This is a genomic window from Pseudomonas sp. SDI (genome assembly GCF_003105155.1).
Classification (GTDB): domain Bacteria; phylum Pseudomonadota; class Gammaproteobacteria; order Pseudomonadales; family Pseudomonadaceae; genus Aquipseudomonas.
On the sequence record NZ_QETK01000035.1, the window covers coordinates 1 to 46,324 of the forward strand.

A 46,324-nucleotide genomic window follows, 5' to 3' on the forward strand; every position below is an offset into this window, starting at 1 on the left:
CCAACGCAGTTGGAACAGAACCTGCGCTTGCAGGGGCAGTACTACGACGGGGAAACGTGTCTGCATTACAACACCTTCCGCTATTACGACCCGGGGGTGGGGCGGTTTACTACGCAGGATCCGATTGGGTTGGCGGGAGGGGTGAATCTTTATCGGTATGCGGTGAATCCTACGGGGTGGGTTGATCCGTGGGGTTGGGAATGCTGGAGTACTGCGCGGAAAAACGTCTGGAAGAGCGAAGCGAAAGATCCTAGCCGCGTCTATTCTCCAGCGAATATCGCAAGGATGACGCTGGGAAAAGCGCCAAAATTCACTGCTAAAGTTGCTAGCCGAAAGACTGGAGCCGAAAAAATCAGAGATTTCCCTCTGGAACTGCATCACTCAAGTGTTCCACAACGGTTTGGTGGCGCTGGCGTGCACAAAATAAGTAACTTAGAGATTGTTACTCCGTGGGAGCATGAAGCAGTAGACGCATTCCGCCACACCGGACATGAGCTTATTAAAATAATCAGAGGGATCGACACATGGTAGCCGCAAAAGAAATAATCGAATTCATTAATAGCAATGAATACAAAAAAATTCTGTCAGACTTCAGCCTACCCAACAATATCCAAGTTAACCCGAACTACACCGACACATCCGCAAACTTTGCTGAAAAAAAACTTAGAGCAGCTGGCGCCACTATCGAGGAAGTTAAAGCCACGTTAACTCAACTCAAAGAACTTGCCGACTACAGCGTAAGAAAATACCACGAAACACATGGAATTGACGATGATACAGGACTACCAGATGCCCCCGAAGCAACAATATTTTGTGGCTACTCAAGAGATTACCTACTAAATAACATACTAGAAATAATCATGGCAAAGAAAGGAAAGCAGCACTTAGAGCGATACCTTGGAGATATACGGATACCGGGATCAAAAAAATATGCATCTCAAATATTGAAATGGCTTTGTGCCTGCCCCCGATGAAGCAAACCCATGAAACTTGGTCGAGCCTACTCTCCGGCGTAGCATTGTAAGAGTTATGCTGAGCCCGAAACACTCTCGACCGCCCCAAGAATTATCCTCTCAAGAATCTAGTTAAAATAACGATATCAAAAAATAAAAAGCACCTTGAAGATCACTTCTATCACAACTTAGCCGCTCTCTCCCATCTACACTAGGAGGTCCTGCGTACCCAAGGTGCACTGACCAGTCGCTTCCACTAAGACAGCCTCGGCCAACGCATCGCCAAGGACGTCAGCCTGCATGACCAGGATGAGCCGGACAGCTACGCGCCACTGGCACGCACCGACACCGACACCGACACCGACCCGCTACAACCGGAACGCCGCGCCCAGCGCTACTACTTCCACACCGACCAGCTCGGCACGCCGCTGGACATGACCGATGAGAGCGGGCAGTTCGTCTGGCGCGGGTTTTATAAGGCGTGGGGCCGGGTCGAGGCAAAAACGCCAACGCAGTTGGAACAGAACCTGCGCCTGCAGGGGCAGTACTACGACGCGGAAACGTATCTGCATTACAACACCTTCCGCTATTACGACCCGGGCGTGGGGCGGTTTACTACGCAGGATCCGATTGGGTTGGCGGGAGGGGTGAATTTATACCGGTACGGGCGGAACCCAACCGGGACCATTGATCCTTGGGGTTGGTGCTCGACCAAGCTGGGCAACAATATGGGAGCACGGCGATTTGATGGGATGGCAAATCATCACCTCATACCTGAGGAAATAATGAAAAGCCCTGCGTATAAAAATATGTTCAAGCGCTTAAGGAATATTGGTTGGGATGGTGACGGAGCGTCTAACGGAAAATTCTTACCGGGAAGCCGAAATCTTTCTAAAGCAATGGGAGCTCCAGGACACTGGTCAAACCACCCACAATATACGGAGGCGGTAAAAAACAAGCTATCTTGGATCAACTCCAATCAAGGGAGGCTTTCAGATACGCAGTTGATACTTGGCATAAGAGCCTTGCAAGGCTGGGCAAATGCAGGCTTGGAAAATGGAAAATTTATCACTGATAAAATCACAGGAAAATTAATGTGACCACTATAGAGTTCTACATATTAAGGTACAAACCTGACGGTAAAAAATGCCCATACTTTTTCGGGACAACCTGGACCCCAGATTTGCCATCGGTCCACCTGCCTAGTATCACTATCGATGAAAAACATTTTTCCACAAATTATCATGTTTCGGCAAGAACTGAAAGCTATGACGCCGACTATAATCCAGATCAGTTTCTAGCTTCAGAAAAAATGATTGCCATATGCAAAAACCTGTCAGTTAATTATCTTTCTAGACCCGTGGCGATATCGCTTCATCGGCACAAAGTCCCGCAAAAAAAACAGTTTCTATTTATCCCCACCACTCGAATTAGAATAATGGACGAAAGCCTATCTATTTTCATAATGGATACGTCACCACTAAGTGACAGACAAGATCCGGAAGGGGATACTTACTACGAGCGCATCGACAAATTCGTGACTCGCCCGACCCCAACCGAGCACCTATTTTACTGCCTTGAAATAAAGGAGCTGGTTTGTTCCAAACAACTCAAAGAAGAATACGAAAAAGAAGATCTTATTGGAATTGAATTCACGCCTATTGATGAAAATTTTCGCTATGACCCATGGGGGGACTTCTACTCTTGACCTGTGACTAATAGTTTGATTCTTCGCTCTTTAAAAACAGTCAACCACAAGTTATAGAAATAAAAATAACTCCAGTCGCCTACGCCGAAATTACCGCTACAACCGGCGCGGGCTGCTGGTTGAGTCGACCGAGTACTCCCGTGAGGACCATCTGGAGCTCAGCCGGAGCCAGCAGTTCGAACACGACGCCGCCGGCAACCTGCGCAGCCGTGAGATCCGGCGTTCGCCGGTGGCATTGCAGAACGAGGATTTCAGCTACGACGCACCGGGCAATATCTCGCTGTCGGCGTTCAATTTTCGCGAAGCGCCGGGCAATCGCCTCAGTGGTTTCGGCCATCTTGAGTTCCGCTACGACAGCTGGGGCAACCTGAGCCATAAGGGTTACGGCAACCAGGGCAACGACGCCTTCCAGCGTTTCCAGTACGACTGCGAGAACCGCCTGATCCATGCCAAGACCTGGAAGGGCCCGTGGTTGCTGCGCGAGGGGCGCTATCACTACGACTGCCTCGGTCGGCGCATCGCCAAGGACGTCACCCTGCATGACCGGGATGAGCCGGAAACCGAGCGCACGGCGTTTGTCTGGCAAGGCCTGCGCATGCTGATGGAGCACAAGCGCGAGCTGCACAGCCTGTATGTGTACGAGCCGGACAGCTATGCACCGCTGGCACGCATCGACACCGACCCGCTCCAGCCGGAACGCCGCGCCCAGCGCTATTACTTCCACACCGACCAGCTCGGTACGCCGCTGGACATGACCGATGAGAGCGGGCAGTTCGTCTGGCGCGGGTTTTATAAGGCGTGGGGCCGGGTCGAGGCAAAAACGCCAACGCAGTTGGAACAGAACCTGCGCTTGCAGGGGCAGTACTACGACGCGGAAACGTATCTGCATTACAACACCTTCCGCTATTACGACCCGGGGGTGAGGCGGTTTACTACGCAGGATCCGATTGGGTTGGCGGGAGGGGTGAATTTATACCGGTACGGGCGGAACCCAACCGGGACCATTGATCCTTGGGGTTGGTGCTCGACCAAGCTGGGCAACAATATGGGAGCACGGCGATTTGGTGGGATGGCAAATCATCACTTAATCCCAGAAAAACTAGTAAATGACGCTATTTTCAAAAATATGTTCACACGCTTGAAAGGCATTGGGTGGAGTGGCGATGGCGCTTCCAATGGTCATTTCTTACCTAGCTCGTCAAAACTAGCTAAAAAATGGGATCACCTGGGCATTGGTCCAGGTATGAACAGTACACTAATGCCGTCGAAAACAAGCTGAAGCTTATTAACAGAGGTGCAGTCAGCATTTCAGATACTCAGTTGGCTCTAGGCATAAGAGAAATTCAGCGGTGGGCAAGAACAGGGTTAGAAAACGGTAAATTCACCGTTGACAACGTCACAGGAAGGCTACTATGAAAACGCCTAGCTTCTTCGCAGTCGAATATAATCCTGACGGAGATAGTGCCCCATTCTTTACCGATGCTAAATGGACACCTAAACTACCATCAATTCATCTATCCAGTGAAAACCCAGCCATCAAAAATTCTCAAAAGCATATTTATTAAAAGCGAAACTAAAGAAATATGAAGTTGACTTCGATACAAATCGCCTGCTTGCCTCCGAGGAGATTATTGAAATCTGCAAAAACTTGTCAGTCTCCTATTTTTCTAGGCCTGTTAAAATCACACTACTTCACGGAGTGACACCCAAGAAAAAACACTTCTTATTCATCCCTCTTTCTCGAATAGAATTGATGAACAAAGACCTCTCCATCTACACCAAGGATGACTTCGCCTCAACCTCAACCCAAGAAAGTGATACTTATTATGAAAAATAGAAAAATTTGTTATCTCCCCCTCCCCTCTGCCTCTATTTTTCTGCCTAGAATTAAAAGATTTTGTCTGCTCAGGTAAATTTAGAGATGAGTATGAACTCAGAAAACTTCAAGGAATAAAATTTATCCCTATTGACGGTGAGTTCCGCTATGCCCCTTGGGAAAAATTCAGCGCTTAACCCGCATTTCACCGCCAGCATCAAAGCTCTTTAAAAGCAATAAAGGCGTTTCAAAACAGTTGCACATACAGCGCCTAGTGAGACAGGCGCTGAAAAGCGCTAAAGCCTACCCATTGTCCCCCGCCAACCGCGCCACCGCCCGCTCCAGCAAACGCTTCAACCCACCCCGCTCTTCCTCACTACCGCGCAACACCCACTCCACCTGCCGCTCCAACGCCGCCAGCGGCGACAGCGTCTCCGGCAGATTCAGATGCTGTTCCAGGATCTCCTCCCCGCTGCTTACCAACAGCGCAAAGTGAATGATGTTCTCCAGCTCCCGTGTGTTTCCCGGCCAGCTGTGCCGCTCCAAGGCGTGCTGGGCGCCGTCGCTGAGCAAGGGTGGGACACTGAGGTTGAGCCGCGGACTGTAGATGCCGATGAAGTACTCGGCCAGCGGCAGAATGTCGCCGACCCGTTCGCGCAGCGCCGGCAGCTCCAGTTGGCCTTCGCGCAGATAGTGATACAAGCGTTCATGAAACTTGCCCGCCGCCACCGCCTGCGCCAGGTCGATGCTCGACGCGGCCACCAGGCGCACATCCACCGGGTTCGGCTGTTGCGCCCCCACGCGGGTCACTTCGCGGTTCTCCAGTGCCGCCAGCAGCTTGGTCTGGATCGGCAGCGGCAAGTCGGCAATCTCGTCCAGGTACAAGGTGCCGCCATTCGCCGAACCAAACCAGCCCGCCCGGCTACTCGCCGTGCCGCTATGGCTGCCGGCGCTGTAACCGAACAGTTCGGCATCGGCATAGGTAGGGCTGATGGCGCCGCAGTTGACCGACACAAACAGGCCGCCACGGTCACTGGCGCGGTGGATCTGCCGGGCCAGCAATTCCTTGCCGGTGCCGGTTTCGCCGCGAATCAGCACCGGTAAGGCCAATGGCGCAAGTTGCTCAAGGTCGGCGCGCAGCTGACGCGAACGCGGGTCGACGAACACCAGCGCCTTGGCGCGGATGCTCAGCGGGCTCTTGTCGAGCTCCGGAAAAGTCAGCAGCGGCTGACCGTAGGTGTCGTGAAGGCTCATGGCAAACTCCCGCCCCGGCACCACAGGGCCCGGGCGTTTCAATCGACGAATACGGCGCCTGGATCAGGCGCGGCGAAGGGCGTTTTGCTCCAGGCGGCTCTGCAGGCGATACAGGTAGGCAAAACCCTGCTCCCAGCGATGATGACCAGACTTGACGTTGATATGCCCGGCCCCTCCCAGAATCCCGGCTTCCGCACCCCAGGCCCGGGCCAGGTGCATCGCCCGCGGCGCGCTCACGGCCGGGTCGTTGTCGGCGGCCACCACCTGGCTGGGGAACGGCAGCAGGGACTGCGGGATCGGCGCGAAGTTGCGCAGCGCCGCATGGCAGGTCGGCCGCTCGACATCCGCCGGCGCCACCAGCAAGGCCCCACGCACCTGACGCAGACGCGCCACGCTGGCATGCGCGGCCCAGTGGGCAACAGTGATGCAACCGAGGCTGTGGGCAATCAGGATGACCGGCGTGTCGGCAGCGGCAATGGCTCGATCGAGGCTGGCCACCCAGTCTTCACGACGCGGCGTCAGCCAGTCGCGCTGTTCGACCCGAGCGCTGTTGGGCAGGCTGTTCTGCCAGTGGGTTTGCCAATGATCGTCTGGCGATCCTTGCCAGCCCGGCACAATCAGGTAACGGATCGACGTGTTGCGCATGGGGACGCCTCCTGCTCGTTTTGCGTACTTGAGAGGCAGTATAGGGCGAGGGATATATTCGTAAAGGAATAAGAAGCTATTTATTAATAACTGAAACGACTTAACGAAACACGGTCAGCATGGCTCCCACGGAAGACTACATTCAGGCCCAGCACAATAAAAAAAGGGACCACCCCCTGCCTGAGGACTGGTCCCTGAAGTCTTGCCTGAGAGCCGCTAGTTCAACGCGCCGTGATCACCGACAACTTGGTAATCCCCGCCCGCTCGATCGAGGCCATGGCACGCGCCACTTCCCCATAATTCACCCCGTCATCGGCCTGCAGTTGCACGCGCAATTCCGGGTCCTTGGCCTTGGCCGCCTGCAGGTTGGTTTCGAGCAGATCCGGCTGGATCTCGTCCTTGTTGATGAACAGCTTGCCGCCGCCATCGATACTCACCACCAACGGGTCCTTCTGCTCCACCGGCGCCACCGCCTCGGTCTTCGGCAGGTTGATCGGGATGGCGTTGGTCAACAACGGCGCCGTCACGATAAACACCACCAGCAGCACCAGCATCACGTCCACCAGCGGCGTCACGTTGATCTCGCTGAGTACCTCATCGCTGTCCTGGGTAGAAAACGCCATATCAGGACGCCTCCTTCACAGGCTGGCCAGCCACCGCAGCCGCCTTGTTCAGCGCCGGGTGCACCAGCACACGGAACGCACTCTTCTGCGCCAGGCTGTAGAAGTCATGGGCAAAGTCGTCGAGGTCGGCCGCGGTCAGTTTCAGGCGCCGCAGGAAATAGTTGTAAACCAGCACCGCCGGCACCGCGACGGCAATCCCGACACCGGTGGCGACCAATGCCGCACCAATCGGCCCGGCCACGGTTTCCAGGCTCGCCGAGCCTGCCGCGCTGATGCCCTTGAGCGCTTCCATGATCCCCCACACGGTGCCGAACAGGCCGATGAACGGCGAGGTGCTGCCGATACTGGCGACGACTGCCAGGCCGGTTTCCAGCGAACGGCGTTCGCGCACGATCTGCTGACGCAAGGCCCGCTCAAGACGGTCCTGATGATTGATCGCCTGGCTCAGGTCCGCGGCCTGACCCGGCTCGCCCACGGCGATGGCGGCATACCCGGCCTGGGCCACACGGGCCGCAGCGCCCGGCTGCGACTGGCTGAGCTCGGCGGCCGAGTCGAGGCTCGATGCCGCCCAGAATTTTTTATGGAAGCGTTTGTCCTGGTTTTTCAGGCGAACGAACTGCACGCCCTTGACCAGGGCCAGGCCCCAGGTGACGACAGAAAAGCCCACCAGCAGCCAGATCACCGCGCTTTCGATGGATTCGAGGGGGGATGCCAATACAGTCATGTCGAGTGCTCTCTCTTAGCGCGAATAGTTAACGAATCTTGAAATCGATCGGCACGCTGACCCAGCCATCCTGGGCCACATCGCCTTGCTTGGCCGGGACAAAGCTCCAACGCTTCACCGCCGCCAGGGCCGCGTCATCCAACTGCTGACGACCGCTGCTTTGCTGAATCTGGATCGCGCCGGGCTTGCCGCTGGCCAGTACCTGCACCCGCAACAGCACCGTGCCTTCCCAGCCGCGGCGCTGGGCCAACGACGGGTACTCCGGCGCCGGGTTCTTCAGGTACGCCGCGTTGGCCGAAGCCGGCGTTACCGGCGCCGGGGCCGCTGGTGCTGGCGGTGCCGGCGCGGCCACCGGGGCGGGTGGCGGTGCGTCGAGGGGCTTGGGCGTCGGCTTCAATTCAGGCTTGGGCACTGGCTTCTGCACGGGCTTGGGCTTGGGGATCGGCTTGGGCGCAGGCTTGGCCGCCCGTTCGTCGACCACTGGCGGTGGCGGCTCGACTACCGCTGGCGCCGGCGCAGGTGGCGGCGGCTCCACCAGCGGCGGTGCCGGCTGGGAAAACTCGATGGTCATCGGCGGAATCTCCGGCGGTACCACCGGCAACAGCGGGGTCGGCTTCTGGCTGACCCAGTAGGCCACCGCACCATGCAAGACCAAGGCGAAAACCCCCAGCAGGACCTTCTCGCGGCGCGACAGCGGACTGCGTGGCGCACGCTGCAAACGCTGCTGCGCCAGCGGCAGCCGATGCGGCCGACCGAGGTCGACCAGCTCGCCACCTGGCGCCTGGCGCCACAGCACATCGATTGCACTGGCGGCGGTCTGGACATTACCCATTGCTCAACTCCTGGGGGTTGGTGCATTCCATCGAAGGCAACGGCCTTCTGTGGGACGGATGATCGCCGCGAACCGCTTATCTCTTAAAGTAATCTTTAAAGTTATATATAGAACTTAATGGAATATACGGAATCACCGAATCGCTCTGGCCCACGTCGTTCAAGGGCTGCCGTCGTTCGGGTGTTTTTCCATGCTTTGCCGGCATGAAAAGTATTCGGCAAAGGCATGGAAAAACCGCCTTCAGGAGTCTTTACGGCCGGTCACACCGGGGGTTCGCGAGGTGCTGCGGCGCCCGATTGCAAGGCCACTTCCGGCGTGCATGGGGCATCCTTGCATGAGAGAGGGTCGGCGGCGGCGAGACGTTGTGCACCCACTACGGGATTATCAGCCGGGCACGGTTACGCCTGTCATCGCTGGCGGAGGCGATGACCGAGCAGATTTTGCGTACGGATCAGGCGCTGGAGGGGGTAGCCGGGAGCACCTGGCAGTGTAGGAAAAGCATCGCGGGACGAGCCCGCTCCCACAGGATTAGGTGCACACCGGACAACGGTGGGAGCGGGCTCGTCCCGCGATGAGGCCCGAAAGGCCTCAGATATTCCCGACTTGCTGCCACACCTTCGGCTTGAAGAACAACGTCTCGCCGCGCGCCAGGCCGGTCAGGCTGTCGTGATCCTTGACCACTTCGGCCTCGATCAGCTCGCTCTGCCCCTCAACCTTCAAGGTCACCCGCGTGGTCGCGCCCAGCGGCCGGATATCGCGCACCTGCGCCGCATGGTGCCCCTCCACCTCATGCCGCGACAGCGACACTTCGTGCGGGCGGAACAGCACATGATGATCCTCGCTCAGGTGCAGCCGGTTCGAGTCGCCCAGGAAGTGATAGACAAAATCGCTGGCCGGGTTCTCATACACCTCGCCCGGCGAACCGATCTGCTCGATCACACCCTTGTTCATCACCACGATACGGTCCGCCACTTCCATGGCTTCTTCCTGATCGTGGGTGACGAACACCGAGGTCAGGTTGATGTCTTCGTGCAGCCGCGCCAGCCAGCGGCGCAGTTCCTTGCGCACCTTGGCATCCAGCGCACCGAACGGCTCATCCAGCAGCAGCACCTTCGGCTCCACCGCCAGCGCCCGGGCCAGCGCGATACGCTGGCGCTGGCCACCGGACAACTGCTCCGGGTAACGGTCCGACAGCCAGTCCAGTTGCACCATGTTCAGCAGCTCATGCACCTTCTCGGCAATCTTGCTCTCGCTCGGACGCTCGCCCTTGGGTTTCATGCGCAGGCCGAAGGCGACGTTGTCGAACACACTCATATGGCGGAACAGCGCGTAATGCTGGAACACGAAACCGACGTTGCGATCCCGCACGTCATGCCCGGAGACATCCTCGCCATGAAACACGATGCTGCCTGCATCCGGGGTTTCCAGCCCGGCGATGATTCGCAGCAAGGTAGTCTTGCCGCAGCCGGAAGGGCCGAGCAAGGCCACCAGCTCGCCGCTGTGGATATCCAGGTTGATGCTGTCCAGAGCCTGGAAAGCGTTGAAGCGCTTGCTGACGTTACGAACTTCGATCGACATGAATTATTCCTCCGCTGCGCTATGGCGCAGGCGGTTAATGCGGGACTCGCTCCACTGCTTGAGCAGCAGGATGAAGAGCGCCAGGATCAGCAACAGGCTGGCCACGGCAAACGCCGCGACATGGTTGTATTCGTTGTAGAGAATCTCGACGTGCAGCGGCAAGGTGTTGGTCACCCCGCGAATATGCCCGGACACCACCGACACCGCACCGAACTCGCCCATCGCCCGCGCGGTACACAGCACCACGCCATAGATCAGACCCCATTTGATGTTCGGCAAGGTCACGTGCCAGAACATCTGCCAGCCATTGGCCCCGAGCAGGCGCGCAGCCTCTTCTTCCTGGGTACCCTGCTCCTGCATCAGCGGGATCAGTTCACGGGCCACGAACGGTACGGTAACGAAGATGGTCGCCAGGACAATGCCCGGCAGGGCGAAGACGATCTGGATGTCGTGATCCTGCAGCCACGGCCCGAACAACCCTTGCGCGCCGAACATCAGCACATAGACCAGGCCGGCAATCACTGGCGATACCGAGAACGGCAGGTCAATCAGGGTCACCAGGATGCTCTTGCCGCGGAAGCTGTACTTGCTCACGCACCAGGCCGCGCTGACCCCGAACACCAGGTTCAGCGGCACCGAGATGGCCACGGCAATCAGCGTGAGCTTGAGCGCCGACAGCGCGTCGGGCTCGAAGATCGCTTCGAAGAAGGTCCCCAGCCCGCCTTTCAGGCCCTGCGAGACCACGATGAACAACGGCAGCAGCAGGAACAGCGCGAACACCAGCCAGCACAGGCTGATCAGAACGCGCCGCGACACCGCGCTGCCACGACGGGCGGCATTCGCCGAAGCGGCTGCGCCCAGGGTAGACGTCGACATTGGCAAGGCCTCCTTCAAGGGGTTTCGATGCGCCGCTGCAGCAGGTTGATCAGCAGCAGCAGGATGAAGGAAACCACCAGCATCAGCACGCCGATGGCCGTGGCGCCGGTGTAGTCGTACTGGTCGAGCTTGACCATGATCAGCAGCGGCAGGATCTCGGTTTTCATCGGCATGTTGCCGGCGATGAAAATCACCGAACCGTACTCGCCAACGCCACGCGCAAAGGCCAGCGCAAAACCGGTCAGCCAGGCCGGCAACAGCGCTGGCGCGAGCACGTAGCGGAACACCTGCAACGGCTTGGCGCCCAGGCAAGCCGCCGCCTCTTCGACCTCACGCGGGATGTCGGCAAGCACCGGTTGCACGGTCCGCACCACGAACGGCAGGGTGACAAAGGTCAGCGCCAGGGTAATGCCCAGCGGCGTGTAGGCGATCTTGAAGCCGAGGTCGGTAGCAAACTGGCCGACCAGCCCGCTCGGCGCGTACAGCGCGGTCAGCGCGATACCGGCCACGGCGGTGGGCAGGGCGAACGGCAGGTCGATCATCGCATCGATGATCTTGCGCCCGGGGAAGGTGTAGCGCACCAGCACCCAGGCCAGCAGGGTACCGATGATACCGTTGATGATGGCGGCGTAGAGGGCAGTGCCGAAGCTCAGCTTGAGCGCCGCAAGCACGCGCGGCGCACTGACGATGGCCCAGAACTGCTCCCAGGTCAGCTGCGAGGCGTGTACGAACATGGCCCCCAGCGGTATGAGCACAATCAGGCTGAGGTACACCAAGGTGTAGCCCAGCGTCAGCCCGAAGCCGGGTATGACGGGGGAGATACGACGTGACATAAAGGTCCCTGGTTGAACGCACGAAACCCGGGACGAGTCCCGGGCCCATGCTGGCTACTGAACGGCGTTGCTAGCGGCCGGCAAACTTACTGCGCCGTGTAGATCTGGTCGAACACACCACCATCGTTGAAGAACTTGGGTTGCGCAGTCTTCCAGCCACCGAAGTCTTTGTCGATAGTCACCAGGTCCAGTTTCGGGAACTGCTTGGCGTATTCGGCGGCGACTTTCGGATCACGCGGACGGTAGAAGTTCTCGGCGGCAATCTTCTGCCCGGCCGGGCTGTACAGGTGTTCAAGGTAGGCTTTGGCGATGGCTTCGTTGCCTTTCTTCTCGGCGTTCTTGTCGACCACGGCCACCGGTGGCTCGGCGAGGATCGACAGGGACGGCACGACGATGTCGAATTTGTCGGCGCCACCGTCTTCCTTGAGCGCCAGGAAGGCTTCGTTTTCCCAGGCCAGCAGCACGTCGCCCTGACCGTTGTTGACGAAGGTGATGGTCGAACCGCGCGCGCCGGTGTCCAGCACAGGGACGTGCTTGAACAGCTCTTTCACGTACTCCTGAGCCTTGGCTTCGCTACCGCCGGTTTTCAGGCCGTAGGCCCAGGCAGCAAGGAAGTTCCAGCGGGCGCCGCCGGAGGTTTTCGGGTTCGGGGTGATAACCGATACGTCTTGCTTGATCAGGTCGCCCCAGTCCTTGATGCCTTTCGGGTTGCCCTTGCGCACCAGGAACACGATGGTCGAGGTGTACGGGGTGCTGGCGTCCGGCAGACGGCTCTGCCAGTTGTCCGGGAGGGTTTTGCCCAGCTTGGCGATTTCGTCGATGTCGCCGGCCAGGGCCAGGGTCACCACGTCGGCGCGCAGGCCGTCGATCACCGCGCGGCCTTGCTTGCCCGAACCACCGTGGGATTGCTGGATTTTCACCTTGTCATCCGGGTGGGCTTGTTGCCAGTGTTTGACGAACTCGGCGTTGTACTGCTGATACAGCTCGCGGGTTGGGTCATAGGACACGTTCAGCAGTTCGTAATCCTTGGCGATGGCGGAACCGGCAAACACGGCACTGGCCAGCGCGGCCAGGGCAAAACGGCGAATGGACATGGTGAAGCTCCCGATTGGCTATTTTTCTAATGGGGTGGCGCGTGAGGCAATGCTTCAGCTGGGCTTGGTGCCCGAGTTCTGCAGGCGGAACTTTTCTTTGCGCTCGATCTGCACGACCTGGGCGTTGTGCACGGTGATCTCCACCGCACCGAAGCGCAGGTCGCGCAAGGCGGCCTGAATTTCACGCAGAATGGTGGCTTCGTCCTGACCGTCAACGCTACGCAGAGATGCGCTCATGCTCGTGCTCCTGTGAGAAGGGGTGCCGTGCAGTGCATGTGCGGGAGCGACTGCGCCTGGCGATGGGGCAATCTTAGAGAGGGTTGAATATTCTTAAAAATACTATTTAAGAATTTTTATATAACCAAAAACTTTACAGATGAGAGCCATCACCTATAGGCGCTGGCTTGCCTGCGATCGGCTGTGAAGCGGCCGTAAACCTCAGCCCCGTTACCCCTGACACACCGAGCAAACCGGATTTGCTGCTGCGATGCAGCAGATCGCAGGCAAGCCAGCGCCTACAAAGGCAGCGTAAGACTCAGGCCCAGCGCAATTGCTGCGCCGGCACGGGGCGACCGTACCAGTAGCCCTGGCCCATGTCGCACTGCTGCTCCAGCAGGAAGCGCGCCTGCTCCGCCTGCTCGATACCTTCGGCATGAATCTGCATGCCCATGCTCCGCGCCAGGGCGATGATCACCCGCACGATCGCCACATCGTCCTCGTCACCGGGCAAGCCGGCGACAAAGCCCTGGTCGATCTTCAGCTTCTGCACCGGCAAACGCTTGAGCCGCAGCAACGACGAATACCCCGTACCGAAATCGTCGATGGCCAGGCGAATTCCCAGTTCGCGCAGCCGATGCAACTGCTCCAGGGCAATCTCCGGGTCCTCCATCACCGCACTCTCGGTGACTTCCACCTCCAGGCACGCCGGATCCAGCCCGGTGTCATGCAGCACCTGCGCCACCTGCGGGTACAGGTCGCGATGGGCAAACAGTCGGCTGGAAACGTTCACCGCGACAAAATCGAGCCGCTTGCCCTGCGTCTGCCATTCGACCATCTGCTGGCAGGCCTGGCGCATCACCCAGGTGTCGATATCGGCAATCAGCCCAGTGCGTTCGGCCACCGGGATGAACTCGCCCGGTGGTACCAGGCCGCGCTGCGGATGCTGCCAGCGCACCAGCGTCTCGACGCCAATCATCTTGCCGGACAGCAGGTCGTGCACCGGCTGGTAGTAAACCCGCAGCTCTTCCTGCTGCAGCGCCCGGCGCAGTTCGCCGGCCGTCTCGACTCGCTGCTGCGCGTGGGCGGTGAGCTCTTCGGTGTACAGCGCATAGCCGGCGCGGCCGTTCTGCTTGGCCTTGAACAGCGCCGAGTCAGCGTTGCGCAGCAACTGTTCGGCGCTCAGCGCATCGCTGGGGAACAGGCTGATGCCGATACTCACGCTGGTGAACAAGCGATGGCAGTCGAGCTGGAACGGCTCCTTCAGGCCATCGATGATGTTCTGCGCCAACGCTGCCGCCTGGCCCACCTGCGAGCAGTTCTCAGCCAGCACGGCAAATTCGTCGCCACCCAGCCGGGCCAGGGTCACGCCGCTGCCCACCAGGCCCTCCAGGCGCTCGCCAACCGCCTTGAGCAACTGATCGCCAGTGTTGTGGCCGAGGCTGTCGTTGATACTCTGGAAATGGTCAAGGTCCATCAGCAACAGCGCGCAGCCGCGCTTGTTCGCCTGCGCGGCAGTCAGTGCCTGTTCGGCGCGGTCGTTGAACAGCAGACGGTTGGGCAGGTCGGTGAGCGGATCGTGGTGCACCAGGTAGGCCAGCTCGCGCTCGGTATGCTTGATCGCGCTGATATCGCTGAACACCGCCACATAGTGGGTCAGCTCGCCGCTGTCGTCGCGGATGGCGCAGATGGTCTGCCACTGCGGGTACACCTCGCCGCTCTTGCGACGGTTCCAGATTTCCCCGCTCCACTCGTCCTTCTCGGCGAGGATGGCGAACATCTGCTGGTAGAACGCCAGGTCGTGACGGCCGGACTTGAACTTGCTCGGGCGCTGGCCCAGCACTTCATCCTTCTGATAGCCGGTGATCTGCATGAACGCGCGGTTGACGTGCACAATGATGCCGTCGCGATCACTCACCAGCACCCCTTCCTGGGTGCTGTCGAACACCGCTGCGGCCATCCGCAGGCGCTCGCGGTCTTCGCGGCGCAGCCGGGCACCCACGCCGATGAACTTGAGCAAACGGAAGCGCGAGACGAAAATCAACAACGCGCTGAGACCCGCCCAGGCAAAGCCATTGGCCCATTGCCAGCGCACCAGGTCGGCCGGGTCATCGAAAAGATTGTTCAGTAATTGATCAGACAACACCAGCCAGAGGACCGCAAGCATCAAGTAGAGCGCGGCCATGCGCAAGGCGTCGCGAACGGAAACGGACATAAGCGTCGTCTAAGCCCACACCAAAATGTGGGGCATTATAGGGCAGAAACACCCAGTGACCTCCTATCTAAAAGGCCGACTGGTTTTATTTGAACGCACAGGGATAATACTTCCCGCTGTTCCTTTCGCCTACGAGGGCTCTACCGCCTATGTGGTACTACGGTTTACTCGACCTGTCAGCCTGGCAATTGCTGGCGGTCACCTTGCTGATGACCCACGTGACCATCGTCGCGGTAACGGTTTATCTGCATCGCTATTCAGCCCACCGCGCACTCGAACTGAACGCCGGGCTCAAGCATTTCTTCCGTTTCTGGCTGTGGCTCACCACGGCGCAGAACACCCGCGAGTGGACCGCCATCCACCGCAAGCACCACGCCAAGTGCGAAACCGTCGACGACCCGCACAGCCCGGTCATCAAGGGCCTGGGTACCGTGCTGCGCAAAGGCGCCGAGCTGTACCGCGAAGAGGCACAGAACCCGGAAACCCTGCGCATCTACGGCAAGAACTGCCCGGAAGACTGGATCGAGCGCAACCTCTACTCGCGCTACAAGCTCGGCGGTATTGCCCTGATGGCAGTCATCGACCTGCTGTTGTTCGGCACCATCGGCATCACCATCTGGGCGGTGCAGATGATGTGGATTCCGTTCTGGGCCGCCGGCGTGGTCAACGGCCTAGGCCATGCGCTGGGCTACCGCAACTTCGAATGTCGCGACGCCGCCACCAACCTGGTGCCGTGGGGCATCATCATTGGCGGTGAAGAACTGCACAACAATCACCACACCTACCCGAACTCGGCCAAGCTCTCGGTCAAGCGCTGGGAGTTCGACATGGGCTGGGCCTGGATCAAGCTGTTCACCTGGCTGCGCCTGGCCAAGGTGCAGCGTGTTGCGCCGATTGCCCACCGCGTCGAAGGCAAGGGCCAACTCGACATGGATACCGCCATGGCGATCCTCAACAACCGTTTCCAGATCATGGCGCAGTACCGCAAGCTGGTAATCGCACCACTGGTCAAGCAGGAGCTGGCCAAGGTCGACGACTCGGTACGCCACCAGTTCCGTCGGGCCAAGCGCCTGCTGTCGCGGGAAACCAGCCTGCTTGAGGAGCGCCACCATGCGCGCATCCAGACCATGCTCGAGCACAGCCAGTCGCTGAAAACCATCTACGAGAAACGCCTGGCCCTGCAACAGATCTGGGCCCGCACCAGCGCCAACGGCCACGACATGCTGGCGGCAATCAAAGACTGGGTACACGAAGCCGAGGCCAGCGGTATCCACTCGCTGCGCGACTTCGCCGCGCAGCTGAAAACCTACTCGTTACGCCCCGCCCTGGCCTGATGCCGTTGATCGGCGTGCCCCGCCCAGGGGCGCGCCGACTGGAACTTTGTACCTGTTTTTTTACTCTGACTTGGCATATCGCCTGCGTGGCGGGCCGGGTCGTGGCCGCACGCCCTGCCATTCGAGAAGTAGCGTGCCAATGGTCAAGAAGAACCCGCCGTTTCCGTCTTACCCCCCGCCTCCCGATACTGCGCAAACCTTGTTGGCCCTGATGCACGCCCAAGGCGAAGTGGCGCGGCTGAGCGAGCGCGAGCAGCTGTTCAGCTCGCTGCTCGACAGCGTCAATGCAGTGCTCTGGGCATTCGACTGGGAAACTCGGCAGGTGCTGTATGTAAGCCCGGCCTATGAGCGGATCTTCGGGCGCTCGGCAGCGCTGTTGCTGGCAGACGCCAACGAGTGGCGCGACAGCATCTACCCGGACGACCTCGACTATGCCGAACGCAGCCTGGCCGACGTGCTGATCAAGGGCGCGGTGGAGGACCGCGAATACCGCATCATTGCCGCCGACGGACAGATCCGCTGGCTGAGCGACAAATGCTTCATCAACCAGCAGGCCGACAACGGGCAGCGGCTGATCGTGGTTGGCATTGCCGAAGACATCACCGACAAGAAGCAGCTCGAAGGCGAGCTGCAGCGCCTGGCAACCACCGACGTGCTGACCCAGAGCAGCAACCGCCGGCACTTTTTCGAGTGCGCCCACCAGGCGTTCGAGAAGGCCCGGCTGGAGCAGACGCCGCTGGCGTTTCTGCTGCTGGATATCGATGACTTCAAGCGGATCAACGACACCTACGGGCACCAGGAAGGCGATCACGTGTTGCAGCGCATCGCCGACAGCGGCCGCGCGGTGTTGCGTCGGGGCGACCTGTTCGGGCGAATTGGTGGCGAGGAGTTTGCAGCGGTGTTTCCGGGCTGCCCGCCGGAGATGGCGATGCAGGTTGCCGAGCGTTTGCAGCGGGAGATTCAACGCTTGAGCTTTAGCCACGAAGAGCAGGTGTTCGGGGTGACGGTGAGCCAGGGTCTGACGGCGATCAACGACCAGGACGAGGTGCTCGACAGCCTGTTTGCCCGGGCGGATGCCGCGATGTATCAGGCCAAGCGCCAGGGCAAGAACCAGATTGTGCGGGGCTAATCTTGAAGCACGCCTACAGGGCTATGCGTCGCGCTTGAGTCACTAGACCTTACGCAACCGCACCAGCTCCGCCATGCCGACCTGCAGCAGCCGCGCTGTGCGGCTGTCGGCCAGCCCTTCCAGGCCCTGATCCGCCGGTAGGCGCGCCAGTTGCCCGGACAGGTTCATCACCAGATCCTCGCGCTGATAGACCCCGCCGCCAAGCTGATACACCGAGGCAATCAACTCACGCAGCTCCAGCGGCAGACGCCAGCGCGTACGCAGCGCCGAGCCATAGGCGGCACCATATTCGTTCAACGACAGTTCGATGGCATCCTCATCCAGCGCCCCACCCGCCAGCTTCCACTCCTGCAACACGCGCAGCAGTGCCAGGTCGCCCAGGCAATGCAGCAACCCGGCGCAATAGCAACGCTCCTGCTCCAGTTCGAGCATCCGCGCCAGCGTGCGGGCGTATTCGGCCGTGTGCAGCGACATGTCCCAGTAACGCTCGGCGTACTGCGCCAGCAGTGGGTCGGTGAGCCGGGCGCTGCGCTTGAGGGTCAGCCCCAGCACCAGGTTCATGCTCTGCGTGGTGCCCAGCTTGTTCAGTGCCTGTAACAGGGTCTGCACCGCGCCATCGCGATGCAGCGCCGCACTGTTGGCCGCGGCAATCAGCACCGCAGTAATCTGCGGGTCGCCGCGCAGTTCTTCCTCCAGTACTTTCAGGTTCAGCCCCTGCGGGTTCAACGCCCGCTGCACCGCCTGCTTCACATCGGCAATCAGCGGCCCACCGTCGGCGCTGGCGCGGTGGTCTTCCAGATAGCGCGACAAGGTGATGCCTGGACGCAACGGCTGCACCGGGCAGGCGACTTCCTCGCCGACCTTGAGCAACTGCGCTTCCAGCCGGCGGCGCAGCGAGTCCATGTCCAGCGGCTTGCTCAGGTACGCTGTGGGCGCCAACGGCAACACTTCGCGCACGCTGGCGCTGTCGCTACGGCTGCTGATCAGAATGAACGGCAAGGTCGACTGGCGGCGCTTGGCGCGCACGTTGCGCAGCAGTTCCAGGCCATCGAGGCCCGGCAGCTCGCGCGCGGCAATGATCAGGTCCGGTTGGCTGGCCAGCGCGGCGAGCGCCTCGTGGCCATTGGCGCAGACCTGCAGGCGCGCATCGCAGCGCACACTCAACAGCATCTGCGTAAGCATGTCGCGCACCCATGGATCGCCCTCGGCGATCAATACGCAGGGTGCAGCGCCTATGTCTACAACAGTCATCGGTCTCTCCTGGCAGCTCGGCACGCGTTCCTGTGCACCTTCCTCGGTGTCTCCTTCAGGCAACCTTAGCGCCCATGCCTGGCTTTGGGCGAAAAAAAACCCGCCTAAGCGGGTTTTTTTCTACTGCATCACAGATTATGCGAGTTCAGCGAAGCACGCTTCGATGATCGCCAGACCTTGGTCCAGCTGCTCGTTTGGCGCAGTCAGCGGTACCAGGATACGCAGGACGTTGCCGTAGGTGCCGCACGACAGCAGGATCAGACCCTTGTCGCGCGCCTTGGCCACAACCGAGGCCACGGCAGCGGCGTTCGGGGTGTGCGAGCCTTTGGCGTCGAACACTTCCACCGCAATCATCGAACCCAGGGCACGCACGTCACCGATGATCGGGTACTTGTCCTGGATCTTGCGCAGGCCGGCAACCAGGTGCTCGCCAACGGCCTGGCTGCGCTCCAGCAGCTTCTCTTCTTCGAACACTTCCATCACGGCCAGGGCCGCAGCGCAGGCGATCGGGCTACCGGCGTAGGTGCCGCCGAGGCCGCCTGGGGCGATGGCGTCCATGTATTCGGCTTTGCCGCACACACCGGCCAGCGGGAAGCCGCCAGCGATGGATTTGGCGAAGGTGGTCAGGTCAGGCGCGACGCCCATCTGTTCCATGGCGAAGAAGGTGCCGGTACGGCCAGCGCCGGTCTGTACTTCGTCGGCGATCAGCAGGATGCCGTGCTGGTCGCACAGGGCACGCAGACGCTTCATGAATTCTTTCGGCGCCACGTAGAAACCACCTTCGCCCTGTACTGGCTCAAGGATGATTGCGGCGATGTCACGGGCTTCGGCGTCGTTCTTGAAGATGCGCTCGATGGAGGCGATCGAGTCGTCGATGCTCACGCCGTGCAGCTCGTTCGGGTAGAGAGCGCGGAAGATGCCGCCTGGCATCAGGCCCATGCCGGCCGAGTAAGGTACGACTTTACCGGTCAGACCCAGGGTCATCATGGTGCGACCGTGGTACGCGCCGGTGAAGGCGATCACGCCAGCACGCCCAGTGGCGGCACGGGCGATCTTGATGGCGTTCTCAACGGCTTCGGAACCGGTGGTAACCAGCAGGGTTTTCTTGGCGAAGTCGCCTGGCACCTTGGCGTTGATCTTTTCGCACAGCTCGACGTATGGCTCGTAGGCCAGCACCTGGAAACAGGTATGGGTCAGCTTGTGCAGCTGCGCTTCAACCGCCGCAATGATTTTCGGGTGCACGTGACCGGTGTTCAGTACCGCGATGCCGCCGGCGAAGTCGATGAACTCGCGGCCTTCGACGTCGGTAACGGTGGCGTTTTTCGCCGACTCGGCGAAGATCGGGTGGATCTGGCCAACACCGCGTGGAACAGCGGCGACGCGACGTTGCATCAGGGATTCGTTGGTCTTGTTGCTCATAGTGTCCTCATTTCGCCACCTGGGGTGGCGCGATTCAGTCTGGGCGGCCGGTGTTCAACTGCAGCAGCATGCGTTGATCGACTGCTGCAGGGGCCAGGCTGCCGGATGTTCCGGTGTAAAAAAGGCCAGCGAGACGTCGCTCTCGCGTCCCGCTGGCAGAGGCAAAACGTTACCGGCGCATCAAACGCTGATGCACAGGTATTTGATTTCCAGGTAGTCCTCGATGCCGTACTTGGAGCCTTCACGGCCCAGGCCCGAGGCCTTGATACCACCGAACGGGGCAACTTCGTTGGAGATCAGGCCGGTGTTGATCCCGACCATGCCGTATTCCAGCGCTTCGGCAACACGGAATACGCGGCTCATGTCGCGGGCATAGAAGTACGATGCCAGGCCGAACTCGGTGTCATTGGACATGGCGATCACTTCGGCCTCGTCCTTGAAACGGAACAGCGGCGCCAGCGGGCCGAAGGTTTCTTCCTTGGCCACGGCAGCGGACTTCGGCACATCGACCAGGATGGTCGGCTCGAAGAAGTTGCCTTCGATCAGCTTGCCACCGCTCAGTACCTTGGCGCCTTTGCTGACCGCGTCGTCGATATGTTCCTGAACCTTGGCCACAGCCTTGCCGTCGATCAGCGGGCCGGTGGTGGTGCCTTCTTCCAGACCGTTGCCGATCTTCAGTTTGGCCACTGCCGCCTTGAGCTTCTCGGCGAACACGTCGTAGACGCCGTCCTGCACGTAGATGCGGTTGGCGCAGACGCAGGTCTGGCCGTTGTTGCGGTACTTGGAGATGATCGCGCCTTCGACGGCCTTATCCAGGTCGGCGTCGTCGAACACGATGAACGGTGCGTTACCGCCCAGCTCCAGGGAAACCTTCTTGATGTCCTTGGCGCATTCGGCCATCAGCTGACGACCGATTTCGGTCGAGCCGGTGAAGGACAGCTTGCGCACGATCGGGTTGCCGGTCAGTTCGCTGCCGATGTCGCCGGCGCTGCCGGTGACCACGCTCAGCACGCCGGCCGGGATACCGGCGCGGGTGGCCAGCTCAACCAGGGCCAGGGCCGAGTACGGGGTTTGCGAAGCGGGCTTGAGCACCATGGTGCAGCCAGCGGCCAGAGCCGGGCCGGCTTTACGGGTGATCATCGCGGCCGGGAAGTTCCACGGGGTGATGGCCGCGGTCACGCCGATTGGCTGCTTGATGACGATCAGACGCTTGTCGGGCTGGTGGCCCGGGATGGTGTCGCCGTAGACGCGCTTGGCTTCTTCGGCGAACCACTCGATGAACGACGCGGCGTAGGCGATTTCGCCCTTGGCTTCGGCCAGTGGCTTGCCTTGCTCGGAGGTCATCAGGCGGGCCAGGTCGTCCTGGTGCTCGATCATCAGTTCGAACCAGCGGCGCAGCTTGCCGGCACGCTCTTTGGCGGTGAGTGCACGCCAGGCCGGCAGGGCCTTGTCGGCCGCTTCGATCGCGCGGCGGGTTTCGGCGGCGCCCATTTTCGGCACGCTGCCGAGGGTCTCGCCGGTGGCCGGGTTGGTCACCTTGATGGTCTGACCGTTGTCCGCGTCCAGCCACTCACCGTTGATGAAGGCTTGCTGGCGGAACAACTGGGCGTCTTTAAGCTGCATGTCGGCTTCCTTAACTGCACCGCGTAGGAACGTGGCGAATTATTGATTGTAAAAAAGGAGAGCGTTTGAAATCTCAAACGAATCCTAGGATCAACGACAAAAAAGGACAATAGGGTGTTCGAAAAAAAGAACAAAATCCCGACTGCCCGTGGCGAATTTCAGATCAACGACAGGTATAGACCCTTTCGTGTGCGAAATCGAACACAGCTACGTTCGGCGATGGACGCCGCCGGGCTAGATGGGTATTATGGCGCCCGCGTTGCACTCGTAGCTCAGCTGGATAGAGTACTGCCCTCCGAAGGCAGGGGTCGTGGGTTCGAATCCCGCCGAGTGCGCCATTTAAGATGAAGCCCGCCGAGTGCGGGCTTTGTTGTTTCTGGGGTAAAGCTGCAAAGAAAAAAAGCCCCGCCAACCAAAGGTTGCCGGGGCTTTTTAGTTACCGCTGGAAAGGTGCTATTACAGCGCCATATCCGAAACCGGCTTGCTCTCCGCAGCAGGCGCCGGGGTGGCGGCTGGCTGTGGCGCAGGGGTCTTGTCGATGGCCGGTGGCGGGTTCAGCTGCAGGGTTTCTGCAGTGCTGACCCACTCCTGGTACGCACGCTCAGGCGAGTCGTTCAGCTTGGTGCCGTAGCTCGGGATGATCTGGTGCAGCTTGGCTTGCCACTCTGGCGAGGCAACCTTGTCCTTGAACACCTTCTGCAGCACGCTCAGCATGATCGGCGCAGCGGTGGAAGCACCTGGCGAGGCACCCAGCAGACCGGCAATGGTGCCGTCTTCGGAGGTGACGATCTCGGTGCCCAGCTTCAGCACGCCGCCGTGCTCGGCATCACGCTTGATGATCTGCACGCGCTGGCCGGCTTGCCACAGGGTCCAGTCTTCCTTCTTCGCGTGTGGATAGTATTCCTTCAGCGCGGCGAAGCGATCGTCGTCCGACATCATCAACTGGCCAGCCAGGTAGGTCACCAGCGAGAACTGGTCGACACCGACTTTGGTCATCGGCCACACGTTATGCGTGGTGGTGGTGGTCAGCAGGTCCAGCAGCGAGCCGTTCTTCAGGAACTTGGTGGAGAAGGTCGCGAATGGGCCAAACAGGATCACCCGCTGACCGTCCAGGACGCGGGTGTCCAGGTGCGGAACCGACATGGGTGGCGCGCCAGTGGAAGCGATGCCGTAGGCCTTGGCCATGTGCTGATCGGCAATGGCTTTGTCTTTGAGCACCAGGAACGAACCGCCCACCGGGAAGCCGGCGTATTCGTTGGCTTCCGGGATACCGGACTTCTGCAGCAGGTGCAGGGCGCCGCCGCCAGCACCGATGAAGACGAACTTGGCGTCGGTCTCGGTTTTGCGGCCGTCTTTCAGGTTTTTGTAGGTTACGCGCCAGCCGCCGTCTTTATTGCGGGTGATTTCCTCGACTTCGCTCTCCAGCTTCAGGCTGAAGTTAGGCTTGGTCTGCAGGTTGCCGACGAACTGGCGGGTGATCTCGCCAAAGTTCACGTCGGTACCCAGTGGGGTCCAGGTGGCGGCCAGTTTCTGGTTCGGGTCGCGCCCTTCCATCATCAGCGGAACCCACTTCTTGATCTGCTCGTGATCTTCGGAGTATTCCATGCCGCGGAACAGCGGGCTGGTTTGCAGCGCTTCGTAGCGGGCCTTGAGGAACTTGATGTTGTCATCGCCCCACATGAAGCTCATGTGCGGGGTGGAGTTGATGAACGAACGCGGGTTTTTCAGCACGCCCTGCTTGACCTGCCAGGACCAGAACTGACGGGAGATCTGGAACGACTCGTTGATCTCGATGGCCTTGGTGATGTCGATCTTGCCGTCTTTGCCGTACGGGGTGTAGTTCGACTCGGCCAGCGCGGAGTGGCCGGTACCGGCGTTGTTCCAGCCGTTCGAGCTTTCTTCGGCCACAGCGGGCAGGCGCTCGATCATTTCCATCGACCAGCCCGGTTCCAGCTCGTTCAGCCAGACACCCAGGGTGGAGCTCATGATCCCGCCGCCGATCAGCAGTACGTCGACTTTCTTGGCTTCTTCTGCATGCACAGACATGACGCCTACGGACATGGCCATGGCCAGCAGGGTCTTATTCATTTTTTTCAACATTCGTTCACCCATATGAAAAACATCTTCCGCCCGCCGCTTGGGTCATGTGCTGGCCCGTGTGTTGGCAGACAAGGCCGTGAAGCGCGCGGCCTCACGTAATTGTCCCTACTGCGCTGACTTCTTGTTCATATTGGTTTCAGCTAGCTAGAACGACACGAAACTGCCTAGGAAAACCTAGGTAAGCGTAGGCACTCGTGCTGGAGCCGGCGCATTGTAGGCGAAAAAAAGAGCAAATTAGTCGGAAAAAACGATTTAGCCGATGTTTTGTAGGGATGTCTCTCTGTACCAGGCCGAAATTCACTGAGGGCGTGGCGCTATACCGATTGTTGATAGATAGGGTGAAGATTGGGGCTGGCGGAGACCGGGTCCTACGAAATACCCTACGCGGTCTGTCTGTCATGGATGGCTTACCCCTGGGACTTGAACGAGTAGGCTCTTGCTCGTCACCGAAAACTCGGTGATCGGGTGTGGTAACCCGGCTGTGATGGAGAGAGCAACTGCCTTTATGGCAGCTGTGCGCGGGAGGCTTTCGGGCCTGCCGGGATGACTCCGTCCGGTTTACCACCCCGCGTACAGCTGCCACCTTTTCGTGTGGTGACGAAATGGGGCAGCTCCAACTCGGAGTTGTCAGTCATGAAGAAAAAGCTCGTTCCCGATCCACCTCTCGAAACCTGCACCACCGCGCCTGCCATATTCGGCAGTTGCGAGGCTGGTCACGCCCCTTTGTATTCGGTAAACCCCGGCATCGCTGCGCATGACGCGCTGGTGCATATCTCGTTGCACCTACGCTGTGCCTACGACAGCGGTCATCATCTGATGGAACAAGCCGACCCCGGCAGCAAGCGCATGCTCTGGACCACGCTGCATTCGGTGGATGCGGCCAAAGGCCTGGTAGATGCACTGCTCGACGGCATCGAAGCCCGCGCCCTGAGCAACGCCACGGCCACCTAACCTGCAACCCCGCCCTGCAGGCAATGATCCGCGACCTCAACAGCCAGGTGATCGTGCAGCAGCGCTGAGACCATAGGTAAATCGGCGGGCAAGGCGAAAAAGTCCGGCCAATGACGCTTTTCAATGGGCTTCATGCCGCTTTCAACCTTGCCCTGTTGGCATCTGTGCACGATTCTTTAGCTATCTGCCGTCGCAGTGCGCCGCCCCAACAACAATGCAGAGGCCGTCTATGAAAACCGTGGCACAGCTCTTGAAATTGAAGTCCCAGCAGCATCATGAGGTGCACACCATCGGCCCCGGGCAGATGGTGCTCGAGGCCCTCAAGCTGATGGCGGAGAAAAACGTCGGTGCACTGCCGGTGGTCGAAGGCGGGCAAGTGGTCGGGATCGTCAGCGAGCGCGATTACGCGCGCAAGATGGTGCTCAAGGGCCGCTCTTCGGTGGGCACACCGGTCAGCGCGATCATGAGCGCGCCGGTCATTACCGTCGATCCGCACCAGAACGTCGAGTTCTGCATGAACATGATGACCAACAGCCACCTGCGCCACTTGCCCGTAGTGGAGAACGGCGAGCTGCTCGGCTTGCTGTCGATCGGCGACCTGGTCAAGGAAGCCATCGCCGAACAGGCCAATCTGATTCTGCAGTTGGAACAGTACATTCGCGGTGAATAAGCCACGCCTTCAGCGGTATTCGCCCTCCAGCTCATCGAGCTGGTGGTCGAAGCTGCGCAGGCGCGCCGACCAGGTGTACACCAGCACTTCCAGGTCACGGTTGAGCACCGCGCCCCCTACCCCGCCCCGGCGCCCGCTTTGCTGTGAATCGCACAAGTCCAGTTGATAGCGTTCGCGGGCCATCGCGGTGGCCACGCTGGAGAGTTCGCGGGCGTTGTTCAGCCAGTGCCGGTGGCGGTCGTGGATTTCCTGGTCAAGCTCGCGGCACTGCGCCTTCAGCGCTTCCAGGCTCTGTTCCAGTGGTGTGCCTTCCAGTTCACCCATCACTTCCTGAAAGGTCCGCCCGGGTTGCCAGTAGCTGCCCCAGAAATAGCGGTCGAACACGGTCTCGACCCGGCGCAGGGCGACCTTGGTGTTCCAAATCGCGACCAGCGTGCGTCCCTGCGCCAGCTGGCGCTTGCGCACCTTGAGCTGCTGCCAGCTGGACCAGGCCAGGGCACTGAGCGCCAGGGCGGCAATAATGCCCGCGGCGGCATACAGGAAATGCATGGCCTCCACCAGCTGGTAAAGCTGGCGAACACCATAGAAATACCCGGCGGTGAGCATGGTCAGAGCGGTCACGGCGGCCCAGAAACCGGGCATATAGGGGTCTTTCATGCGCTATCCCCTTGTTGTTTTTTTCTGAGCATAGCAACGCAATCCGCCGCTATCGGTGCCGCTCGGCGTTTATTTTCGTGGGCGCCGCAAGGCCTCGTTGAGTTGGTCGAACATCAGTGCCCAGTCGGCGTCTTCCTGAATGCTGTCACGCAGGAACGCGCGCTGCGCGTCGCTCCAGAACGGTGCATCGACCAGCTTGATATCGCCCTTGAGCGGCGAGTGGCTGGTGATGAACTGGTCGATGCCCTGCGGATCGTCGGGCAGGCCAAGCTGTTTGAACAAGGCGGCAAAGCTGTGCGTTGGTGCTTCCATGGGCCACTCCTGGTAACCCGGCCACGCATCCACGACGGCGACCGGGCAATGGTTGAAGATCATCAGCAGACCTCGCGCACTTCGGCGTGAGGCACCAGTTTCAGGTACTGCTGCATACTCATGTGGATCAGGTGATCGTGATCGCCTGCCTCCAGGTAGACATCGCCCTGACGGGTCAAGGTCGGGTCGAGGAGCATTTTTATTTCGTAGGCCTCACCGAGCGCCGGAATCGCCCCGCGCTCGCAGTCGCCAAACAGGTGCGGCAGGTTGCTTTCGCGGGTCATCTGCCAGTTGCCGGTGCTGCGCACCTTGCTCATGTCCAGATGCCGGTTGGCCGGCAGCACGGCCATCAGGTAGTTGCCGTGGCGGTCGTCGAGCATGACCGACTTGGCCACCCGCTCCGCCGGCACTCCGGCGCTGCGTGCCGACTCCAGGCTGGTGGCCGAGTGCGGGTGCGGCACGATGTCATAGTCGCAGTTGGCCTGATCCAGGCGTCGCTGCAGGGTTTTTACCATTCGCATGATGCACCTCCCTCAGGGTTGCTCCCCCCCAACTGATTAAAGTTTAGGCAGTGCCGGCGGCCGGCGCTTGGCTAGACTTCAAGTAACTGCCCAATTCAGGTGCTTTCAGGTGAACGTTCAGCGCTGCCGGGGCCTGCTGCTGGTCCTGCTGCTCGCTTTCCTGACGGGCGGTCAGGCCGCGCCCGGCAGCCCGGTGCTGCACCTGCGGGTGAGCGATGCCATTGGTCCGGCGACGGTCGACTACCTGGTGCGCGGCCTGGAATTTGCCCAGGCGCAGCAGGCCCAACTGGTGGTGATCGAGCTCGACACACCGGGCGGACTGGACAGCTCGATGCGCGCGATCATCAAGGCGATTCTCGCCAGCCCGGTGCCGGTGGCCAGCTTCGTCGCCCCCGGTGGTGCCCGTGCGGCCAGTGCCGGCACCTACATCCTCTACGCCAGCCATGTGGCGGCGATGGCCCCCGGCACCAACCTCGGTGCAGCGACGCCGATCCAGCTCGGCGGCCTGAGCAAGGAGCCTGCGCCGGAAAAGAACAAACCGGCCAGCGAGGACACCCTCGCACGCAAACAGATCAACGACGCGGCTGCGTACATCCGGGGCCTGGCGCAGTTGCGCGGACGCAACGCCGACTGGGCGGAAAAGGCCGTGCGCGAGGCGGTCAGCCTGCCGGCCAGCGAGGCGCTGGCCCTGAAGGTGATCGACCGCATCGCTGCCGACCTGCCCGACCTGCTGCGCCAGCTCGACGGCCAGACCCTGAACACCGCCGCCCAGCCGGTCACCCTGCACAGCCGCGAGGCACCGCTGCTGCAGCGCGAGCCGGACTGGCGCAGCCGCCTGCTGGCGGTGATCACCAACCCGAGCGTGGCGCTGATCCTGATGATGGTTGGGGTGTATGGGCTGCTCTTCGAATTCATGAGCCCAGGCTCCGGGGTGGGCGGGGTGGTGGGCGGGATCTGCCTGTTGCTCGGGCTGTATGCGCTGCAATTGTTGCCGGTGAACTATGCCGGGGTCGGGCTAATCTTGCTCGGCATCGCGTTCATGGTGGCCGAAGCGTTCCTGCCCAGCTTCGGCATCATCGGCTTTGGTGGGATTGTCGCGTTTGTGGTCGGGGCGGTGATTCTGCTCGACACCGACGTGCCGGGTTTCGGCATCCCGCTGCCGCTGATCTTCGGCCTGGCGCTGGTCTCGGCGCTGCTGCTGGTGGGCTTGGTGGGCATGGCGGTGAAGGCGCGCAAGCGGGTGCTGGTGAGCGGCGATGCCGGGCTGGTCGGCAGCCTGGTGCAGGTGACGGCGGTGAATCGCGACGATCCGTTCAGCGCCTGGGTGCAGGCCCAGGGCGAGCAGTGGCAGGCGCAGAGCCAGACACCGCTGCACTGCGGCCAGCATGTGCGGGTGGTGAGCCGTAACGGTTTGCAACTGAACGTCAGCGCGGCAGCGGAACAACCGATTTCAGGAGAGTGAGCATGTTCATGCAAGTGGGCTTTGGTGCGGTGTTCGTACTGGTGGCGGTGGTGCTGCTGTCGGCGTTTCGTATCCTGCGCGAGTACGAGCGCGGGGTGGTGTTCCAGCTCGGGCGCTTCTGGCAGGTGAAAGGGCCGGGCTTGATCCTGCTGATTCCGGGTGTGCAGCAGATGGTGCGGGTGGATCTGCGCACGGTGGTGCTGGATGTGCCGCCGCAGGATGTGATCACCCGTGACAACGTGTCGGTGAAGGTCAATGCGGTGCTGTATTTCCGGGTGCTGGACCCGCAGAAGGCGATTATCCAGGTAGAGGATTTCCTGATGGCGACCAGTCAATTGGCGCAGACCACCTTGCGCGCGGTGCTGGGTAAACATGAGCTGGACGAGTTGTTGGCGGAGCGCGAGCAGTTGAACATCGACATTCGCCAGGTGCTGGATGCGCAGACCGATGCCTGGGGGATCAAGGTGGCGAATGTGGAGATCAAGCATGTGGACCTGAACGAGTCGATGGTGCGCGCGATCGCTCGCCAGGCTGAAGCCGAGCGCGAGCGGCGAGCCAAGGTGATTCATGCCGAGGGTGAGTTGCAGGCGTCGGAGAAGTTGATGCAGGCCGCGCAAATGCTGGGGCGCGAGTCGGGGGCGATGCAATTGCGGTATATGCAGACGCTAGGGAGCATTGCCGGGGATAAATCGTCGACGATCGTGTTTCCGGTGCCGGTGGATCTGCTCAAAGGGTTGTTGGACAAGTGAGGGCCTGGGGCAAACACCTATCAACTGTAGGCGCTGGCTTGCCTGCTCACAGCAATAGCGTCGGGCAGCTACTTTCCTACCAACCGCCGCCCAGCGCCAGGAACAACCCTACCTGCCCCATCGCCACCTGGGTATTCGCTGCGGCCAGTTGCGCGCGCATGTCGGTGTAGGTCCGGGTCGCCTGCAAGTCCGCCAGGAACGACGCCCGCCCCGCCTGGAAGAACCGGTGCGTCTGGTCCGCCGCCAGCTGCGCGGAACGCTCCGCCTCCGCCAGCGCGTCGCGACGTTCCAGCAACGCGCTGTACTGCGCCAAACGGGTCTGGGTCTCGCGGATCGCGTTCAACACCACCCCGTCGAAATGCGCCAACGCCGCCTGGGTACCCGCTTCGGCTTGCCGAATCCGTGCCCGCGAACCATTGGTCGGCACCGTCCAGGTCAACAACGGGCCAAAGCCCCAACGGTTGGTCTGCGGCTTGCCCAGGTTCTCCAGAATGCCGATGGTGCCCACCTGCGCACCGATGCTGATGTCCGGGTACAACTGCCCGGTGGCCACGCCAATGCTCGCGGTCGCTGCCGCCAACTGCCGCTCGGCCTGGCGGATGTCCGGGCGCCGCTTGAGCAACGCCGCGCCATCGCCCACCGGCAACAGCTGGGCCAGGTGCGGCAGCTCGGCACACTCGGCCGTCCCCGCCGGCAACTGTGCCACCGGCTTGGCCAGCAACATCGACAAGGTATACAGACCGGCCTCGCGCGCCGCCTGGTATCGCGGCAATTGCGCTCGCAACGACTTGAACTGGGTTTGCGAACGCGTCACCTGGGTTTCATCGCCACGCCCGGCATCGCGCAGGCGCTGGGTGAGGGTCACGCTCTGTTCCTGCAAGTCCAGCGACTCGCGCGCAATGTGGTACTCCTCGTTGGCCGCACACACCTGGGTGTAGGTCTTGACCACGTCCGCCACCAGGGTGATCCGCGCGGTGTCGGCCGCCGCCTGGGTGGCGTCGGCATTGGCCTGCGCCGCCTCGACGCCACGTTTGAGCGTGCCCCACAGGTCGAACTGGTAGGACGCGCTGAGAATCGCCTCACCGATGTTCGCCACCGGGACTTTTTCCGGCAACAGGAAGGCCTCGCCCGACTCCTGCAAGCGCTGCGCCCCCAGCTTCACACCACCGTTCCAGCCGCCCTGGGCCTCGGCCTCCTCGACCTGCGCACGGGCGCGGGCAATGTTCGCCGCCGCCACCCGCAATTCGCTGTTGGCCGATAACGCCTGGTTCACCAGCGCATCGAGCCGAGCATCGCGGTACAGCTGCCACCAGTCGTTCGGCACCGGCGCCGAAACCACACTGCTGGCGTCGCTGCGCAGCGTGCCCCGCAGATCGCTGCGGTTGATCGCGGCGTCCTTCGGCAGCTCATAGTTCGGCCCGACCAGCTGGCACGCCGACAACAACAGGCCAACCCCGAGCAGCGACAGTTTTTTCATTGCGCCGCGTCCTCCAGGATCGACACCGTGGCGGTGCGCCCGGCAATCATGCGGAAATCCTCGGGGACTTCGTCAAACGCGATACGCACCGGAATCCGCTGCGCCAGGCGCACCCAGCTGAACGCCGGGTTGACGTTCGGCAGCAGGTTGGCACCGCTACTGCGGTCGCGGTCTTCGATGCCGGCGGCAATGCTCTGCACATGCCCACGCAGGCGGCTGTTGTCGCCCATCACGCGAATATCCACAGCCTGGCCGACCTTGATCCCGGCCAGCTTGGTTTCCTCGAAATAGCCATCGACGTGGTACGAGGTGCCATCGACCACCGACAGCACCGGGTGCCCGGCGGTGACGAACTCGTGCGCACGCGGCGCGCGGTCGTTGAGGTAGCCATCGACCGGGCTGCGCACCACCGAACGGTCGAGGTTCAACTGCGCGGCATCCACCGCCACCTGCGCCTCGGCCAGCGCCGACTGGGCGCGGGCTTCGCGCGACTGGCTCGCTTCCAGTTGCTCGGTCGCCACCAGGTTGCCCAGGCCACGGTTACGCCGCGCCTCGCGCTGCGCCTGGGCCAGGGTTTCCTTGCGCTCGGCCAGGGTCGCCTGGGCCTGGCGCAGGGCCAGGCGGAAACGGTCCTGGTCGATGGTGAACAGCACATCGCCGCGCTGGATCGGCTGGTTGTCGCGCACGTCGACCGCCTGGATCAGCCCCGACACATCGGGGGCGATCTGGATCACGTCGGCACGGATGTGGCCGTCGCGCGTCCACGGCGCAAACATGTAATACAGGACCATCTGCCAGACCAGCACGGTCGCCAGGGTCACTACCAGCAGCGTCAGGACCACACGGCCCAGGGTCAACAAGGGTTTTTTCATGGCAACATCAGGTTTCGGCAAAAGTGGTCGAGCGTGCCAAGCAGCACAGCGTAGAGAGCAACGTTGAACAGCGCGCGGTGCCACACCAGGCGGTAGAAGTGCAGGCGCGTAAGCAGCTTGTGCAGGACGAGGAACACCCCGTAGGCGAACACCATCATCACCAGTAGCGTGGGCAGGAACACCCCGCTGATATCCAGTTCACCAATCACAGGGGAGCTCCATCGATGCCAGACGGCAGTTGCGGTTCACGGTCGGCCGGCTCCAGCACCACTTCCACCCCCGGCAACAAGGCCAGGCGCAGCCCGCTGAGGGCATGCAGCAGGTGTAGGCGGGCCTCGGCGCAGTCGGCCATGGCCTCGACGTTCAGCGCGCGGCGCGCGCGGTCCATGCTGCGCAGCAGCTCGGCCGGTGCGTGCAGGCGCTGCCGGGCATCCAGGCAGGCCTTAAAGTGCGCGCCGACCTCGGTCACCACCTGCTCCAGCAAGGCCCGCGGCTGCGGGGTGGCGCGCGGCAGATAGGCCAGCAGGTCGAGCAGGTTCAGGTCCACGCGCAAATCGCGCAGGGCGCTGCCGCTGTCCTGGCCGATCTGGGTCAGGCGTGGCAAGTGCTGCATCAGCCGGTCGAGCATCTGCACACCCAGCCGGCGGTGTTCGGCCAGGGTCGCCGGCTGGGTCATGCCGACGATGTCGTGCCAGCTGAAACGGGTCAGGCGCCGCGCCGCCAGATCGACACCGAACGGGCGCACAACGATGGTCCAGAGGAAGGCGAACAGCAGCCCTACCGGCCCGGCCAGGTTGGCGTTGATGAAGGTGAAGAAGTCGGCGTCGTAGGCCCCCTGGATACTGATGAACGACGCCGTATTGACGATGGTCAGCAAGGTGCCGAGGTAGAAGCGCGGCTGCACGGTGAGGGTACCGATGCAGATGAACGGCACGGCGAAGGCCAGCACCAGCATCGGGAAATCGTGCAGGTTGGGCAGCACCAGGAACAGGTAGAGGCTGGCGAAGATTACCGACAGCGTGGTCCAGAAGAAGAACCGGTAGATCTGCGGCGCCGGGTCGTCCATGGCGGCGAAGAAGCTGCACGCCACGGCGGCGAGAATCACCGCGCTGGCGCCGTCGGCCCAGCCGGTGAGCATCCACAGGGCGGTGGCGGCCAGGATCGCGGTGAAGGTGGAAAACACCGAGTAGAGCATCAGCCCGCGGTCAAGAAACGGTGTCAGCCGGCCCAGGCGCCAGTGCCGGTAGACCGCACGCCAGGGCGTCAGGTCCTCGCTGCGCAGGGCGTGCTGCAGCGAACAGCAGTCCTGCCACAGGTCGATCCATTCGCCGAGCCGGTACAGGCCGTTGGACAGCAGCAGGCCGGGACGTTCGTCGAGCTCGGTAACACTCGGCTGCACGCGCTCAAGCTGCTCGCGCAGGGCCTTCCAGCGCGCCGCCGAGGCGTCGCTGGCGGTGTTTTGCAGCCAGCTGCGGGCCTGTTCGAGCAGCCCCTGCAACTGGGCGAACTGTGCTGGCGCACGGGCTTCGAGGGCCAGCAGCGCGTCGTCCAGTGCGTCGATTACCGGGAACAGGTGGATCATCCGCCCGCGCAGCTCGCGGGCATTCTTCACCGTCTGCGGCCGAGCGCCTTCGTGTGAGAGCTGGCCGATCATCATTTCCAGCGAGTTGAAGGTGGTAACCATCGAGGCACGCAGGCTGCCGACGGTATCGGCGGCGGTCTGCCGGGCAAGGTAGGTGTCACAGTAGCGGATGGCTTCGGCGAACCAGTTGCCGGTCGCACCCACCACCACCGGGGTGAGCCGGCGCGGCCAGAAGATCGCCCCGACTACCGCTGCGCAGACAATCCCCAAGCAGATTTCCTGAGCCCGCGACGAGGCGATATCGAAGACCATCAACGGGTTGTCGACCACCGGCAGGGCGATCATCGGCAGGGTGTAGCCGGCCAGCATCAGCGCATAGCTGTTGGCGGTGCGCAGGTGCAGCGAGAGGAACAGCAGGGTCGCCGTCCACAGGGCGATGGCAATCGCCAGCAACACTGGCGTCTGCACCAGCAGCGGCACCAGAAACACCGCGCCGGCGGCACCGAGCAGCGTGCCCAGGGCGCGGTACAGCGCCTTGGAACTGGTGGGGCCGACAAACGGGCTGGAGACGATGTACACGGTGGCCATCGCCCAGTACGGACGCGGCAGTTGCAGCAACAGGGCGATGTACAGCGCGATCATCGACGCGGCAAAGGTGCGCAGGCCATAGAACCAGTCACGCGCCGGTGGCATCGAGCTGAAGAAACCGTTCACGACGGCACGCCCGGGGTGGCCTGGCAGATGCGCCGCCAGTGCCGACTGGCCGCGACCATGCCGCTGCTGATATTCAGTTGCAATGCGTCAAGGGTCATGGAGGAAGGATTGAGAGCCATATTCATAGTTTGCTAACTATCTATGTTCTTCGATCCACCCGCTGGACGTCAATAGCGGCTGACTGACGCCTGCCATCAAGTCACGTCAGGGACGCAACTGGTCCTCCAGTTTCATGCTCAGGGCCAGCGGGCTGCCCAGCGACAGGGCCTGGTCGCGCCAGAACAGGTAGCGCAGCGGGTTGTTTTCATTGCTGTAGAACACCGCCAACTCTTCGGCGGCCTGCATCACCCCGGCCACCGCGGCCAGCTCCAGCCAGTACACGCCGGCCTTGCTGTCGACCTCCACCTGCTGACCATGCAGCAGGCGATAGCCGATTTCGAAGCGGCACCGCGCATCGCCGCGCTCGGCGCCACGCATGAACCAGTCGGAGGCCTTTTGCAGGTCGACCAGCCAGGTTTGTCGGTCGCTGTCGCAGATTTCTTCTTCGTAGAGATCGCCGAGCGCGGCCGCCGCTTCAGCCAGGCCGCGCTCGAACGCCTGCTCGTAGTATTCGGCGGCGCTGCTGTAGGCCACGTCGACGCCCTTGCCGAAGTAATGCTGCTGACCGAGGTTGAACCAGGCCACCGCACTGCCCTGCAAGGCGGCCATGCGCAGCAACTGCCCGGCCAACTGCGGGTCGGCGCGCCAGTACTTGCCGTTAAGCCAGATCCAGCCGAGGTCGTTCAGCGCCACCACGCTGCCCTGCAGCGCCTGCAGGCGCAGTTCGGCGTACTCGGCCTGCAGGTCGCTGGCTTCGTCGAGGCGGCTGACCAGGCTGAAACTCTCGCCCAGCACTGCGCGTTGCGTCGGCATGCCAACCCCGGCGAACAGGCGCTGGGTGATGCCGGGACGGCCGGGCGCAGGCACGACACGCTCGGGCAACAGGCGCTCGAGCAGTGGGTAGATATTGCTGGCAGCAGACATGTTCATCCTCATTGAACAACCCACGGTACCGACGTCGTGAGCAATGAGGCGTGATTCTGCGCAAGGTCACGACAAAACCTGTCGCGAACGATTCGAATCAAGCAATTCAACAGATCGTCCCTGATTGAATGAACCAATGGCCAATTGCCATATCTAATGGCTGACGCCATGCTACTGCGGCAAGCCTAGACAAGGACGCCCCCTTTTGCCCTCCGCTACGACCCGTGCCACCCTCAGCCGCCAATGGGAACTGCTGCGCCAGTTGCCGAGCCGCTCCCCTGGCGCTACCAGCGCCGAACTGGTGATGCGTTTGAAGGACGCCGGTTTCCCCATCAGCAAACGCAGCATCGAACGCGACCTCAACGAGCTCTCGCTGATTTTTCCGCTGGAGCGCAACGACAAGAGCATCCCCTACGGCTGGCACTGGTCGGCGGCGTTTGCCACGCACCGCTCGCCGTTGCTTGATCTACTGGCCAGCAGCATCGAGGGGCTGCGCGAATTCGGTCACCCAGAGAAAATCGAGTTGCAGGCGTGGGTGAGCGACAACCTGGCACGCAGCCTGCGCGAGACGCCGCTGGCGGCGGATATGCGCTTGATGGCGCTGGAGCAGGGCCATCAGCTGACCGCTACGCTGAGCAACAGCTGGCAATTGCGCTGGTGGCTGCTGAGCCAGGGCGACGCGGTGATCGTCGAGCAGCCGTTGCTGCTACGTCAGCAGATTGCCGAGACATTGAGTCGGGCGGCGGCGCAGTATCAGGTGTGAGGCCCCTATCGCGGGACGAGCCCGCTCCCACAGGAAAGCAGCAGTTGTTGCTCTGCTGTGGGAGCGGGCTCGTCCCGCGATGCGTTTAACGCTCGCGCAGCGCTTCAGCGCGTGCCCGAATAATCGGCTTGAGCAGGTAACTCAACACGCTCTTCTTGCCGGTGATGATATCCACCGATGCGACCATCCCCGGAATGATCAACAACGGTTTCTCATCCGTGCCCAGATGGCTGCGATCGGTGCGCAGCTTGATCACATAGAAGGTATTGCCGTCATCGTCGGTGATGGTATCGGCACCGATCTGCTCCAGCTTGGCCTTCAAGCCACCATAAATGGTGAAGTCATACGCGGTGAACTTGACCATCGCCTCCTGCCCCGGATGCAGGAAGGCGATGTCCTGCGGACGGATCCGCGCTTCCACCAGCAGGGTGTCGTCCAGCGGCACGATTTCCACCAGGTCGCTGCCCGGCTGGATCACCCCGCCAATGGTGTTGACCAGCAGCTGCTTCACAATCCCGCGCACCGGTGAGGTCACCAGGGTCCGGCTGACTCGGTCATCCAAGGCCTTACCGGTGGCCTGGGCCTTGCTCAGGTCGGTGCGCGCCTCGTTCAGTTGGGTCAGCGCGTCGCTGCGGAACTTGCCGCGGGTCTCGTCGATCTTGCGTTCAACTTCCTTGACCGCCGCTTCTGCCCGCGGAATGGCGAGTGTGGTGGCGTCGAGCTGGCCACGGCCCTCGACTTCGGCGCGCTTGAGGCGCAACACTTCCACCTGGGAAATCGCGCCCTGCGCCACCAGCGGCTCGGACATCTGAATTTCCTGGCGCAGCAACTGCAAGCTGTTGCGGTACTGGCCCTGCTTGGAGGCGAATTCACGTAGCTCCTGCTGACGCTGCACCAGCTGCTGCTGCAAGCCGCCGATTTCGTCCTGCAACTGCTGACGGCGGCTCTGGTACAGCGACTCTTCGTTGGCCGCCTGCCCCGGCGCGGCCTTGCGCACTTCCAGGTCGATGTTCAGTGGCCGGTCTTCGACCTCGGCGCTCAAGCGCTCGACGCGCAAAGCCATGGCCAGGCGGTCGGCCTCAGTTTCGCCGACGTTGGACACAAAGCGCGTGTCGTCCAGGCGCAGCAACGGCGCCCCGACTTCAACGATCTCGCCTTCCTTGACATAGATCTGTGCAACGATGCCGCCTTCAAGGTTCTGGATCTTTTGCAGCTTGGACGACGGAATCGCCTTGCCGTCGCCGCGCGTGACCTCGTCGATCACTGCGAAGTTGGCCCACAGCACCAGGAACAGGAAGAAGCCGATCACCCCCCAGATGGTCAGCCGCACAATGCGCGGCGCATCCTCGATAAGCGCCTTGTTGACCTCGGGCAGCGGCTCGCCGCCAAACGACTCGGAGCCCTTGAAATAGCTGCGCAAACTGTCCTTGAAACGACCCACTCCAGACTTAAGCAACACTGATCTGCCCCTTCTTCAGCGCATCCATGACAGCAGCCTTCGGGCCATCGGCAACGATCTGGCCACGGTCCACCACGATCAGCCGGTCGACCAGCGACAGCAGCGAGGCACGGTGGGTCACCAGCACCACGGTCTTGCTTTCGATCACCGCCTGTAGGCGCTGCTTGAGCCGTTCTTCGCCAGTGTTGTCCATGGCACTGGTGGGCTCGTCGAGTAGCAGGATCTGCGGGTTGAGCAGCAGCGCGCGGCCCAGGGCAACGTTCTGCCGCTGGCCGCCGGAGAGGTTCTGGCCGCGCTCGCCCACCTGCAGCTCATAGCCTTGCGGGTGCAGCCTGGCGAATTCGTGCACGCCGGCCAGTTCGGCCGCCTGCAAGACCATTTCGTCTTCGATGTAACGCGCGCCGCTGACCAGGTTGTCGCGCAGGGTGCCGGCCAGCAGCTGGATGTCCTGCGGCACATAACCGATGTTGTGGCGCAGCTCGCTGACGTCGATCTGGCGGATATCCACGCCATCGACCAGCAACGAGCCGGCATCGGCCTCGTACAGGCCGACAATCAGCTTGGCGAGGGAACTCTTGCCCGAGCCGCTGCGGCCGATGATGCCGATTTTTTCACCAGGGCGAATCGCCACGTTGACGTTTTTCAGTGCCTGGTTCTGCTGGTTCGGGTAGGTGAAGTCGACACCGCGGAATTCGATCGCGCCTTGCAGCACGTGACGGCTCAACGGCCGCTCCTCGAAGTTGCGCTCCTGCGGCAGCGCCATCATCTGGTCGGTGGAGACCATGGTGACCTTGGCCTGCTGGTAACGGGTGAGTAAACCGGACAGTTGGCCGAGCGGGCCGAGGGCGCGACCGCTGAGCATGTAGCAGGCAATCAGGCCGCCCATGCTGAGGTTGCCGGCCATGATCTGGTAAACCCCGACGACGATCAGCGCGACGCCGGCCAGTTGCTGGATCAGCAGGGTGATGTTCATCGCCAGGCCCGAGAGCACCTTGACCCGCAGCTCCAGCCGGCTGAGAGTGCCGATGGTCTGCTCCCACATGTACTGGCGTTCGCTTTCGGCGTTGTTGACCTTCACCGCGTCGAGCCCGGCGAGGGTCTCGATCAGGCTCGACTGGCGCTCGGAAGCCAGTGCCATAGTCCGCTCCAGCGTCGCCACCAGCGGTTTCTGCAAGGCGTAGCCGATACCCAGGGCCAGCGGGAAGGCAACAATCGGGATCCACACCAGGTGCCCGCCGATAATGCCGATCACCAGCAGAATCAGCAGGGTGAACGGCAGGTCGATCAGGCTGGTGAGGGTCAGCGAGGCGAGGAAGTCGCGCAGGCCCTGGAACTCGTGGATGTTCTGCGCAAAGCTGCCGACCCGCGCCGGGCGGTACTTCATCGACATGCCGACGATGCGCTCGAACAGCGTCGCGGAAATGATCAGGTCGGTCTTCTTCCCGGCCAGGTCCAGGCACAGGCTGCGCAAGCCCTTGAGAATCAGGTCGAACAGGTAGGCACCGGTGATGCCGATGGCCAGCACCCAAAGCGTCGAGGTGGCCTGGTTGGGCACCACGCGGTCATACACGTTCATCACGAACAACGGCGCGGCCAGGGCGATCAGGTTGATCACCAGGCTCGCCGCCACGGCGTCGGCATAGAGCCATTTCGAACGCTTGAGGGTGTCGCGGAACCACGAGCGCGCGCGCGGAATCAGGTTGCCGTGGTTAACGTCGAACTTGTGCTGCGGCTGGGCGAAGAACACCCGCCCGCTGTAGTCGCTTTGCAGGGCTTCGCGGCTGACGTGCACCTCGCCGCCATCGCTCTCGCTGAGCAACAGGCGCGCGGTGTTTTCGTTTTCCCAGCCAAGCAGGATGGTGCTACGACCTTCCTTGAGCAACAGCATCGCCGGCATGGCGATGGCCGGGATCTGCTCCAGCTTGCGTTGCAGCAGACGCCCCTGCAGCCCGGCACGGGCTGCCGCGCGCGGCAGCAGCTCAGGGCTCAGGCGTTGCGACGGCAACGGCAGGCCGGTAGTCAGCATGGCGCGGCTGGCGGGCTTCTGGTGCAGCACGCAGAGCGACAGCAAGCTGTCCAGCAACGGATCATCGTGCTGACTGCGTGGATCGTGGGTGAGCTGGGCTCGACTGACTTCTGATTCCACGCGAACTCCCTTCGACGGCTAAGGGTGGAAAAGACTGCCTCAGTTCATGCCGGGCAGGTTCACCTTGGGTTTGATATCGCTCTGCACGACCGATGCCAACGGTGCCACCACTCCCTGGCTTTTGAGCAGCTGACCCATGGTCGCCTTGATTCGGTACTGAGTAAACAGCTGAATGTTTTTCACCTCGCTGAGACGGCGCTGCGCGGTGAACAGTTCATTCTCGCTATCGAGCAGGTCGAGCAGGCTGCGGTCGCCCAAGGTGAACTGCTTCTGGTAAGCCGAGCGGACGTTGCTGCTGTGATCGACATACTGCTGGGCAATCGGCATCTGGGCATTGGCGTTGGCCAGAGCATTCCATGCCAAGCCTAACTCCTCATTGAGCTGGCGCAAGGCGTTGTTGCGAATATCCAGCGCCTGGTTGGCCAGGTACGACTTGGACTCCAGATCGGCCTTGTTGCTGCCACCGTTGTACAGGTTGAAACTCATGCGCAGCATGGCCTGCCATTCGTTGTTGTGGCCGTTCATACCCCCCAGATCGTTGTCGGCGCTGCGCCCCAGCTCCGCGTCGAAGCGCGGGTAGAAGGTCGACTTGGCCGCGTCGTACTGCTTTTCGGCAGCCGCAATGTCGGACTCGGCCGAGCGCAGGATCGGGCTGTTTTCCAGCAGTTGCTGGCGGGCTTCGTCGAGGCTGGCCGGCAGCAGGTCGACAAATGGCGCAGGCGTGCTTAACTCGTCGGGCATCTGCCCCACCACGCTGAGGAAGTTGGTTTGCGCGTCGGCCAGATTGGTTTGTTCGGTGATCAAGTTGTTGCGGGCCTGCGCCAGACGCGCCTCGGCCTGGTCGAGGTCGGCCTGGCGGCCAACACCGCGGGCGGTGCGCAGCTTGATCTGGTCATAGATGCGTTCGTGGCTGCGCAGGTTGTCTTCGGCCAGGCGCACCATGTCGCGCCGGGTCAGGGTGTCGAGGTAGACCTGAGCCACGTTCAGTGCAGTGCGCTCGGCGCTGCCCAGCAGCGAGTAAGCGCGGGCATTCACCGTGGCCTGCTGACGGCCAACTTCGCTGGAGGTGGCAAAGCCGTCGAACACCATCTGCCGCAGACGCACGCTCGATTCGCCACGGTTCAGGGTTTCCCAGTGATTGCCACCACCGGCGCGGGTGCTCGGGCTGTCGGTGCCTTCGCGGCCATAGCCGGCCAGCACGTCGACCTTGGGCAGGTAGCCGCCCTGGGCGGCGCGCAACTGGTAGTCGGCAGCGATGCGGCTGTTCACCCCGGCCTGGATTTCCGGGTGCACTTCAAGCGCCCGCTGCATGGCTTCTGGCAGGGTCTGGGCTTGGGCAAGGGTGGTGGCGAGGGCGAAAGGCAGAGCTGTGAACAGAGACAAACGCATTAGCTATTTTTCCCAGGGACCGCTTGTCCCAAATCAGAGCCAGAACCGGCCGAACGGCGGAAAATAAACGCCAGAAAAACCATCTGTCGGAAATTCCCCACGGGGCAGGCGATTAATACCAAAACGAGCGTGGAAAAGCGGAAATATCAATGTGACATTACGTAGACGATTGTTTAGGATGGCGAGTAGAAGGTCAATACTTTGGCATAAACTTAATCGCCAATAGTTATAAGTCATAAAATTGACACGACCACTGTCAAGAAATGCCTTGCGAAACATTCCATCAGAAACCGAAGCAGCGCTGCTGATCGGGCATGGAAGCCAATAGAACGGGTAGTTCGGAGAGTCTCATGAGCAGTGTTGTTGCTATTGTCAAAAGCATTGTTGGCCAAGTCATTGCCGTGTCCCCGGAAGGGATTCAACGTGTGCTCATCGAAGGCGACCGCCTGTTCGTCGGCGACCAGGTACTCACCGGCCTTGCCGGTGCCGTGACCCTGGAACTGGCCGACGGTCGTACCCTCGACCTTGGTCGCGATACCCAGTGGAGCGCGGCGACCCCGGACAGCAGCAGCGACCTGAGCGCAGCCACGGCGCAAGCCGCGCCGTCGGTTGAGGAACTGCAGCAAGCGATCGCCGCCGGCGCCGACCCGACTACCGAACTGGAAGCCACCGCAGCCGGCCCAAGCTCGGCCGGTGGTGCTGGCGCAGCCGGCGGCGGTCACAGCTTCGTACTGTTGGAAGAAACCGCTGGCGTGGTCGACCCGACCATTGGCTTCCAGACCCAGGGCCTGAACTTTGCCGTCGGCCAGACCACCGAAGAAGTCGGCGGCCTGCAAAGCGACGCCGCAGCAAGCAACAACGCCACCACCCAACTGCGTAGCTCGGGCCTGAGCCTGAGCGCGACGCCAACGCTGACCGAGGCCGGTGGTGCACTGGTCTATACCGCAACCCTGACCCAGGCGCCGCTGACCGACCTCACTGTTACCCTGTCCAATGGCCAGACCCTGGTGATCCAGGCCGGCCAACTGAGCGGCAGCGTGACCGTGAGCATTCCACCAGGCGACACCGTTTACCTGGATGCGCGTGAGATCTCGACCAGTATTACCGGCATTGCGGGTGGTGGCGGACTACTGGTGACCCCGGACAGTACCCCGGCGGTCACGCAGATTACCGACACTCTGGACACCACCACGGTCAACCTCAGTGCCAGCAACGCGGTGGCCGAAGGCGGCACGATCGTCTACACCGCGACCCTGACCAATCCGGCACAAACGCCGGTCACCGTGACCCTGTCCAACGGTTCGGTAATCACCATCGCGGCCGGCCAGAGCAGCGGCACCGTCAATGTGCCGACAGCGCCAAACGACGTCTACAGCAATGGCGGCACGATCAGCACGACGATCACCGCGGCCACCGGCGGCAACTTCGAAAACCTGGTAGCGGGCGGCACGCCGGCGCTGACCACGGTCACCGACAGCGTCGACACCACCAGCGTCACCCTGACCGCCACGCCGAGCGTGAGCGAGAACGGCGTCATCACCTATACCGCCAGCACCACCTCGCCGGTGACCGGTTCGCCGGTGGTGGTGACCCTGTCCAACGGCCAGACCATCACCATCCCGGTTGGCGGCTCCAGCGGCACGGTCAACGTCACCGCCTCGAACGATGTGTATAACGGCGCCGAGCCGATCAGCACGACGATTACCGGGGCCACCGGCGGCAACTTCGAAAGCCTGGTGCCCAACGGCACGCCAGCGGTGACGACGGTGACCGACAGCGTCGATACCACCAGCGTCATCCTGACCGCCACGCCGAGCGTGAGCGAGAACGGTGTAATCACCTACACCGCCAGCACCACCTCGCCGGTAACCGGCGCGCCGGTAATCGTCACCTTGTCCAATGGCCAGACCATCACCATCCCGGTCGGCGGCTCCAGCGGTTCGGTCAACTTCACCGCCTCGAACGATGTGTATAACGGCGCCGAACCGATCAGCACGACGATTACCGGGGCCACCGGCGGCAACTTCGAAAGCCTGGTGCCCAACGGCACACCGGCGGTAACTACTGTCACCGACAGCGTCGACACCACCAGCGTCACCCTGACCGCCACGCCGAGCGTGAACGAAAACGGTGTAATCACCTACACCGCCAGCACCACCTCGCCGGTAACCGGTTCGCCGGTGGTGGTGACCCTGTCCAACGGCCAGACCATCACCATCCCGGTCGGCGGCTCCAGCGGTACGGTCAACGTCACCGCCTCGAACGATGTGTATAACGGTGCCGAACCGATCAGCACGACGATTACCGGGGCCACCGGCGGCAACTTCGAAAGCCTGGTGCCCAACGGCACGCCGGCGGTGACAACGGTGACCGACAGCGTCGATACCACCAGCGTCACCCTGACCGCCACGCCGAGCGTGAGCGAAAACGGTGTAATCACCTACACCGCGAGCACCACCTCGCCGGTGACCGGCGCGCCGGTAATCGTCACCTTGTCCAATGGCCAGACCATCACCATTGCGGTCGGTGACGCGAGTGGTTCGGTCGATTTCACCGCGTCGAACGATGTGTACAACGGCGCAGCGCCGATCAGTACCAGCATTACCGGTACGAGCGGCGGCGACTTCGAGAAGCTGGAGGCGAATGCCCAGCCAGCCGTCACCGTGGTCAACGACAGCGTCGATCAGACCAGTGTAACCCTGACCGCCACGCCGACCGTGGGTGAGACCGGTGTCATTACCTACACCGCGACCACCACGTCGCCAGTCACCGGCTCACCGGTCGTTGTGACTCTGTCCAATGGGCAGAGCATTACCATTGCCGTGGGTGAGTCCAGTGGCACCGTGAACTTCACCGCGCCGAACGACGTGTACAACGGTGCTACGCCGATCAGTACGACGATTACCGGCACCAGCGGCGGCAACTTCGAGAACCTGGTAGCGAATACCACGCCAGCCGTAACTACGGTGACCGACAGCACCGATGTGACCGGGCTGTCGCTGACTGCGACCGGCACTGTGGCTGAAGGTGGCCAGATCACCTACACCGCCACCCTGAGCAATCCGGCAGGCACTGCGGTCACCGTAAACCTGTCTAACGGCCAGTCGATTGTGATTGCTGCTGGGCAGACGTCGAACAGCATCAGCGTCGCCGCACCTAAAGACGATGCCTACCTCGATGCTGGCGACGTCAGCGTGAAAATCACCAACGCTACTGGCGGTGATTTCGAGAAGCTGGACATCAGCGATACCGCTGCCGTGACTCACGTCACCGACACCATCGATACGTCGACCGTGACCCTGACCGCGAGCCCAAGCGTTACTGAGGGCGGCAACGTCGTTTATACGGCTTCGGTGACCGCTCCAGTCACCGGCTCGCCACTGACTGTGACACTGGCCAACGGCCAGACCATCACCATTGGCGTCGGCGAAAGCTCCAACTTCGTTGAGTTCAAGGCACCGAATAACGTGCTCAACACCAACGAAACGCTCTCGAACAGCATCACCAAAGTCGAAGGCGGTAACTACGAGAAGCTGGAGCATTCGACCGACACCGTCACCACGACGGTCACCGATGTTCCTGGCACCGCTGATACCACCGGCCTGTCGCTCACCGCGACCGGTACCGTGGCTGAAGGTGGTCAAATTACCTACACCGCCACCCTGAGCAACCCGGCAGGCACTGCGGTCACCGTAAACCTGTCCAACGGACAAAGCATCGTCATCGCAGCGGGTCAAACCTCGAACAGCATCAGCGTCGCCGCACCTAAAGACGATGCCTACCTCGATGCTGGCGACATCAGCGTGAAGATCACCAACGCTACCGGCGGTGATTTCGAGAAGCTGGACATCAGCGATACGGCTGCCGTGACGCACGTCACCGACACCATCGACACCAGCACCGTTACGTTGACGGCTTCGCCGAGCGTGAACGAAGGCGGCAACGTGGTTTACACCGCGTCCGTCACCGCGCCAGTCACCGGTTCGCCACTCACCGTGACCCTGGCCAACGGCCAGACCATCACCATTGGCGTCGGCGAGAGCTCCAACTTCGTTGAGTTCAAAGCACCGAATAACGTGCTCAACACCAACGAAGCGCTCTCGAACAGCATCACCAAGGTCGAAGGCGGTAATTACGAGAAGCTGGAACACTCGACCGACACGGTTACTACAACCGTGACTGATGTTCCTGGCACCGCTGATACCACCGGCCTGTCGCTGACTGCGACCGGCACCGTCGCCGAAGGTGGCCAGATCACCTACACCGCGACCCTGAGCAATCCGGCAGGCACTGCGGTCACCGTGAACCTGTCCAACGGACAAAGCATCGTCATCGCTGCGGGTCAAACCTCGAACAGCATCAGCGTCGCCGCACCTAAGGATGATGCCTACCTCGATGCTGGCGATGTCAGCGTGAAGATCACCAACGCTACTGGCGGTGATTTCGAGAAGCTGGACATCAGCGATACCGCTGCCGTGACGCACGTCACCGACACCATCGATACGTCGACCGTGACCCTGACCGCGAGCCCAAGCGTTACTGAGGGCGGCAACGTCGTTTACACGGCTTCGGTGACCGCTCCAGTCACCGGCTCGCCACTGACTGTGACCCTGGCCAACGGCCAGACCATCACCATTGGCGTCGGCGAAAGCTCCAACTTCGTTGAGTTCAAGGCACCGAATAACGTGCTCAACACCAACGAAGCGCTCTCGAACAGCATCACCAAAGTCGAAGGCGGCAATTACGAGAAGCTGGAACACTCGACCGACACCGTCACTACGACGGTCACCGATGTTCCTGGCACCGCTGATACCACCGGCCTGTCGCTGACTGCGACCGGCACTGTGGCTGAAGGTGGTCAAATTACCTACACCGCGACCCTGAGCAATCCGGCAGGCACTGCGGTCACCGTGAACCTGTCCAACGGCCAGTCGATTGTGATTGCTGCTGGGCAGACGTCGAACAGCATCAGCGTCGCCGCGCCTAAAGACGATGCCTACCTCGATGCTGGCGACGTCAGCGTGAAAATCACCAATGCTACTGGCGGTGATTTCGAGAAGCTGGACATCAGCGATACGGCGGCCGTGACGCACGTCACCGACACCATCGATACGTCGACCGTGACCCTGACCGCGAGCCCAAGCGTTACTGAGGGCGGCAACGTCGTTTATACAGCTTCGGTGACCGCTCCAGTCACCGGCTCACCACTGACTGTGACCCTGGCCAACGGCCAGACCATCACCATTGGCGTCGGTGAAAGCTCCAACTTCGTTGAGTTCAAAGCACCGAATAACGTGCTCAACACCAACGAAGCGCTCTCGAACAGCATCACCAAGGTCGAAGGCGGCAATTAC

At 61.5% G+C, this 46,324-nt stretch carries 40 protein-coding genes and 1 tRNA gene; 14 read left to right on the forward strand and 27 right to left on the reverse strand.

All coding sequences use genetic code 11. The features are described 5' to 3' along the window. From DCO48_RS19620 to DCO48_RS23030, 5 genes are all read left to right on the forward strand, one after another. The coding region (locus tag DCO48_RS19620; RefSeq protein ID WP_133247622.1) for an RHS repeat-associated core domain-containing protein at positions 1-531 on the forward strand (531 nt) is incomplete at its 5' end. Continuing rightward, positions 525-974 (forward strand): hypothetical protein, encoded by a 450-nt coding sequence (locus tag DCO48_RS22620; protein ID WP_133247623.1) that lies wholly within the window; start codon positions 525-527, stop codon positions 972-974. The genes DCO48_RS19620 and DCO48_RS22620, both read left to right, overlap by 7 nt. Before the next feature lie 311 nt (positions 975-1,285). Continuing rightward, positions 1,286-2,053: an RHS repeat-associated core domain-containing protein gene (locus DCO48_RS19625; protein WP_371919530.1), complete on the forward strand. Its 768-nt coding sequence runs from the start codon at positions 1,286-1,288 to the stop codon at positions 2,051-2,053. Then, complete coding sequence (locus tag DCO48_RS22625) at positions 2,050-2,661, forward strand: hypothetical protein (protein WP_133247624.1); 612 nt, start codon at positions 2,050-2,052, stop codon at positions 2,659-2,661. Before DCO48_RS19625 ends, DCO48_RS22625 begins: the two co-directional genes overlap by 4 nt. Positions 2,662-2,890: 229 nt before the next feature. Further along, positions 2,891-3,940, forward strand: a complete 1,050-nt coding sequence (locus DCO48_RS23030) for an RHS repeat-associated core domain-containing protein (RefSeq protein ID WP_256584119.1) — start codon at positions 2,891-2,893, stop codon at positions 3,938-3,940. A gap of 840 nt (positions 3,941-4,780) precedes the next feature. Here DCO48_RS23030 and DCO48_RS19640 read toward each other — a convergent pair. From DCO48_RS19640 to dibA, 11 genes are all read right to left on the reverse strand, one after another. Further along, complete coding sequence (locus DCO48_RS19640; protein ID WP_116552270.1) at positions 4,781-5,731, reverse strand: sigma 54-interacting transcriptional regulator; 951 nt, start codon at positions 5,729-5,731, stop codon at positions 4,781-4,783. 63 nt (positions 5,732-5,794) lie between these two features. Continuing rightward, positions 5,795-6,376, reverse strand: a complete 582-nt coding sequence (locus DCO48_RS19645; RefSeq protein WP_116552271.1) for an alpha/beta hydrolase — start codon at positions 6,374-6,376, stop codon at positions 5,795-5,797. A 221-nt stretch (positions 6,377-6,597) separates the two neighbouring features. Then, positions 6,598-6,999: a biopolymer transporter ExbD gene (locus DCO48_RS19650; RefSeq protein ID WP_045201768.1), complete on the reverse strand. Its 402-nt coding sequence runs from the start codon at positions 6,997-6,999 to the stop codon at positions 6,598-6,600. 1 nt (position 7,000) lies between these two features. Next, positions 7,001-7,723, reverse strand: a complete 723-nt coding sequence (locus DCO48_RS19655) for a MotA/TolQ/ExbB proton channel family protein (protein WP_116552272.1) — start codon at positions 7,721-7,723, stop codon at positions 7,001-7,003. A gap of 28 nt (positions 7,724-7,751) precedes the next feature. Next, on the reverse strand, positions 7,752-8,555 hold the full coding sequence (locus DCO48_RS19660; RefSeq protein WP_116552273.1) for an energy transducer TonB: 804 nt from the start codon (positions 8,553-8,555) through the stop codon (positions 7,752-7,754). Between the two features lie 588 nt (positions 8,556-9,143). Continuing rightward, positions 9,144-10,133: a sulfate/molybdate ABC transporter ATP-binding protein gene (locus DCO48_RS19670; protein WP_116552274.1), complete on the reverse strand. Its 990-nt coding sequence runs from the start codon at positions 10,131-10,133 to the stop codon at positions 9,144-9,146. Between the two features lie 3 nt (positions 10,134-10,136). Beyond that, entirely contained in the window at positions 10,137-11,009 is an 873-nt protein-coding gene (gene cysW / locus DCO48_RS19675) for a sulfate ABC transporter permease subunit CysW (protein ID WP_116552275.1), read from the reverse strand. 14 nt (positions 11,010-11,023) lie between these two features. Next, entirely contained in the window at positions 11,024-11,842 is an 819-nt protein-coding gene (gene cysT, locus DCO48_RS19680) for a sulfate ABC transporter permease subunit CysT (protein ID WP_116552276.1), read from the reverse strand. Positions 11,843-11,928: 86 nt separating this feature from the next. Next, entirely contained in the window at positions 11,929-12,936 is a 1,008-nt protein-coding gene (locus DCO48_RS19685) for a sulfate ABC transporter substrate-binding protein (protein WP_116552277.1), read from the reverse strand. A gap of 54 nt (positions 12,937-12,990) precedes the next feature. Then, complete coding sequence (gene oscA, locus DCO48_RS19690; protein WP_116552278.1) at positions 12,991-13,173, reverse strand: sulfur starvation response protein OscA; 183 nt, start codon at positions 13,171-13,173, stop codon at positions 12,991-12,993. 298 nt (positions 13,174-13,471) lie between these two features. Then, positions 13,472-15,367, reverse strand: coding sequence for a phosphodiesterase DibA (gene dibA / locus DCO48_RS19695; RefSeq protein WP_116552279.1), 1,896 nt, complete (start codon positions 15,365-15,367; stop codon positions 13,472-13,474). A 149-nt stretch (positions 15,368-15,516) separates the two neighbouring features. Here dibA and desA point away from each other — a divergent pair, with 149 nt between their 5' ends. Beyond that, positions 15,517-16,701 carry a delta-9 fatty acid desaturase DesA gene (gene desA / locus DCO48_RS19700; protein ID WP_116552280.1) on the forward strand — a complete coding sequence of 395 codons (1,185 nt, stop codon included), beginning with the start codon at positions 15,517-15,519 and terminating at the stop codon, positions 16,699-16,701. Between the two features lie 139 nt (positions 16,702-16,840). Next, positions 16,841-17,830 carry a sensor domain-containing diguanylate cyclase gene (locus DCO48_RS19705; RefSeq protein WP_116552281.1) on the forward strand — a complete coding sequence of 330 codons (990 nt, stop codon included), beginning with the start codon at positions 16,841-16,843 and terminating at the stop codon, positions 17,828-17,830. Positions 17,831-17,872: 42 nt separating this feature from the next. Here DCO48_RS19705 and DCO48_RS19710 read toward each other — a convergent pair whose 3' ends face one another. From DCO48_RS19710 to gabD, 3 genes are all read right to left on the reverse strand, one after another. Beyond that, positions 17,873-19,081 (reverse strand): response regulator, encoded by a 1,209-nt coding sequence (locus tag DCO48_RS19710; protein WP_116552282.1) that lies wholly within the window; start codon positions 19,079-19,081, stop codon positions 17,873-17,875. A gap of 135 nt (positions 19,082-19,216) precedes the next feature. Continuing rightward, positions 19,217-20,500, reverse strand: a complete 1,284-nt coding sequence (gene gabT, locus DCO48_RS19715; RefSeq protein ID WP_116552283.1) for a 4-aminobutyrate--2-oxoglutarate transaminase — start codon at positions 20,498-20,500, stop codon at positions 19,217-19,219. Positions 20,501-20,680: 180 nt separating this feature from the next. Beyond that, the gene (gene gabD / locus DCO48_RS19720; RefSeq protein WP_116552284.1) at positions 20,681-22,123 is read right to left on the reverse strand and encodes an NADP-dependent succinate-semialdehyde dehydrogenase; all 1,443 of its coding nucleotides are present in this window, start codon (positions 22,121-22,123) and stop codon (positions 20,681-20,683) included. 261 nt (positions 22,124-22,384) lie between these two features. On the opposite strand from gabD, the gene DCO48_RS19725 reads away from it, so the two are divergent. Beyond that, a tRNA-Arg gene (locus DCO48_RS19725) sits at positions 22,385-22,461 on the forward strand. Between the two features lie 118 nt (positions 22,462-22,579). Here DCO48_RS19725 and mqo read toward each other — a convergent pair. Then, positions 22,580-24,223: a malate dehydrogenase (quinone) gene (mqo, locus tag DCO48_RS19730; RefSeq protein ID WP_116552285.1), complete on the reverse strand. Its 1,644-nt coding sequence runs from the start codon at positions 24,221-24,223 to the stop codon at positions 22,580-22,582. A gap of 633 nt (positions 24,224-24,856) precedes the next feature. Here mqo and DCO48_RS19735 point away from each other — a divergent pair. After that, on the forward strand, positions 24,857-25,174 hold the full coding sequence (locus DCO48_RS19735) for a DUF3077 domain-containing protein (protein ID WP_116552286.1): 318 nt from the start codon (positions 24,857-24,859) through the stop codon (positions 25,172-25,174). Here the strand turns inward: DCO48_RS19735 and DCO48_RS22775 are convergent. Next, on the reverse strand, positions 25,171-25,308 hold the full coding sequence (locus DCO48_RS22775; RefSeq protein WP_165840806.1) for a hypothetical protein: 138 nt from the start codon (positions 25,306-25,308) through the stop codon (positions 25,171-25,173). The two genes, DCO48_RS19735 and DCO48_RS22775, sit on opposite strands and share 4 nt — an antisense overlap. A gap of 95 nt (positions 25,309-25,403) precedes the next feature. On the opposite strand from DCO48_RS22775, the gene DCO48_RS19740 reads away from it, so the two are divergent. Further along, a complete protein-coding gene (locus DCO48_RS19740) occupies positions 25,404-25,844 on the forward strand; it encodes a CBS domain-containing protein (RefSeq protein ID WP_116552287.1) in 441 nt (146 codons plus the stop codon). Between the two features lie 9 nt (positions 25,845-25,853). Here the strand turns inward: DCO48_RS19740 and DCO48_RS19745 are convergent, their stop codons facing one another. The 3 genes from DCO48_RS19745 to DCO48_RS19755 all read right to left on the reverse strand — a co-directional run bounded on the left by DCO48_RS19745 (position 25,854) and on the right by DCO48_RS19755 (position 27,334). After that, the gene (locus DCO48_RS19745) at positions 25,854-26,501 is read right to left on the reverse strand and encodes an NADH:ubiquinone oxidoreductase subunit N (protein ID WP_116552288.1); all 648 of its coding nucleotides are present in this window, start codon (positions 26,499-26,501) and stop codon (positions 25,854-25,856) included. A 69-nt stretch (positions 26,502-26,570) separates the two neighbouring features. Then, entirely contained in the window at positions 26,571-26,813 is a 243-nt protein-coding gene (locus DCO48_RS19750; protein ID WP_116552300.1) for a DUF2789 domain-containing protein, read from the reverse strand. 62 nt (positions 26,814-26,875) lie between these two features. Beyond that, on the reverse strand, positions 26,876-27,334 hold the full coding sequence (locus tag DCO48_RS19755; RefSeq protein WP_116552289.1) for an aminoacyl-tRNA deacylase: 459 nt from the start codon (positions 27,332-27,334) through the stop codon (positions 26,876-26,878). A gap of 109 nt (positions 27,335-27,443) precedes the next feature. Here DCO48_RS19755 and DCO48_RS19760 point away from each other — a divergent pair, with 109 nt between their 5' ends. Beyond that, positions 27,444-28,796 carry a nodulation protein NfeD gene (locus DCO48_RS19760; protein WP_256584120.1) on the forward strand — a complete coding sequence of 451 codons (1,353 nt, stop codon included), beginning with the start codon at positions 27,444-27,446 and terminating at the stop codon, positions 28,794-28,796. A gap of 2 nt (positions 28,797-28,798) precedes the next feature. Then, positions 28,799-29,545: a slipin family protein gene (locus tag DCO48_RS19765; protein ID WP_116552290.1), complete on the forward strand. Its 747-nt coding sequence runs from the start codon at positions 28,799-28,801 to the stop codon at positions 29,543-29,545. A gap of 76 nt (positions 29,546-29,621) precedes the next feature. On the opposite strand, the gene DCO48_RS19770 is transcribed toward DCO48_RS19765, so the two are convergent. The 5 genes from DCO48_RS19770 to DCO48_RS19795 form a co-directional block, all read right to left on the reverse strand. After that, the gene (locus DCO48_RS19770) at positions 29,622-31,022 is read right to left on the reverse strand and encodes an efflux transporter outer membrane subunit (RefSeq protein WP_116552291.1); all 1,401 of its coding nucleotides are present in this window, start codon (positions 31,020-31,022) and stop codon (positions 29,622-29,624) included. Next, positions 31,019-31,894 (reverse strand): HlyD family secretion protein, encoded by an 876-nt coding sequence (locus DCO48_RS19775; protein WP_116552292.1) that lies wholly within the window; start codon positions 31,892-31,894, stop codon positions 31,019-31,021. The genes DCO48_RS19770 and DCO48_RS19775 overlap by 4 nt, the downstream gene beginning before the upstream one ends. Then, positions 31,891-32,103 carry a DUF1656 domain-containing protein gene (locus DCO48_RS19780; RefSeq protein ID WP_116552293.1) on the reverse strand — a complete coding sequence of 71 codons (213 nt, stop codon included), beginning with the start codon at positions 32,101-32,103 and terminating at the stop codon, positions 31,891-31,893. Before DCO48_RS19780 ends, DCO48_RS19775 begins: the two co-directional genes overlap by 4 nt. Then, positions 32,100-34,190, reverse strand: a complete 2,091-nt coding sequence (locus tag DCO48_RS19785) for an FUSC family protein (protein WP_116552294.1) — start codon at positions 34,188-34,190, stop codon at positions 32,100-32,102. The genes DCO48_RS19780 and DCO48_RS19785 overlap by 4 nt, the downstream gene beginning before the upstream one ends. 204 nt (positions 34,191-34,394) lie before the next feature. After that, the gene (locus DCO48_RS19795; RefSeq protein WP_116552295.1) at positions 34,395-35,213 is read right to left on the reverse strand and encodes a tetratricopeptide repeat protein; all 819 of its coding nucleotides are present in this window, start codon (positions 35,211-35,213) and stop codon (positions 34,395-34,397) included. Between the two features lie 205 nt (positions 35,214-35,418). Here DCO48_RS19795 and DCO48_RS19800 point away from each other — a divergent pair, with 205 nt between their 5' ends. After that, positions 35,419-35,976, forward strand: a complete 558-nt coding sequence (locus tag DCO48_RS19800; RefSeq protein ID WP_116552296.1) for a WYL domain-containing protein — start codon at positions 35,419-35,421, stop codon at positions 35,974-35,976. Positions 35,977-36,061: 85 nt separating this feature from the next. Here the strand turns inward: DCO48_RS19800 and DCO48_RS19805 are convergent, their stop codons facing one another. The 3 genes from DCO48_RS19805 to DCO48_RS19815 are packed head-to-tail and all read right to left on the reverse strand — an operon-like array spanning position 36,062 to position 40,970. Next, positions 36,062-37,435 carry an HlyD family type I secretion periplasmic adaptor subunit gene (locus DCO48_RS19805; RefSeq protein WP_116552297.1) on the reverse strand — a complete coding sequence of 458 codons (1,374 nt, stop codon included), beginning with the start codon at positions 37,433-37,435 and terminating at the stop codon, positions 36,062-36,064. Then, complete coding sequence (locus DCO48_RS19810) at positions 37,425-39,581, reverse strand: type I secretion system permease/ATPase (RefSeq protein ID WP_116552298.1); 2,157 nt, start codon at positions 39,579-39,581, stop codon at positions 37,425-37,427. The genes DCO48_RS19805 and DCO48_RS19810 overlap by 11 nt, the downstream gene beginning before the upstream one ends. A gap of 39 nt (positions 39,582-39,620) precedes the next feature. Beyond that, positions 39,621-40,970, reverse strand: coding sequence for a TolC family outer membrane protein (locus DCO48_RS19815; RefSeq protein ID WP_116552299.1), 1,350 nt, complete (start codon positions 40,968-40,970; stop codon positions 39,621-39,623). 350 nt (positions 40,971-41,320) lie between these two features. Between DCO48_RS19815 and DCO48_RS19820 the strand changes: the two genes are divergently transcribed. Then, positions 41,321-46,324: retention module-containing protein (locus DCO48_RS19820; RefSeq protein WP_133247625.1), on the forward strand; the 5,004-nt coding region annotated here is incomplete at its 3' end.

Excerpts from the sequence above, each read along its gene's own strand:
- DCO48_RS22620 (WP_133247623.1), top strand. The coding sequence starts at position 525 with ATGGTAGCCGCAAAAGAAATAATCGAATTCATTAATAGCAATGAATAC.
- DCO48_RS19640 (WP_116552270.1), bottom strand. The coding sequence starts at position 5,731 with ATGAGCCTTCACGACACCTACGGTCAGCCGCTGCTGACTTTTCCGGAG.
- DCO48_RS19645 (WP_116552271.1), bottom strand. The coding sequence starts at position 6,376 with ATGCGCAACACGTCGATCCGTTACCTGATTGTGCCGGGCTGGCAAGGA.
- DCO48_RS19650 (WP_045201768.1), bottom strand. The coding sequence starts at position 6,999 with ATGGCGTTTTCTACCCAGGACAGCGATGAGGTACTCAGCGAGATCAAC.
- DCO48_RS19655 (WP_116552272.1), bottom strand. The coding sequence starts at position 7,723 with ATGACTGTATTGGCATCCCCCCTCGAATCCATCGAAAGCGCGGTGATC.
- DCO48_RS19660 (WP_116552273.1), bottom strand. The coding sequence starts at position 8,555 with ATGGGTAATGTCCAGACCGCCGCCAGTGCAATCGATGTGCTGTGGCGC.
- DCO48_RS19670 (WP_116552274.1), bottom strand. The coding sequence starts at position 10,133 with ATGTCGATCGAAGTTCGTAACGTCAGCAAGCGCTTCAACGCTTTCCAG.
- cysW (WP_116552275.1), bottom strand. The coding sequence starts at position 11,009 with ATGTCGACGTCTACCCTGGGCGCAGCCGCTTCGGCGAATGCCGCCCGT.
- cysT (WP_116552276.1), bottom strand. The coding sequence starts at position 11,842 with ATGTCACGTCGTATCTCCCCCGTCATACCCGGCTTCGGGCTGACGCTG.
- DCO48_RS19685 (WP_116552277.1), bottom strand. The coding sequence starts at position 12,936 with ATGTCCATTCGCCGTTTTGCCCTGGCCGCGCTGGCCAGTGCCGTGTTT.
- oscA (WP_116552278.1), bottom strand. The coding sequence starts at position 13,173 with ATGAGCGCATCTCTGCGTAGCGTTGACGGTCAGGACGAAGCCACCATT.
- dibA (WP_116552279.1), bottom strand. The coding sequence starts at position 15,367 with ATGTCCGTTTCCGTTCGCGACGCCTTGCGCATGGCCGCGCTCTACTTG.
- desA (WP_116552280.1), top strand. The coding sequence starts at position 15,517 with ATGTGGTACTACGGTTTACTCGACCTGTCAGCCTGGCAATTGCTGGCG.
- DCO48_RS19705 (WP_116552281.1), top strand. The coding sequence starts at position 16,841 with ATGGTCAAGAAGAACCCGCCGTTTCCGTCTTACCCCCCGCCTCCCGAT.
- DCO48_RS19710 (WP_116552282.1), bottom strand. The coding sequence starts at position 19,081 with ATGACTGTTGTAGACATAGGCGCTGCACCCTGCGTATTGATCGCCGAG.
- gabT (WP_116552283.1), bottom strand. The coding sequence starts at position 20,500 with ATGAGCAACAAGACCAACGAATCCCTGATGCAACGTCGCGTCGCCGCT.
- gabD (WP_116552284.1), bottom strand. The coding sequence starts at position 22,123 with ATGCAGCTTAAAGACGCCCAGTTGTTCCGCCAGCAAGCCTTCATCAAC.
- mqo (WP_116552285.1), bottom strand. The coding sequence starts at position 24,223 with ATGTTGAAAAAAATGAATAAGACCCTGCTGGCCATGGCCATGTCCGTA.
- DCO48_RS19735 (WP_116552286.1), top strand. The coding sequence starts at position 24,857 with ATGAAGAAAAAGCTCGTTCCCGATCCACCTCTCGAAACCTGCACCACC.
- DCO48_RS22775 (WP_165840806.1), bottom strand. The coding sequence starts at position 25,308 with ATGAAGCCCATTGAAAAGCGTCATTGGCCGGACTTTTTCGCCTTGCCC.
- DCO48_RS19740 (WP_116552287.1), top strand. The coding sequence starts at position 25,404 with ATGAAAACCGTGGCACAGCTCTTGAAATTGAAGTCCCAGCAGCATCAT.
- DCO48_RS19745 (WP_116552288.1), bottom strand. The coding sequence starts at position 26,501 with ATGAAAGACCCCTATATGCCCGGTTTCTGGGCCGCCGTGACCGCTCTG.
- DCO48_RS19750 (WP_116552300.1), bottom strand. The coding sequence starts at position 26,813 with ATGGAAGCACCAACGCACAGCTTTGCCGCCTTGTTCAAACAGCTTGGC.
- DCO48_RS19755 (WP_116552289.1), bottom strand. The coding sequence starts at position 27,334 with ATGCGAATGGTAAAAACCCTGCAGCGACGCCTGGATCAGGCCAACTGC.
- DCO48_RS19765 (WP_116552290.1), top strand. The coding sequence starts at position 28,799 with ATGTTCATGCAAGTGGGCTTTGGTGCGGTGTTCGTACTGGTGGCGGTG.
- DCO48_RS19770 (WP_116552291.1), bottom strand. The coding sequence starts at position 31,022 with ATGAAAAAACTGTCGCTGCTCGGGGTTGGCCTGTTGTTGTCGGCGTGC.
- DCO48_RS19775 (WP_116552292.1), bottom strand. The coding sequence starts at position 31,894 with ATGAAAAAACCCTTGTTGACCCTGGGCCGTGTGGTCCTGACGCTGCTG.
- DCO48_RS19795 (WP_116552295.1), bottom strand. The coding sequence starts at position 35,213 with ATGTCTGCTGCCAGCAATATCTACCCACTGCTCGAGCGCCTGTTGCCC.
- DCO48_RS19815 (WP_116552299.1), bottom strand. The coding sequence starts at position 40,970 with ATGCGTTTGTCTCTGTTCACAGCTCTGCCTTTCGCCCTCGCCACCACC.